This is a genomic window from Arenimonas sp. (assembly GCF_035312645.1).
In the GTDB taxonomy this organism is placed as follows: Bacteria; Pseudomonadota; Gammaproteobacteria; order Xanthomonadales; family Xanthomonadaceae; genus Arenimonas.
In genome coordinates this window covers 1-56,072 of record NZ_DATGBO010000148.1, presented here as the reverse complement: position 1 = coordinate 56,072, position 56,072 = coordinate 1, and the positions used below count along the sequence as shown (strand labels likewise).

Below are 56,072 nucleotides of genomic sequence, written 5' to 3'. Positions count from 1 at the left end.
CTGGAATACCTCGAGAAAATCCGCGCCATGCATCGCCTTGTCGATGGCGATGATGCGCAGGCTGATGCGCTTCATGCGCTCGATGTCGATCGCACCGGTGATCAGCTCGGCGAACGTCGCCAAGCCTTCCTGGGTCGCGGTCACGCGCGGCGAGTTGCGCGCGAGACTCTTGAAGTACGGCTGCTCGCGGCCATTGAGCGCGGTCAGCGAATGCACGAAGGCTTCGTGTTCGAGCAGTTGGTGACGATCGTATTCGGTGAACGCGGCGCCGCTGCGCAGGCGGATGCGGGTCGGGCCGGCCGCGGCTTTCGCGATCAGGTTCGGGTCGAGTTCGACCGTGACCTGGTGATGCACGAAGAACTTGTCCAGCGCTGCCTGCAGCTCTTCCTGCATCGTAGTCGCCGACAGGTTGCAATCGGCTTCGATCACCGAGAGCTCCTTGTCGAGTTCGTCGGCAAGGCTGATGAAATGCGTGGCCGCTTCGATATTGCTGGGGCCATTTCCCGGCAGCGCGTCGCCCGGGCGGCCGAACAGCTTGATCGAATGCTCGGTGACCTCGTTCGTGCCCAGCGCTTCCAGCAACTGCGTGGCGACGACCCAGCTGCCGGCGGTGCGTTGCAGGTATTGCCCGAGCGGGTGATCGGGATCGGCGGCGGCGATGATCGCTTCCAGCTCGCGGCGCTCGTCGCCGTGTTCTTCCTTCTGGTAAACGACTTTCGGCAATTCGCGCTTGCCGCTGCGCCAGGCATCGAGAAACTGCTGCTGCACTGCCTGCGGCCAGCTCACCGATTCCAGCAGGCGAATGCCGCGCACCGCTTTTTCCATGCGCGCGTCGAGTGCGGCGTGGTGGCTGATGTCCGGCGGCAGCGGCTTGCTGTCAGTGACGTCCATATTTGTCCTTGACGCGCTTCTGGTAGGTCTTGTGGATCGCGCGCTCTTCGCTGCGGCGTTGCGCGAGGGTGACGGCGGCGGAATCGCGTTCGTCGCGCAGCTTGCAATAGGTCAGGTAGCGCGCTTCTTCCAGCGTGCCGTCCTCGATCGCCGCGCGGATCGCGCAGCCGGGTTCGTTGCTGTGGCCGCAGTCGCTGAAGCGGCAATTGGCAGCGAGCGTCTCGATATCTTCGAAACCACCATCGGCAAGGTCCTCCTCGCCGCTGAGCTTGAGCTCGCGCATGCCCGGCGTGTCGATCAGGCAACCGCCCTGCGGCAACGGGATCAGCACGCGATAGGTGGTGGTGTGGCGGCCGCGCTGGTCGTTCGAACGCACTTCCTTGGTTTTCATCCGGTCGATGCCGAGCAAGGTGTTGGTGAGCGTGGATTTGCCGGCGCCGGACGAACCGACCAGCACTGCGCTTTTGCCCACGCCGAGATACGGATGCAGCACGGCGACGCTGGCGGCGTCCCTGGCGTTGACCGGATGCACAGGAATGTCGGCGAGGCGCTCGTTTTCCAGCACCTCCAATACGTCATCGAGGATGTCGCATTCGTCGGCTTTGGTCAGCACCAGCACCGGCGAGGCGCCGCTGGCCTGGATGATGAGCAGGTAGCGCTCGATCCGGCGCGGATTGAAATCGGCATCGAGGCCGCTCACTACAAGAACGTGATCAATATTCGCGGCGATGAGTTGCTGCTTGTAATGCTCGCCAGCAGCGGCGCGTTTGAGCAGGGCGCGGCGCGGCAGCAGGCTCAGGATGTTCTTGCCGTCGGTATCGAGAATCACCCAGTCGCCGACGACGGCACGTAGGGTCGGGTCGCCGCGCGGGCGCGTCCAGGCCGCGGGTGGCTGCACACGGCGCAGATCGCCGGCGAATTCAGCGACGTCGTAACCGCTGCGATGTTGGCCGATCACCCGGGCGACGCGGGCCTGACCGGCCGCCTCGCGCAACGCGGCGTCGTCGGGCCAGCCAATGACGCGGAGTCGTTCGAAAGCATCGGAGTCGGTCTGCATCGTCGGCATTCTAGCGCCGTGCACCTTTTCTTGACCCGGCGCCGGGCAGCCTGCGGCCATGAAAACTTTCTCGCGCGTGTGGGTGGCCCTGGCTGGCTTGGGCTTTCTTGGCTTCGGTGTGTGGCTGACCATCGCCCCGGCCAGCGGCCTGGCCGGGGTCGGTATCGAAGCCCATGGCCCGGCCGGCCTGATCGAACTGCGCGCCTTCTATGGCGGCCTGGAACTGGGCCTGGGCGGAATCCTGCTGGCCTGCGCCCGCCGCCGTGAACTGCGCCGGCCCGGTCTGTGGCTCACCTTCGCCAGCAACGGCGGCATCGGCCTGATCCGCCTGCTCGGCATCGCCCTGAGTGGCGTGGCGACGCCCTTCCTGGCTACGGCCCTGGTCTGGGAGCTGGGCTTTGCCGGGGTGGCGGCGTGGTGTTTGCGCGGCGGGCCTGTGTGACCGGCCGGGGTAGGAGCGACGCCAGTCGCGAAAGCTCCCACTCCGGAGCGAGCTTTCGCGACTGGCGTCGCTCCTACCAAACTGCCGCCGCTCCTACAAAGCTCTACGGCTTTACGGTAGGCTCCCCGGCAGTTTTCACTGATTTTTAACCGCCATGCCGCACAACCGACTTGTCATCCGCGAACGCCTGTCCGAAGTCCGTTACGAGATCCGCGGCGAACTCGCCCGGCGCGCCCTCGAACTCGAGGCCCAGGGTCGCCCGCTGATCAAGCTCAACATCGGCAATCCCGGCGCCTTCGGTTTCCGTGCCCCCGAACATCTGCAGCAGGCGATCGCGCACAACCTGCCGCATACCGATCCCTACACGCACCAGCAAGGTCTGCCGGCGGTGCGCGAGGCGATCGCCACGTTCTACAAGCAGCGCGGCACGCCCAATGCCAGCCCCGAGCGCGTGTTCGTCGGCAACGGCGTGTCCGAACTGATCGACATCTCCCTGCGCGCCCTGCTCAATCCCGGCGACGAAGTGCTGATCCCGAGTCCCGACTACCCGTTGTGGACCGCTGCGACCATCCTCAACGACGGCAAGGCCGTGCATTACGACTGCCGCCCAGAGAATGGTTTCCTGCCCGATCCCGAGCAAGTCGAGTCACTGATCACGCCGCGCACGCGCGCGCTGGTGATCATCAATCCAAACAATCCCAGCGGCGCGGTGTATCCGCGCGACCTGCTGGAAAAACTCGTCGCCGTCGCCGGCCGACACAACCTGCTGCTGATGGCCGACGAGATCTACGACGGCATCACTTACGACGGCGCGCAGTTCCAGCCGTTGGCGCCGCTCGCCGGCGACCTGCCCTGCATCAGCTTCGGTGGTTTGTCGAAAGTGCATCGCGCCTGCGGTTGGCGCGTCGGCTGGGCAGTGCTGTCGGGCGAAGCAACGCGCCTCGGCGATTACCACCACGCGATGGATCTGCTCGGCGCGCTGCGCCTGTGCGCGAACGTGCCTGGGCAATTCGCCGTTTCCGCTGCGCTCACCGGACCCGACACGATCACACCGTTGTGCGTCGAAGAAGGCCGGCTGTACGAAACCCGGCGTGCGGTGATCGACATCTGCGCGACCAGCGAACATCTCGACCTCGTCGCGCCGCAGGGCGCGCTGTACGCGTTCCCGGCAGTGGTCGGCGCGGCCGCGGAAGGTTTCGACGATCATCGTTTCGCGCTCGCGCTGATGGAAGAGGAAGGCGTGCTGGTGGTGCCGGGCTCGAGCTTCAACGTGCGCTATCGCAATCATTTCCGCGTCACCCTGCTGCCGGAAGCGAGCACGATGCGGGAAGTGTTCCGGCGCATCGACATCCTGCTCGGCCGCATGGCCGATGCCGCGCAACGCCGAAATGTCGCCGTGGCCTGAGGCCTTGCTGGCCTCGATACTGGCGGTGACGACGATGCCGAACGCGCACGCATCGCTGACCTATCTCGCGCTCGGCGATTCCTACACGATCGGTGAAGGCGTGCCGGCGCACGAACGCTGGCCGATGCAATACGTCGCCGCGCTGCGCAAAAGTGGCGAACACATCGCCGACCCGCAGATCATCGCGCGCACCGGCTGGACCACGGACGAATTGTCCGCCGCGATCGACACCGCCAAAGCACATGGCGAACTGCACGCCGGCTACGATCTGGTCACGCTGTCGATTGGCGTCAACAACCAGTATCGCGGCCGCGACATCGCCAATTACCGCAAGGAATTCTCCGCACTGCTCGAACGCGCGATCGCGCTAGCGCGCGGCCGCCACGATCACGTGCTGGTGCTGTCGATTCCCGATTGGGGCGTGACGCCATTCGCGCGCAGCAGCGGTCGCGACCGCGCGCAGATCGCCCGCGAACTCGACGCCTTCAACGCCGCCGCCGAACAGATCTGCACCGCGCACGATGTTGCCTGGATGGACATCACGCCGCTGACCCGCGAGGCCGGCGCCGAACCGGCGATGCTCGCCGACGACGGCCTGCATCCCTCGGGCGCGATGTATGCGCGCTGGGTGGAGCTGATCACCGATACGCTGCCGTAGGAGCGATGGCGTTTTCAACGGCGGAGCCGGTCATCGCGACTTTAGGTGCGCGGCATTGATCGACGCAATCAAGTGAGCCCTGGACTAGCTGCTGGTGCGACTAGCCTTGGTCGCGATGACCGGCTCCGCCGTTGAAAACGCCATCACTCCTACGACGGCACCCTATGCGAAAATGCCGGCATGAAAATCGCCCTCGTCACTGCCATCGCGGCGTTCGCGCTCGATGAAGACCTCGCGCCGCTGGCCGAAGCCCTGAGCAACGCCGGCGCCTCGCCGCAGATCCTGGCCTGGGATGATCCGACCGTTTCCTGGTCGCGTTTCGATGCCGCGCTGCTGCGCTCGCCCTGGGATTACACCGAGCGTCTGCCGGAATTCCTCGCCTGGGCCGAGCGCATCGATGCACAGACGCGCCTGTTGAATCCCCTCGCGGTGATCCGTCGCAATACCGACAAGCACTACCTCGCCGATCTCGAACGCGCCGGCATCGCGATCGTACCCAGTGTGTTCGTCGAGCCAGGCGATGACGCGGTCACTGCCCTGACTGCATTCCTCGAAAAATTTCCCGCCGCCGGCGAATTCGTCGTCAAGCCTGCGGTCGGCGCCGGCTCGCGTGATGCCCAGCGTTACGCACGCGCCCAGCAGGCAGCGGCGGTCGCCCACGTCGCGCGTCTGATCACGGCGGGGCGCAGCGTGTTGCTGCAGCCGTACCTGGACTCGGTCGACGATGCCGGCGAAACCGCGTTGCTGTATTTCGACGGCCGCTACAGCCATGCGATCCGCAAGGGCCCGCTGCTGCAACGCGATGAAGGCCCGACCGATCATCTGTTCGCACCGGAAAAAATCACCGCACGCACGCCGGGCGCCGATGAGATGGCCCTCGCCGACGCGATCATCGCCGCACTGCCAGCGTTGTTGGACCTCGATGCCGCCCTGCCCTATGCGCGCATCGACCTGATCCGCGCCGCCGACGGCTCGCCACGCCTGCTCGAACTCGAACTCACCGAGCCCTCGCTGTTTTTCCTGTATGACGCGGACGCAGCGGCGCGTTTTTCCCACGCCTTGCTCGCGCGGCTCGGAAGCAACCTTTCGTAGGAGCGATGGCAATCGCGACATGGGCTACCGCGCTCCGTCGTGTCGCGATTGCCATCGCTCCTACGGCGTTTCCCCGTCGACGCTGCACGAAAACCCCGCCTTTCCATACGCTTTCCCGCCCGGATTTAGGGTGCGAGCCCCAGTCCCGTCCGGGTACAATCGCGCCCTCCCCCAAAGCCCGCCCGCGGCTCGCCGCGCGGCCGGACTGTCTTTCAGGAAGCTGCGCATGAAAATCTTGGTTGGTTACAAGCGGGTGGTCGATTACAACGTCCGCATCCAGGTCAAGCCCGACGGCTCCGGCGTGGTCACCGATGGCGTGAAACTTTCCGCCAACCCCTTCGACGACATCGCGCTGGAAGAAGCGCTGCGGCTGCGCGACAAGGGCATCGCCACGGAAGTGATCGTCGCGACGATCGGTCCCGCCGATGCGCAGGCACATCTGCGCAATGGCTTGGCGATGGGCGCGAACCGCGCCATCCATATCGTCACCGACCAGGCGATCCAGCCGCTGACCGCCGCGCGCGCGATGCTCAAGCTGATCGAAAAAGAGCAGCCCGGCATCGTGCTGATGGGCAAGCAGGCCATCGACGACGACGCCAACCAGACCGGCCAGATGCTGGCCACGCTCTGGGGCCGGCCGCAGGCGACGTTCGCGAGCAAGGTCGAAGTGAGCGGCGAAAAAGCCACGGTCACGCGCGAAGTCGACGCCGGCCTGGAGACGCTGCAAGTCGATTTGCCGGCGGTGATCACCACCGACCTGCGCCTCAACGAGCCGCGCTTCATCAAGCTGCCCGACATCATGAAAGCCAAGAGCAAGCCGATGGAAACCCTGCAGCTCGCCGATCTCGGCGTGACCTCGGGCGATCATCTGAGCACTACGCATTACGCGCCGCCGCCGAAACGCAGCAAGGGTGTGATGGTGAAGGATGTGGCGGAGCTCGTGGCCGCGTTGAAAGCGAAGGGCCTCGCCTAAAAATATCCGACGTCATGCCCGCGAAGGCGGGCATCCAGCGACTTTCGCGCGACAACGAAAGACACCGGACCCCGCCACAAAGGGGAGACGAAAAACCAAGACACTGGATCCCCGCCTGCGCGGGGATGACAGCCAGAGGAAAGAAAATCATGAGCAAAGTCCTGATCGTCGCCGAGCATCTCAACGGCCAACTCAATTCCGCCACCGCGCGCTGCGTCACCTGCGCGAAAGCGATCAATGCCGACAGCATCGACATCGTCGTGCTGTCCGATGCGCCCGACGCAGTCGCCGCGCAGGCCGCGCAGATCGCCGGCGTCGGCAAAGTGATCACGCTGGCGAACGCCGCGAACGCGCATCCGCTCGCGCAGGTGCAGGCACCGCAAGTCGCCAAGCTCGCCGCCGGCTACACGCATGTGTTCGGTCCCTCGACCACCTTCGGCAAGGACCTGATGCCCTGCATTGCTGCGCTGCTGGGCGTGGCGCAGGTCAGCGACGTGATGGCGGTCGACGGCGCGCATACGTTCAAGCGCCCGATCTACGCCGGCAACGCGATCATCACCGTCGCCGCCCCAACCGACCAAACTGTCGTCGCGACCGTGCGTACCGCTTCCTGGCCGGCCACCGGCAACGGCGGCAACGCGGCGATCGAAGCGGGCAGCGTCGATGCCGCACTGCCGACGCATACCCGCTTCGTCAACCTGCAGCAGGGCAAGAGCGATCGCCCCGATCTGCAGAGCGCATCCAAGGTCGTCAGCGGCGGTCGTGCGCTGGGTTCCGCCGATGCGTTCTCGATCATCTATTCGCTGGCCGACAAGATGGGCGCGGCGGTCGGTGCCTCGCGTGCTGCCGTCGATGCCGGTTACGTACCCAACGAATTGCAGGTCGGCCAGACCGGCAAGATCATCTCGCCCGAGCTGTACATCGCCATCGGCATCAGCGGCGCGATCCAGCATCTGACCGGCATCAAGGACGCGGGTACGATCGTCGCGATCAACAAGGACGGCGACGCGCCGATTTTCGAAATCGCCGATTACGGTCTGGTCGGCGACCTGTTCCAGATCGTGCCGGAGCTTGAGCGCGCGTTGTAGTTCCGGAACATCAAGTCGGCGATTGCCGGCGTATTCGTCGCGCAACAAAAAAAACCAGCCCGAAGGCTGGTTTTTTTGTACCTGCGCCGACCGCAGAAGCGGCGGGCGATTTGTTTTCCGCTGGACTCAGCGCCCGGTGACGGTCGAGTTCGGGCTGCCGTCGACATCGTTGCCGACCACCGTGTTGCTGCCCAGCGACACCAGATTGCCGCCGCTCTGCGAGCGGAAACCGGTCGGGTTGTCGGTGATCATGTTGCCGGAAGCCCAGGCGATTGCCTGCGGCCCTTCCACGGAAAGGCCCGCTGCCGTGGGGGTCGTCAAACCATTGCTGATCAGATCGCTGCGGTCGAGGTTGAACTGGCTGTAGGCGGTGGTGCCGGAGACCACGATGCCGTTGCTGGTGTTATGGCTGACCACCGAGTTGTGCATGCTGACGATGCTGCGATCGTTCGCGCGCAGGCCGTTGATGTTTCCGGAAAGCGTCGCGTCCGCGATTTCCACCGTGGCGGAACCGGCAGCACCGCCCGAAATCAGGATGCCGCCCACGCAGTTGTGCACGTTGAGGTGGCTGATGTTCAACTTGCTGGCGGCGCTGGGTGCGAAATAGATGCCGCGACCGTTGTTCGTATCGCCGCTGGCGTTGAAGCCTTCAATGACGACGTTGATGACGTTCAAGGTGCCGCCGGTATTGAACTTGATGCCGTTGATGCCGGTGTTGGCGCCGTCAAGAGTCAAATTGGTGATGGTGACCACATCGGTGGCGCCGGCGTTGACATTGATGCCTGTGGTTCCGGAACCGAGGATGCCGCCGTTGGCGACGCCACCGCCATCGATGGTGATCGACTTGGTGATCGTGACCGCGCCGAAACCACCCGGATCCAGTGCGTTGATGATGCCGCCGGGAGCGGTCTTGGAAATGGCGCCGGCAAAGGTCTTGCAAGGTGCGGTGCGGCTGCAGGGATTGGCGTCATCGCCGACACCGGAAACCCAGGTGCGCGTCGCCTGCGCGAACGCCGCGGTGCTCATCAACATCGCCAACAAAAAAATCGACGCTGTTGCCACAAACTGTTTCTTGCTGCTGATCATTTTCTTTCCCCTGGTGGACGTTGCTCAACGGATCGGCCCGGATGCGGCGTTCGCCGCGGCTCCTTCGCCGCATTCATCTGGTACATACGCAAAGTCACCGGCATTGCGGCAACACCTCCCTCTCCCCAGGAGGCTTGCGCCAGCGTGCGCTCGGGAAGCCTAGCACCGCCGGTCATTCAGGCCGCGCGAACGCAGCCGTTCGTAGCCGTATGCCAATTCGGGGCAGGTGTCGACATTCGTGAACGAAACGGCGATTCGTTCAGTAATCATCACAGCGCAAATCTCGAGCCGTGTGCCCGGCTCAAGCCTGCAGCGGATGCGTCACCGTCACATCGACGACGCCGAGGCCGAAAGCGCGGTCATCGATCACCGCATACGCGCGGATTTTTTGCCGGCCCGGCAGCAAGGTCGCGGTGCTGATGGTCGTGCACCAGCCCGCGCCCAGCGCCGCCGCATCGTCGAAGGTCGCGGCGACATCCGGGCGTTCGCGACCCACTTCCGTTTGTGCCAGCAACCTGCCATCGGCATCAAGCAACACGATGCGCTCGACGCCGGGCGACGTCTCGCGATCGAAGGCCCAGCCATGCAATTGCCATAGATGCGCGGACACCGGCCCCGCGCCATCGAAATTTCCGATCACACGGTCACTGCCATCGATGAACTGCAGACCGGTCAACGGTGAGCCGTCGTAGATCAATGCCCAGCGCAGACCGTTCGGATGTGGCCAGTCGATCGGCCGATGCACCAGACCTTCGGCCATCGCCAACGCATTCAGATCGTCGCAGGAATACGCGACCATGCCCGGATACACCCATTCGTCGCCGGCATACGACACCGGGCCCTCGACGTAATTGACGACGAACAACCCACCGGGCTTCAACACGCGCCTGACGCCGGCGAGACAGGTCTTGATCTGCTTCGCCGAGGCGTGGGTGAAAATGGACTGCGCGAGAATGAAGTCGAAAGTCTGCGCGAATCCGCTGAAATCGAAATCGTCGACGCCGGAAAACGTCGGCGCCTTGATCCGCAGCATGTCCTGGCCGAGGTGATGGTCGATGCCGGCATCGAGCAACCAGCGATTGGGCTCGACGCCGAAATAGTGACCGGCCAGCAAATAGGGAATGAACAGGCGGCCGGCGCGCAGCGAGCCGCAGCCGATGTCGAGCAGACGATGCGACTCGCGCAGGCCAAGCGCGGTCAGCAGATTGAATTGCATTGCGCCGATGAGGTCGTACTTGTCCTCGGAGCCGACGTAGTTGCGGTAGTTGTCGAAATTCTGGCCAGCGCTCATCGGCATCTTCGTCTGCGGTCGGGGTTTCACGGACGACGGGGAAAATCATCATTGCGCAAGCAGCGCAATACTCGTCTCGTGACGCTGGCGATATCCTAACCGAGGAGGGCCTGCAGGAAATACCGCCCGCCGACGCGACTCATCGATAGATCCAGTATTTCGACGCGAGAAAACCCAGTACGGCCAGCATCGCATCGATCACCGGCTTCGCCAGCCAGACCATCCACAGCCAGTGCGATTTCGCCAGCGTGGTGACCGCGAGCGTGCTCAACATCGTGATGAAGATCCATGCGACACAGAACTTGAGCAGATGCCGGCGTCCCAACGCGCTGCCGGCTTCTTCGGAAAAGGTGTAACGACCGTTCAACCAGAAGCCCAGCGTGGCGCCGCTCACGCGCCCGGCGATGTTGGCCACCGGCACGCGCACGCCCAGCCAGGTCAGCAGCACGAAACATCCCCAGTCGATCAGCAACTGCAGCAGGCCGACTACGAGGAAGGACAGGCCCTGCGAGAGCATGGCACGGCGCACGGAGCGTTCGTCTTTCGATGGCGATGGCGATGATGGCGGCAGCGGCGTATCGGCAGTCACGGGGAAATGCCCTGCGGTATTTGCGTCCGCGAAGTACCCGGCCAACGCCAGCGCAGGCCACCCGCAAGCAGCACCAGCCAAAGCATGGTGATCAACGGAATCGCGCCGTAGAGATATCTGAAATCGCAGGCAATGGACGTCGGCAGATACGAAAGATAAAAAGCCGCAGTCGCAAACGCCAGGACCAGGCACATGCCCTTGAGTCTGGCCGGCATCACCGTCAGCAGCGTCGTCGCCACCGCGGCCAGCAACACCAGCGCATAAAACCAGTGCCGGAATAGCGGCCAATCGAAAAACCACTCCGCGAAGGCATACAGGCCGATGGCACGGGCATTGCTGCCCTCGGCAATTCCCTCGGCGCGCAGGTAATCGGCATTGCCGCTGACACCCACATGCATCGGCAGGCAGCCGTCGATGCCGTTGACATCGAGCAAGGCAAGGAAGACGAACCACTTGTGTTCGAGAAAGGCGGTCGGTTCGCGCCGGATGAACTTCCGCCAGACCCGCGCACGCTGGTTGTCGGGAATGCTGTCCAGCCAGACCATGGCTTCACGGCTGCCGATCAGGTAGTCGATGCGTTCGCTGGAATAAGCACTGCGCACTGCCTCGCGTTGTTGCGGGGTGATCGCCACCGGCAGCGCCGCGGTCGGTGTGCCGGAGCGCGCCACGATGCCGGCGATGTCGTACAGCATGATGTTCCTGAAGCCAACCGAATGGCTCTTGTCGCCGCTGTTGGCGATCGACTGCGCAACGAGAGCCTGCGTGACCAGCAGCGACAACACGAACGTAGCCACCAAGATCGACGCCGCGCCGATCCGCCGCGCGCGCGCGCCCTGCCTGCCCGCCGCCACCGCGAGAATCGGCAGCCCCAGCAGTAAAGGCGCCATGAAGATTCCCTGCTGACGGATCTGCAAGGCCATCGCCAGCAACGCAGCCGCCATCGCCGCCCAGGCAAGCGCGCGTCGACCTTCGGCGGCGGCAGCGGCGAAACTCAGCGCAACCGCTGCGGACATCGCCGAAGAAAACAGCACGTCCTTCCACACGATCCCGACATAGATCAGCAGCACCGGATTGAGCAGCAGCAAGACGCAGGCGGTCACTCGCAAGATCGACAAGCGCGCCTGCCCTGCCGCTGCGCGCAGGCGCAACGCGCTGTTGGCCACCATGGCCAACGACAGATACGTCAGCAGGCTGCAGATCACCACGACTCCGGCGGTGCCGCGCTCGCTGCCACCCAGCCAACGCATCAGTGCCGACATGAACGGCGGTGCCCACGACACCGACCGACCGGTCTGCGCCTCATACAACTGCATGCTGGTGTCCATCGAGATCTGCCCGGGAAAATGCAGGGCGATGGCCACGATCGCCAGCGTCATCGCGAGCGCGCTGAACACGGCTAAGGCTTTGCGAAAATCGATCATCGGCAAGGGCATCCCGCCATCTCTCCCACCGAGGTGATTACTTGACCGTGACCCGTTGATAGGTCGGGCAGGCGAGTGTTTCGGCGCCGGCACCCTGCAACGCGAACACGCGGTACTCGCCAGCGTCGACCCGGTCGAAAGCCGCATCGGCCTGATAACCGGCCTTGGCGAACGCCGGTGTCTTGAAATACGCCGCGACATCCGGACGCGCCGCACCGGTGGCGGCGGCGAGTGCATAGACTTTTGCGCCGACCAGCACCAGGCGGAAGGTAGCGGGCACGGCGCCGGCATCACGATTGCTGGCGAAACCGATCAAACGATAGGCCTGGCCTTTGCCGACGCTCCAGGAATTTGGCGCGGCACCGGGACGGGGTAAATTGTCGACAAGCGCGGCGACGTTCTCGAGCGCGCAGGTCTGCACCGGCTTCATCGCCAGCACCTGCTCCGACGACTCTTTCGCGACATCGAACTGCGGGCCAGGCGCCGGCGCAGCCGCTTCAACCGCAACATTTTCCTGACTCTGCATCGGCTTGCCGGCGTAAGGATCCTTCCCGCAGGCGGCCAGGTTCGCCGCGACGAGAACGATGCAGGCGCCGGTCGTGATGCTGCGAAAATCGATCTTCATGGCTGCTCCAAATTTCTTCCCGCAGAGAATTCCGTACACCGAAGCCGCGCAAGCGATGCGACAAAACCACGATGATCACCGTCCGTCGCGCCAAGACCTGCAACGCCGCAACTCAAATCCGGAAAAAGGCCTTCGCGATCACGGTGAGAAAACCTTCCTCGCGCACGCGACGTCGGAAGGTGTCGAGGAGATGCCGCCGCGATCGCGAATCGGCCAGGGCAAGGCGGAACAGTCCGGACAGTCTCCGGAACTTGCTCGCGACGCGCTGCCCTAGCCCCAGGCTTTTTTTTTTGGAAAATACTCCGGCTGTTCCAACGGCCCCTGGGTCTGCATCCAGTGCGCCAGCGACTGTCTGCCAAGATTGTCGAACGGGTCCGGGAACGTCGCCTGCAGATCGGGCCGGGCGCGATAGAGGCGACGATGCGAAGTCGGAATCGGCGAACCATCGGCATAACTGCCGTACTGCCAGCGGATCCGCGCGACCGGATCGTCGCGGTCCAGGCGCGTTTCGTCCGCATACCAGTCGACCAGCGCGCGCACCGAGGCATTGCCGGGCGCGTTCTTGTCGGCCATGACGCGATGGGCACCGCTGTCGAAACCGGTGAAGTGATAGAAGCCGAGCGGATTGCCGTCGACCTTGAAGCCATTGGCGATGTCGCCACTGAGCAGACGCGTGGTCAGGTTCCAGGTGGCGACGTTGTAACGGGTATTCTTGAGGATGCCGACGCCATCGAAGAAAGCCGGCGCCAGATCGATCCAGCGCTGATCGGTGAACAGGCCGTTGGCGATATCGGCGACGCAGAAATGATAGATGCGCTCGGCCCACCAGTCGGCGAAACGCCGACCTTCGGCGGTGGGACGCACGCCAAGGAATCCGAGATTGTAGATGCCGTGCTTGAGGCTGGCGATCTCGTTGTCGCGCACCGCTTCCAACGTCGTTTCCGGATGGGTCTGGTGCGGCGTCAGCACCACGTTCGCGGCATCGAGCGCCGCCAGCAGATCGTCGAGACGGGAAAACAGCACCATGTCCGGATCGAAGTAGAGCACACGTGCGACGCCGTCCTCGGCAAGAAGCTTCTTCAGCACGAACGGCTTGATCGCGGTCGACAGCTCGACGATGTCGTGAAAAAAACTCCAGCGCGTGCGATCCGGAATGTCCAGGTCCTCGACGGCGATCACGCGGTCGATGGGCTCGGCGGAAAAATCGACGCCTGCGTTCGGTTTGTCCGACAAGGCCAGCACGACTTCGAATTCCGGATGCAGGCGCTTGATCGATGCGCAGAGCTTGCGCACCTTGGGCAGGTAATTGACCGCGGCCGAAGTGTAGGCGATGGTTTTCATGGCGCGATGTTTTTCATATGGAAACCTGGCTGCCCTGTTGCTGTTGCGTTTGCGCGTTGCCGACAAGCGTGGCATGAAACGCGAGCAAACCCTCGACCACGGATTTTCCGTCCATGCCATCGAGAATGATGCCGCGGCTGTAATTGCGCGCGCGCTCTGCCGGCGCGCCAAGATTGAACACCGCCAGCGGCATTCCGAAATGGATGATTTCCGCGGTGACGTACGAAAACGTTTCCGGGCACACCGAGGGCAGCAGGCAGATGCCGACGCGATGGCGCTCGAGCAGATCCGGCAGTTCGGCGGCGACATAAGGGCCGGTGATGGTGAGCATGTCCGAAGCGATGCCATTGACCACCGTGCCGATCACCACGAAACGAATGGGCGCCTGCGTCGCTTTTGCATGGGCGACGGCGTCGCGGACAACGTCGGCGCCCTTGTGCAGGCTGATGTTGCCGATCACCGCGACGACCAGTGGCGATGCCAGCGACGGCTGCAGCACGCGCGCCGGCAGATAATCGATCTCGTGCGGACGGATCTGGATCCGCTCGCGCGGCAGCGTCGGATGCGCCCGCAGCAGCAGTTCGACCGAGGCCGACGAGAACGCCACGATCTCGTCGCAGCGCTCAAAGAATTCCCGCCACATCGCCCGCCACGTCGGCACCTCGGCCTCCGGATAGAACGACAGGAACGGCACCGCGTTCCGCGCCAGGCACAGGCGACAGGTCGTGGCATCGGGAAGATCGCAGAAGCGGTCGCGATCGTTCATCAGCGTCCAGGACGGACAGGCCGAGAGGAAATCATGCAGATAGAACAGCAATCGCGCGCCCGCGTTCCGGCGCGCACTGGCCCAGGCGAGCACCGCCTGCGGATCGTCGAACGACACCAGGTCGTTGATGATGATGATGCCGGGCGAAAGAGGCTCGATCACCGCCAATGCCTCCGGCAGCGTGGGGTAATCGGCGATGCCATGGCTGTCGGCCGTCTGTCGCGTGACGCGGTAGCTGAGCGTCGGCAGGTCGGGCGTCACCAGGTACAGCACGCGACCCATGCGCAGATGCTGCAGCACCAGCGTATTGCGAAAATGATTGGCGCCGCCGCCCATCGCGTGATCGAAAATGATCACGCACTCGGCCTGCTCGGCCGCTGCGGCGACCTTGGCCAGTTCGCGGTGACCGCGACTGCGATCGAGACGTTCGCGGCCCAGTTGCCAAACCCGTGCCAGCAGCGAACGCAGTCCCGCGCGGCGCAGCAGACGCATGGCATTGCCGGCTTTTTCGCGCAGGACCTGTGGCTCGGCGGCGATCGCGACGAAGCGATATGGAAAGCCGATGATTTCGTGTTGCTCGCTGCTGCCATCTTCGTAGGTGACGAAGAGACTGGCATCGCTGGCGACATCGCCGTGGATCCGGCCCTGGATCAGGAATCCGCCGCCCGCCGCATGTGCGACATCGGGAAACGCCTTGGCGAGATCGGGGCGGTTGACGCCGCGCAGGCAGGACAGGCGGGCCGGCTCGCCCGCCATCATCGGCACGCGTATTTCGATATGCCGCGCCGAGAGTTTTTCATGGAGCAGCCAGCCCCAGCCGAAAACTCGGCCATCGCGGATGGCGAGCGAATCGATGGCGACCGTCGTCTTCATGCCCGCTTCGTCACCGACCGCAGCCAACCGGAAATTTTCCGCAACGGTTCGGTGATGCGCCACGACAGCGAGGTGGTCACGTCCGCGACGCGGATCCGCAAACCCAGGATGGTGAAATCCTTGGCGGCGAGGTGTTCGACGTCGATCTGGTGCACCGCCGTCAGGCGCTCGATATCGGCAAGCGCGACTTCCAGTGCTTCATTCCGGCGCAGGTATTCGTCGGCACGCCGCCCGAGCCCGGCATAGTCCTGACTGACTTGCGCGGCGTCACGCAACCGCGCCTGCGCGGAATCATCTTTGCCAGCCAACTTGGCGGCGAAGGCCTCCATTTCCGCCAGCCGCCATATCGCCATGTTTTCCGCCACCGCTTTGACCGCGGCGAGCGCGGCGACGCGATCGCGCAGCAGGGCGATTTCCTGCAGCAACTTGTGCTGGTGCTTTTCCCGCGCGACGATCGCCGCGTCCTGCATCTCGCCAAGCGCGGCGATCCACTCGGCGTGGTCGCGATCGAACGCCTGCAGTTCCGCGGCGAATGTTGCAAGACTGCTCCAATCGGCGCTGCCGTCGGCGAGGCGCAGACATTGCCGGTACAGGCGCTGGACCAGCGAGGCGAGCAGGCTGTCGGCCGACGCTTCCGTTTCCGGCGCAGGCCGTTGATGGCATTGCTCCGGATCGAGGAAGGCGCCGATCTGGACGATGCCCGCATCGAAGGAGACCGGCCAACGCAGGTCGAATGCTTGCGCGACGCGGGCAAGGCAATCGCGCGGCGACTGCAGCAGTGCCTGGTAGGTGAGCATGAGCCGGTCGCGCCCGTCGGTATCGCGCACTGCTTCGAGAATATGCCGGAGCCAGAGCAGCTGCGATGCGGCGAGCGACATGCCATCGCGCTCGGCCAGCGATTTTGCCACCGCGTCCGGATGCCGGATGATGAAGATGCAGGCCGGCTGGCAATTCGCGCGATCGAGCGCCGACAACCACAGCGGTGTCAGCCGCGACATGCGCGGATCCTTGACCGCCCACAATGGTGCTGCGGCCAAGCCGGCGACGACTGCGTCGATGCGATCGCCGGCGACTTTCGCGGCGGCGCGTTCGCGCCAGTCGAATGGCAACGGCCGGACGTCGTCCCAGCGCCGGGACAGCGCGGCCAGCAAGTGATCGTGGATGCCGACCGCATCGGCGTTTTCCCAATAACCGCTGCGATTGTCTTCGGCCGCGGCGACCAGGTGATCTCCCAGTTCGACGCCGAGCAGACCCAGCGAACCGGTGAGCGCCGACGTGCCGCTGCGATGCATGCCGAGCACCAGCAAAGCGCGTGATTGCCGACTAGACTCCCGCTGCATCGTCGCCCTCCCCGATCGCCCGGATCTGCGGACGGATATCCAGATCCACCAGGCCGGTCGCCAGCGTATCCGGATCGGACATCACCCGGAACATCGCCGCATCGACATGCCGGCAAAGATAATGTTCCTGTTCGCCGACCAGACCGACCACGCCGGCATTGAGAAAATACGTGCCTGGCGCAAGCATCGCGCGAAATGCGAAGCGCACCTCGACCTCGTCGCCGGCAGCCACATGCTGCAGCGGACTCGGCTGTCCGGCCGACACCGCCCCGGCCAATTCCACACCGGTGACGGTCTTGATCATCATGCCGAAACGCACCGCCACCGCAGCTGTGTCGAAACGCGCGCGATAACAGTAGACATAATCGCGCCCCGGCTGCAGCACGTTGACGCGGCGGCCATCCAGGGTCTGCACATGCGGCAACAGCACGGCGCAGCCCTGGTCGGAATAGACGACGGTGCTCTGCGGCAGCATGCCCTCGTCCCAAGCGGCAGGGTCGGCATCGGGCAGCGGATTTTTGACGATGCCATCGGTGCCGTGTTCGGCATTCACCGCAGCGATGCCCAGATGTTCGTTGCGCAGGCTGTCGCGGATGGCGGCGACTTTCGTCGCCGGCGCATACAGCAGTTTCTGGTAGCGCGACACCACCGGCCGTGCCGGGCCGATCGCGAGCATTTCGCCGGCGTCGATCAGCAACGCGCGATTGCAGACTTCGGTGACATGACCGGCCGAATGCGACACGAACAGGATGGTGGCGCCGTCGTCGCGGATCGCCTGGATGCGCGCGTGGCATTTGCGCTGGAAGGCTTCGTCGCCGACCGACAGGGCTTCATCGACGACGAGAATATCGGGGTCGACGTGCGCGGCGATGGCGAAGGCCAGGCGCATGTACATGCCGCTGGAATAATTCTTCACCGGCTGATGGATGAAGTCGCCGATGTCGGCGAAAGCGAGGATGCGGTCGTAACGTTGCTCGATCTGCGCGCGGCTCAGCCCCAGCACCGTGCCGTTGAAAAACAGGTTTTCCTCGCCGGTGAACTGCAGATTGAAACCCGCGCCCAATTCCAGCAAGGCGGCGACGCGACCCTTGACCTCGATCGTCCCCGTGGTCGGCGCGAGCGTATTGCATATCACCTGCAGCAGCGTCGACTTGCCGGCGCCATTGCGCCCGACGATGCCGAGCTGTTCGCCGCGAAGGACTTCAAAAGACACATCGCGCAGTGCCCAGTGTTCGCGGAAATAGCGCGGCACGCCGCGACCAAGAACACGATTTATTTCCGGCAACACGAACTGCTTGAGGCGATCGGCGGGGCGGTCGTACAACGGGTAACACTTGCCGACGCGATCGAGCCTTATCGCGATCTCGTCAGAGGACATCGGCGAATCCCTTTCGGGTTTTCTGGAAGCACCAGAATCCGAACCAGGCCAGCAGGAAGCCGACCGCTGTCGACAACAGCAGGCCGGTCGGCGACGGCAGCCGGCCGAAAATCAATACGCCGCGCGCGCTCTCGACGATGTAACCGACCGGATTGATCAGCACGATGCTGCGGTAAGGTTCGGGCACGGCCTCGAGCGGAAAAAAGATCGGCGACAGGAACATCAGGCTGGTGACGAGAAGACTGGTGGTCTGGCTGACGTCGCGCAGGTAGACGCCCAGCGCAGCCAAGATCCAGGACACGCCCAGCGTCGCCAGCACCAGCGGCAGCAATACCAGCGGCAGCGCCAGCGCCGTCCACGGCGGCAGGCCGAACACGAACAACGAGGCCAGCAGCCAGACCAGCATGTTCATCGCGAAATGGAACAGCGCATTGCCGAGCGCGATGATCGGCAGCACCTCCAGCGGAAACACCACGCGCTTGACGTAATTGGCGTTATTGAGGATCAGCGTCGGCGAACGATTGACGCAGTCGGCGAACAGGTTGAACACGGCGAGACCGGCGAACAGGATCACCGCGAACTCGACGTTGCCATGCTTGGCGGTGGTGTTCCAGCGCGCGCCGAATACCACCGAGAACACGAAGGTGTAGACCGCGAGCATGAACAACGGCGTGAGAAACGACCAGGCCAGCCCGAACATCGAGCCGCGATAGCGGCCAACGATGTCCTGCCAGGTCAGTTGCCGGATCAATTCGCGATTGCCCAGCAACGACGCCAGCAGCGTCGAGATCCGCGTCGAGTGCGACTCGTCGGCATTCATCGTGACGGCGATCCCGCGACCGCCGTCACCTTGCCGCCCGCGCGTGCCGACATCAGCCCAGGCATCCGGCGAGTTCGTCGCGCAGGTCCTGGACATCCTCGACGCCGACGCTCAGGCGCACGAGGTTGTCGGTGATGCCGAGCGCGGCGCGACGATCAGCCGGCACCGAGGCGTGGGTCATGATCGCCGGATGGTTGACCAGGCTTTCGACGCCGCCCAACGATTCGGCGCAAGCGAACAATTGCGTTCGTTCCATGAACTGACGCGCCGCCGGCAGGCCGCCCTTGAGCCAGACGCTGACCATGCCACCGAAACCGTGCATCTGTTTTTTCGCGAGCGCGTGCTGCGGGTGATCCTTCAGGCCCGGATACACGACCTTCTCGACCGCCGGATGCGACTGCAGCCACTCGGCGAGCTGGCCGGCGTTGTCGCAATGCGCCTTCATGCGCAGGTGCAAGGTCTTCAGGCCACGCAGCGCGAGGAAACTGTCGAACGGGCCCTGCACACCGCCGACGGCGTTCTGCAGGAAGGTCATCTGCTCGGCGAGATGGGCGTCGTCGCCGACCACGATCATGCCGCCGACCATGTCGGAATGACCGTTGAGGTACTTGGTCGCCGAATGCATGACCAGGTGCGCGCCGAGTTCCAGCGGGCGCTGCAGGATCGGCGAGGAGAACGTGTTGTCGACCGCGAGCCAGATGCCGCGCTTGCGCGCGAATTCCGCAAGGCGGGCGATGTCGACGATTTTCAGCAGTGGGTTGGTCGGCGTCTCGCACCAGATCAGTTTCGTCTTCGGTGTGATCGCCGCTTCCAGCGCAGCCATGTCGTTGAGGTCGACGAAACTGAAATCCAGTCCCGCCGAACGCCGGCGCACGCGCTCGAACAAGCGGTAAGTGCCGCCGTAGACATCGTCCATGCAGACGACATGGCTGCCGGCATCGAGGATGTCGAGCACTGTCGAGGTCGCCGCCAGGCCGGAGGCGAAGGCATAACCCTGCGTGCCGCCTTCCAGCGCCGCGACGCAACGCTCATAAGCGAAACGCGTCGGGTTGTGGCTGCGCGAGTATTCGAAACCCTGGTGCACGCCCGGACTGCTTTGCACGTAAGTCGAGGTCGCGTAGATCGGCGTCATCACCGCGCCGGTGCTGGGATCGGGCGACTGTCCGGCGTGGATGGCGCGGGTGCCGATGCGGTGGTTTTTGTTGTCGGACATTTTTGTTTCCAGATTCGCTTCGGTTGTGCTGCCCTCGCCCCGGCCCTCTCCCGGCGGGAGAGGGAGATCGCGGTCAGGGAGATTGCGGCAAGGTCATTGCGCGCGGCGGCGCAGGTAGTTGAGCAGGTCGATGCGGGTGATGAGGCCGAGGAATTTCGCGCCGTCCATAACGATCGCGACCTGGCCGCGATCGAACACCGGCAGCAGGGACTCCATCGATGCGGTGACGTCGAGCACGTTGAGCTTGCTGACCATCGCCGTCGCGACCGGATCCTGGAAGCGCTTCTCGTCGCCGTAGACATGCAGCAGCACATCGGATTCATCGACGATGCCGACGATCTTCTCGCCATCCATCACCGGCAACTGCGAGACGTCGTACATCTTCATGCGCTGGTAGGCGACGGTGAGCGTGTCGGCCGGGCCGACCACGACGGTGTCGCGCTGCGCGTACGGGCGCAGGATCAGATCGCGCAGATCGCCGGTTTTCGGGCGATCGATGAAGCCGTTGTCGAGCATCCAGTAGTCGTTGTACATCTTCGACAGATACTTGTTGCCGGTGTCGCAGACGAACACAACCACTTTCTTCGGCGTGGTCTGCTCGCGGCAATATTTCAACGCCGCCGACAGCAGCGTGCCGGTCGAGGAACCGCCGAGCACGCCTTCCTTGATCAATAGTTCGCGACCGGCGAGGAAGCTTTCCTTGTCGGTGATCGCGTATGCCTTCTTGACGCGGGTGAAATCGGAAATCGAGGGCAGGAAATCTTCGCCGATGCCTTCGACCAGCCAGCTGCCGGACTTGGTGCTGAGTACGCCTTCGTTGATGTATTGCGTGAGGATGGAGCCGACCGGATCGGCAAGGATCAATTCCACCGCTGGCGCCGCCTTGGCGAAGAAGCGCGACAAGCCGGTCATCGTGCCGGAGCTGCCGCAGCCGAACACGATGGCGTCCATCTGGCCATCCATCTGCCGCCAGATTTCGGGGCCGGTGCCGGCTTCGTGCGCGGCGGGATTGTCGGGATTGCCGAACTGGTTGATGAAGTAGGCGCCGGGCGTATCGGCGGCGAGCTTCTCGGCCATGTCCTGGTAGTACTGCGGATGGCCCTTGGCGACGTCCGAGCGGGTCAGCACGACTTCGGCACCCATCGCGCGCAGGTTGAAGATCTTCTCGCGGCTCATCTTGTCGGGCACGACCAGAACGAGTTTGTAGCCTTTCTGCTGCGCCACCAGCGCCAGGCCGATGCCGGTATTGCCGGCGGTGCCTTCGACCAGGGTGTCGCCGGGTTTGATCTTTCCGGATTTCTCCGCGGCCTCGATCATCTTCAGACCGATGCGGTCCTTGATCGAGCCGCCGGGGTTCATGCATTCGAGCTTGAGGTACAGCTCGCACAAGCCGGTATCGAGATGCTGGGCTTTGACGATCGGAGTTTCGCCGATCAATTCGAGGACGCTTTGATGGACCGTCATGGGGCGCTGCTGCGCTGGTTTGGCCTGCTGGCCGACGATCGATTGTAGCGCGGGGCCTTTGCCCCGGGGTGCGCTGGCGCGGCCAGCGGCGATGCTGGGTGGCGGCGGCCCGACGAGGAGGGCCGCCGCCACCACGGCGGTGAAATCGTCAGTGATGCTTGGCGTCGTACATGCGCAGGAGGCGATCCTTGGCGTAAAGCTTTTCGCGCTTCATCCGCGCCAGGGTGTTGTCGTCGAGGGGAAGCACGCCCAGTTCGGCATCCAACACCTGTTTGTCGAGTTCGCGGTGACGGTGATAAAGCTGACGGAATTCCGGGTCGGTCTTCATCATCGTGTCCACTTCGTTTTGTGGTTGCTCTTCAAACATCGTTGACCTCCTTCAGAAACACGAACGCCCAAGCGGTCAGGCCTGGGCGTGTGGATTGAAATGAAAGGTCAGGTCTTCAGCACGGCCATCCCGGAAATATGCCTCCGCCTCGTGCTTTGAGGCGGCGCTTTCCGCGGGGACGAGGTCTGCTTTCATCGGCCTGGCTCGGTTGTCCACGCGGCGACGCGCCCCATGGAACCCCGAAGCTACTCCCGGGTTTCCGGGGCCGCAAGATCTTTTTTAAGCCATTGTTTCACAAGGCAATGGGGAGATTTTCCGGGTGAATTCAGCCCGCTTCAGCAGGCCCAAAAAATTCAAGCACTTAGCCCGTACGGCGGTCCAGGTGGTCGGGCAAGCGCTTGTTTTTACGGGCTATTCGACGATGATTTCGACGCGCCTGTTCCGCGCCCTGCCGGTCTCGCTGGCGTTGTCGGCGATGGGGTCCGCCTCGCCGCGGCCGATAGCCCGGATGCGTCCGGCGGGAACCCCGTTGGCGACCAGGACCTGGCGCACGGCCTCGGCACGCTGCCGCGACAACGTCAGGTTCGCCGCCTCGCTGCCTTGGCTGTCGGTATGGCCTTCGACGCGAATCGAGCCATTGCCGATCTTGTCGGCAAGGCGCTGCAGGCTGGCCTGACCGGTCGCCGTGAGGTTGGCCTTGCCGGACGCAAATGCGGTGCCGGGCAAGGTGAAGAACGGCCGGACGCGCGGGCCACTTGGCGCAGGTGGCGCTGATGGCGCAGGCGTCAAGATCGATGTCGCGGTCGGTTTGCTCGCTGCGACGGGCAAGCCCGAGGCATCCGGCTTGCCGGTCGTCGCTGGTTTGCCGGTCGCGGAGGGCTTGCCGGTCGACGCCGGCTTCGCGCCGGTCGCTTCGCTGCCCATCGAATCGGCGGCGACCGCTGCGGCCAACGCGGCCTCCTTGCGCGCCAATGCGGTTTCCTTGGCGCGGGCATCGGCGAGCTTGCGGGCTTGCGCGGCCTCGGCGGTCGCGGCATCGGCGGTGGCGACCGTGGCCTGACGCTCGCTCTCGTTGCTCTGGGCGAGGCGTTCGGCCTCTTCCTCGCGCGCCAGGCTTTGCAGGCGCAGGCGATCGGCCTCACGACGGGCCATCTCGGCATCGCGTCGGCTGGCCTCGATCGTGATCTGGTCGCGCTCGCGATCGAGTTGCGTCGATTGCTGGAGCAGCAGTTCGGCCTGGGCCGCATCCTGGGCCGCCTCGACCCAGCGATTGGCCAGGAACAGCGCATGTTCGCGATCACGCGATCGCGCCGCCTGCAATCCGACCAGGGCTTGCCGCGCCTTGAGCCGCTCCAGGCCGGCCAGATCGGCCAGCGCCGGATCGCGATCGAGTACCGCGAGTTGCTCGCTCAGGCGCGCGACATCAGGATCGACAGCGTCGGCGGCCACCCCTCGACCCGGGACCAAGAGCAGCACCGCCAGCAGCACGGCAAGGAGACGAGCATCCGGGAAGACATGTCGGGTCATTGCTGCGGCACCGAAAGCAACTGGCGGCGCAGATCGGCATTGCGCGCGGATTTTTCGTCGACTTCCTGGCGGGCCGCGTCCAGGCGCGCGCGGGCGTTGGCCAGGTCGGCGGCGGCATGAGCCTCGTCGGCCCAACGCTGGGCGTCCTTGTATTTTTTCTTGAGCATCGCGGCCTGCGCCTGATCATGCAGTTGCTGCGCTTCAGCCAGTGCCTGTCCGGCATTTCCGCGCGGGTTGGCACGTTCGGCGGCGGCGATGGCGGCTTCGGCGGCAGCCATTTCCGCGCTCGGCGGCGTGGCCGCGGAGACGGTCGCGCTGATCGCCCAGAGCGTCAGGGCAAGATAGATTTTTCTATGGGATAGTGTCATAAGGCGCATTCGCGGATAGCTTATACGCGGTATTGTCAGTAGCCGCCCAGCCCCGTGCAACGGGCGGCCCAGGGAAACGAAGGAATCGAAAATGGACATCGGCTACTTCCTAAAGCTAATGACGGAAAAGAACGCCTCGGACATGTTCCTGACCACGGGCGCGCCGGTCTACATCAAGGTGGAAGGAAAGCTGTATCCCCTCGGCAATACCGGACTACCCGCCGGCATGGTCAAGAAGATCGCCTACTCCCTGATGGACGAAGGCCAGGTTCCGACCTTCGAGCGCGACCTCGAATTCAACATGGCGATCGCGGTCAAGGACGCCGGCCGCTTCCGCGTCAACTGCTTCAAGCAGCGCGGCGAAGTGGGCATGGTGATCCGCGCGATCAAGAGCGAAATCCCGAACATCGACCAGCTCAAGCTGCCGGCGGTGCTCAAGGACATCGTGATGGAACAACGTGGACTGGTGCTGGTGGTCGGCTCGACCGGCTCGGGCAAGTCCACGGCGCTGGCGGCGATGATCGACCACCGCAATTCCAACAACACCGGTCATATCCTCACCATCGAGGATCCGATCGAGTTCCTGCACAAGCACAAGAAATCCATCGTCAACCAGCGCGAAGTCGGCCTCGATACCCACGCCTTCCACAACGCGCTCAAGAACGCCATGCGTGAGGCGCCGGACGTGATCCTGATCGGCGAAATCCTCGACGCGGTCACCATGGAATCGGCGATCGCCTTCGCCGAAACCGGTCACCTGTGCCTGGCCACGCTGCACTCCAACAACGCCGACCAGACGCTGGACCGCATCCTGAATTTCTTCCCGGAAACGGCACACAAGAACGTGCTGATGAACCTGTCGCTGAACCTCAAGGCAGTCATCTCGCTGCGCCTGGTCATCGGCAAGGACGGCAAGCGCCTGCCGGCCAGCGAAGTGCTGATCAACACGCCGATGATCCGCGACCTGATCCGCCGTGGCGAAGTGCATGAGGTCAAGCAGGCGATGGACACCTCGCTGCAGGAAGGCATGCACACCTTCGATCAATCGCTGTTCAAGATGTTCAAGGACGGCAAGATCGAACTCGAGGAAGCGCTGCGCAAGGCCGACTCGCGCGACGGCCTTGCCCTGAAGATCCGCCTCGCCGAAGGCGCGACCGGCGAGCACGACCCCTACGCGGACATGTACGGCACGACCTGACGGTCTGCCGCTCCCGCCCGCCGCGGTTTACGTCGCGGGCGCATCCGGTTGTTTCTCCGGCCGCGCGGCATCGAACGCCGGCAGCTCCAGGCAGTGCGCATTGATCCGCGCAATGGTCGGATACGGCTTCATGTCCACGCCGAAACGGTTGGCGTTGTAGACCTGCGGCACCAGACAGCAATCGGCCAGTGACGGCGCCTCGCCTTCGCAGAAATCGCCGGTGGAAGGATTGTCGCCAAGCACGTGTTCGAGCGCGTCCATGCCCGTGCCGACCCAATGCCGGACCCAGGCATCGCGCGCTTCCTGGCTGGCGCCGAAGTGCTGCTCGAGATATTGCTGCACGCGCAGGTTGCCCAACGGATGGATGTCGCAGGCAATCAATTGTGCGATCGCGCGCACCTGCTGACGATCACGCGCCACCGCAGGCATCAGCGCCGGCGCGGTCGCCCAGGTTTCGTCGATGTATTCGATGATCGCCTGCGACTGTCGCAGCACGCGATTGCCGTGCAGCAGCACCGGCACCAGTTCCTGCGGATTGACCTCGCGATAGGCCGGCGTGTGCTGCTCGCCGCCGTCACGGACCAGATGCACCGGCAGGGTTTCGTATTCGAGACCCTTGAGGTTGAGCGCGATGCGAACGCGGTAGGCTGCGCTGGAGCGCCAGTAGGAATAGAGCCGGACTGCATCTGACGTCACGGGAAACCTCCACTGCGCGGGCGGGCCGCCAGACGGGCCCGCATCGATCTAGCCTACACCCGCCGGAGCAGGTGCGGTCAACCGGCCAGACGCAGGGACTGAAACAATGGATCAGCCGCCGGGCTCGGCCTGCACGATGCGCTGTTCGATCGCGCCGAATACCGATGCACCGTTGCGATCAAGCATCTCGATGCGCACCGTGTCGCCGAAGCTCATGAATGGCGTGACCGGCTTGCCGAGCTCGAGGGTCTCGACCGTGCGCTTCTCGGCGAAACACGACGCGCCCAGCGAGGTGTCCTCGTTGGCGACCGTGCCCGAGCCGACGATGGTGCCGGCCGACAACGGCCGCGTCTTCGCCGCATGCGCGAGCAACTGCGCGAAATCGAATTGCATGTCGATGCCCGCTTCCGGCGCACCAAACCATGTGCCGTTGATATGCGTGAGCAAGGCCAGATGTACCTTGCTGCCCTGCCAGGCATCGCCGAGCTCGTCGGGCGTGACGAACACCGGGCTCAACGCCGAACGCGGCTTGGACTGCAGGAAGCCGAAACCTTTCGCCAGCTCGTTCGGGATCAGGTTGCGCAGCGACACATCGTTGACCAGACCGATCAACTGGATATGCGCCGCTGCCTGCGCCGGCGTCACCGCCATCGGCACATCATCGGTAACGATCACGACCTCCGCTTCGAGATCGATACCGTAAGCCGCATCGGGCACGCGCACCGGATCGCGCGGACCATAGAAGCCGGCACTCACCGCCTGGTACATCAGCGGATCGGTGTAGAAACTTTCCGGCACCTCGGCGCCGCGCGCCTTGCGCACGCGCGCGACGTGCGGCAGATAGGCCGAACCGTCGACGAACTCGTAAGCACGCGGCAGCGGCGCAGCAAGCGCGGCGAAATCCATCGCGAATACCGGCTCGCCATTGATCGTTTCGGCATTGCTGCCATTGAGCGCTTCCGACAATGCATTCAGACGCGGCGCCGTCGACTGCCAATCTTCGAGTGCGCGCTGCAGCGTCGCTGCGATGCCGGTCGCCTTGACTGCACGTGACAGATCACGCGACACCACGACCAAGGTGCCGTCGCGTCCGCCTTCCTTGAGTGAAGCTAGTTTCATGTCGATTCCGGTTGGTTCGCGCGGTGCGCGGCTTGGGTTGTTGTCGCGTTCTTGATGGTGCAGGGGATGCTTTCGCAGGCATGTGCGAAGCGCGCTACGGCTTGAAGCTCTTCCTCAGGCCCTGCCAGCAATGGTGATAGTCGCGCTGCAGCGTATCCGATGCCAGCGCCTGCGCGGTCGGACGGATCACCGCGCGCGTTTCGAACATGAAAGCCATGGTGTCGGCGATCACATGCGGCTGCGTGAGATCGGCACCCGAAGCCTTGTCGAACGTCTCCGCATCCGGGCCGTGCCCGCTCATCGAGTTGTGCAGCGAGGCGCCGCCGGGCAGGAAACCTTCGGCCTTCGCGTCGTACACGCCGGCGATCAGCCCCATGAACTCGCTGGCGATGTTGCGATGGAACCATGGCGGCCGGAACGTGTCCTGCGCCACCAGCCAGCGCGGCGGGAAGATCACGAAATCCAGGTTCGCCGTTCCCGGCGTATCGCTGGGCGAGGTGAGCACGGTGAAGATCGACGGATCCGGGTGGTCGAAGCTGATCGATCCGATCGTATTGAAGCGGCGCAGATCGTATTTGTACGGTGCGTAATTGCCATGCCAGGCAACCACGTCCAGCGGCGAATGATCGATCGCCGCGCGCCACAGCCGGCCCTGGAATTTCGCGATGAGTTCGAACTCGCCTTCGTCTTCTTCAAACGCAGCCACTGGTGAGAGAAAATCGCGCGCGTTGGCGAGACCATTCGAACCGATCGGACCGAGGTCGGGCAGGCGCAGCGCAGCGCCGAAATTTTCGCAGACGTAGCCGGTCGCTTCGTTGTCAGACAACTCGACGCGGAAACGGATGCCGCGTGGAATCACCGCGATTTCCTGCGGCTCGATGGCGAGCACGCCAAGTTCGGTGGCGATGCGCAGGCGACCCTGCTGCGGAACGATCAGCAGTTCGGCATCAGCGTTGTAGAAGAAGCGGCCCTGCATTGAGCGATTGGCGGCATAGACATGGATGCCGATGCCGATCTGTATCGCTGCGCTGCCATTGCCGGCGACAGTGAACAGGCCATCGATGAAATCGCTGGCCGCGGTCGGAATGGATTGCGGATTCCAGCGCAGCTGGTTCGGCGTCGCAGGTTGTTCGTCGAAGCGATTATGGAAGGCGCCGTCTTCGAGCAGCGCGAACGGCGCATGCATCGCCGCCGGCCGGATGCGGTACAGCCAGCTGCGGCGATTGCTGTGGCGTGGCGCGGTGAACGCGGTCCCGGACAACTGCTCGGCATACAGCCCATGCGCGACACGCTGCGGCGAGTTGCGTCCCTCAGGCAAGGTGCCCGGCAGCGCCTCGGTGGCGAACTCATTGCCGAAGCCGGATTGGTAGGAAAGCGTCATGCTGAAAACTCCGTTACTCAACTACTCCCCTCTCCCACCGGGAGAGGGGCTGGGGGAGAGGGTCCGGCGCTGCGTCGCTTCGAAGATGGCCTCGAGCACTGCCTCCTTCTCTCCCAACATCTCATTATTCCAGAACCTCAACACGCTCAAGCCCTGCGCAACCAGGAACTCGGTACGTACCGCATCGCGCCAGACCTCATGCTGCCCACCATCGATCTCGACCACCAGCCTTGCCGCATGGCAGTAAAAATCCACGATGTGCGGTGGCAAGGGATGCTGACGTCGCCACTTCAATGCCTGAAAGCGTTTCGCCCGCAGGTGATACCAGAGCAATCCTTCGGCATCCGTGCCGGTGCTGCGCAACTGGCGGGCGAAGGCCAGCGTTCGGCGCGGGAGCGGCGGTTTGATCGGGCGGGACATCCCGACACCCTCTCCCCTGCCCCTCTCCCGACCGGAGAGGGGAAGAGCCAAAGCTCGCGTCATGCTTTTCCGCACTCCGCACTCCACTCACCACTCACCACTCACCACTCACCACTCACCACTCACCAACAAATCAGAGCACGCCGCGGCGCATCTGGTCGCGCTCGATGCTCTCGAACAGCGCCTGGAAATTGCCTTCGCCGAAGCCCTCGTTGCCCTTGCGTTGGATGATCTCGAAGAAGATCGGGCCGATCGCGTTCTGGGTGAATATCTGCAGCAGCTTGCGCTGCTTGGTTTCCAGGTCGGCGTCGATGAGAATCTTGTTCTTGCGCAGGCGCGGCACATCCTCGCCATGGTTTGGAACGCGCACATCGATCACGTCGAAGTAGGTATCGGGCGTGTCGAGGAATTCGCAACCGGCCGCGCGCATCGCTTCCACCGTCGTATAGATGTCGTCGGTGAAGCAGGCGATGTGCTGGATGCCTTCGCCGTGGTACGCGTCGAGGTATTCGTTGATCTGGCTTTTCGGATCGGACGATTCATTGAGCGGAATGCGCACCATGCCGTCGGGGGCGGTCATCGCTTTCGATACCAGGCCGGTCTTGGCGCCCTTGATGTCGAAATAGCGGATCTCACGGAAGTTGAACAGGCGCTCGTAGTAGTCCGACCACTTCTGCATGTTGCCGAAGTAGAGATTGTGCGTGAGGTGGTCGATGAAGGTCAGGCCGAAGCCCGCCGGATGCTGATCGGCGCCTGGGATCGGCTCGTAATCGGCATCGAACACGCTGCCGGCCGACCCATACAGATCCACCAGATACAGCATGCAGTCGCCGATGCCCTTGATCACCGGCGACGACACCACCTTGCTGCCCGGTTTGTGCGAGATCGCTTCGCCGCCGTTGCCCAGCACGGTGGCGAGAACTTCGGTGCCCGGCTTCTGGAAGCGGATCGCGAAACCGCAGGCGCTGGGGCCGTGCGCCTTGGCGAAATCGGCGGCGAAGGAATCGGGGTCTTCGTTGATCACGAAGTTGACCAGGCCCTGACGGTAAACGGTGATCGCGCGCGTCCTGTGGCGCAGCACGGCGCTGAATCCCATGCGCTTGAACAATGCGTGCAGCGGCGCGGCATCGGGCGCCGCGAATTCGACGAACTCGAAACCGTCGATACCCATCGGGTTGGCGAAGGTGGTCGGCTGCATACCGAGGTTCGGGGCCTTGGAATCAAGCTGGGCGCTCATGGTGCAACTCCTGCGGGACGGCTTGCGATCGAGACCCGGATTATATAGTTTCATATGAAACCATTGGCAAGCCGGGCCGGAAGAACACGAAAATGAACAAGAAAGCCGCGCCCGAACACGCCGTCCTCGAGCTCGACCGCTTCCTGCCGTACCGCTTGTCGGTGCTGTCGAACCGCATCAGCCAGGATATTGCGCAGCTGTACGGCGAACGCTTCGACCTGAATGTCACCGAGTGGCGGATCCTCGCGGTGCTCGGCCGCTATCCGGACCTCTCCGCCAACGAAGTTGCCGAACGCACGGCGATGGACAAGGTCGCGGTCAGTCGCGCGGTCACGTCATTGCTCGCCAGTGGCCGCCTCAAGCGGCAGTTGCATGGCGACGATCGCCGTCGCTCGGTGTTGAAATTGTCGGCGAAGGGCTATCGCGTCTACGACGAAGTCGCGCCGCTGGCACTGGCCTACGAACGCCGCCTGCTGGAAGGCCTGCGCGACGACGAACGCGCCGCCCTCGACCGCCTGCTTACACGCATGGCCGAACGCGAGATCGCGACGCGCGAATCCTAGGCACGCGCCGCGCAGCGCATTTGCGCTAATGCGATTTCCCGAAGGCAAAAAGAAAACGGCGACCCGAAGGTCGCCGTTTCTCTTTGTACTTGCTACGCCGGATCACTTCACGCCGTGCATCAACTTCTGGATCAGCGGCGCGATCAGGAACAGCACCACGCCGCCGATCACCAGGATGTAGAAGCCCTGCGTGTAGCCGCTGCGCGCGGATTCCACCGTCATGCCGGTGTCGCCGCTGATCATCGCGGCGTAGATGCCCGACAGGTTGTTGCCGATGCCGGTGGACAGGAACCAGCCGCCCATGCCGAAGCCGACCAGGCGCAGCGGCGCCAGCTTGGTCACCATCGACAGGCCAATCGGCGACAGGCAGAGCTCGCCGACCGACTGGATCACGTAGACCATGAACAGCGTCCAGAACGGGATCTTGCCGTCGCTGGCCACCAGCGAGGACAGGGCGAACCAGAGCAACGCGAACGCCACGCCGTTGAAGATCAGGCCGAGGCCGAACTTGCGCGGAATGGACGGATTGGCGCGGCCCAGCTTCACCCATATCCAGGCGATGATCGGCGCCAGCGCGATGATCGCGATGGAATTGACTGACTGGAACCAACCGGTCGGGAAGGTCCAGCCGCTGAGGTTGCGATTGACGATCTCGTCGGCGAGGAAGGTGAACGAGCTGCCTGCCTGTTCGAAAAACATCCAGAACAGGATGTTGAACACGAAGATGATCAGCATCGCGATGGTCTTGTCGCGCGACACCGCGCCCTCGCGTACGCCTTCGACCAGCAGCAGTCCGCACAACGCCACGAACATCGGCGTCAGCACCCACCACTGCAGGGTTTCGGCCGGGATCGAAAGCAGGAAGTAGATGCCCGGGATCGCCACCAGCGCGCCGGCCAGCACATACAGCACGTTGCGCTTGCCGCCCTCGCCGCCCGGCGGCCGGCCGATGCCACCCAATTCGCGGCGGCCGTACCAGAACCAGATCAGGCTGATCAGCATGCCGATACCGGCGGTGATAAAGACCACCTTGTAGGCCGGCAATGCCGCAGTGCCGCCCATCAGGCGCGCCGCCAGCGCCGCGGTCAGGATCGGTGCGATGAAGGCACCGAGGTTGATGCCCATGTAAAAAATGGTGAAGCCGGAATCGCGGCGCTCGTCACCGGGCGCGTAAAGCTTGCCGACCATGGTGGAGATGTTCGGCTTGAACAGGCCGTTGCCGGAAATGATCGTGGCCAGGCCGAAGGTGAAGACTTCCTTGTTCGGCATCGACACCATGAACAGGCCGATGGCCATGATCACCGCGCCGAGCAGGATGCTTCGCTGATAACCGAGCACCCGGTCGGCGACATAGCCGCCGAAAATCGCCGCCGCGTAGACCAGTGCGAGGTAGGCGCCATAGAGCTTGCTGGCAGGATCCTGGCCGGCGCCCGCGCCGCCGTAGAACTGCGTGACGATGTAGAGCACGAGCGCCCAACGAATACCGTAGAACGCGAAGCGCTCCCAGAACTCCGTCATGAACAACATCCATAGCGGCTTGGGATGACCCATCACCTGCTTGAACTCTGGAATTTCTGCGCTCGTGTCGAGCGCGGTGGCGGCACCGCTCATGCGGCTTCTCCCTGGAAAACGTCTGGTTGGAATGAGTGGATCAACAACTGCGACCGGGCAAAGCGCCAGTCACAAGCGCGCCAAGGTGTAACCGCTGGGCGTTGATCCGTCAAACCTGAATGGGATATTGCGCCGCAGCATCACGCCTGCGCGGTGAGCTGCGTGCGCACCTCGAACAGCTCCGGGAAGAAGGTCAACTCCAGCGCCTGCTTGAGGAAGGCGACGCCGGAACTGCCGCCGGTGCCGCGCTTGTATCCGATGATCCGCTCCACCGTCTTCATGTGCCGGAAGCGCCACAACTGGAAATTCACTTCGACGTCCACGAGTTGTTCGCACAGGTGGTAGATGTCCCAGTTGCCATCGGGGTTTTCGTAGATCGCCTGGAACACCGGCAGCAGGCCAGGATGGCTCGCGTAAGGCAACGACCAGTCGCGTTCGATGCATTCGGTCGGAATCGCCAGACCGCGCCGCGCGAGGTGGCGCAGGAATTCGTCGTACAGGCTTGGTGCCTGCAAGGTTTCGCGCAGCTGCGCCTGTGCCGCTGGCTCATGCGCGAACACGCGCAGCATGTCGGCGTTCTTGTTGCCGAGCAGGAATTCGATGCGGCGGTATTGCGCCGACTGGAAACCCGAGGCCGGCCCGAGCACATGCCGGAAGCTCAGGTAGTCGCTGGGCGTCAATGTTTCCAGCACCGACCATTGTTCGGTCAACTGCCGCTGGATGTGCTTCACACGCGCGAGGATCTTCAGACAGGGATCAAGATCGTCGCGCTGCAGATGCTCGATCGCCGCGGTCAATTCGTGGATCACCAGCTTCATCCATAACTCGGAAGTCTGGTGCTGGATGATGAAAAGCAATTCGTCGTGCTGTGGCGGATCGGTCAGCGGGATCTGCGCCGACAGCAGCGTGTCGATCTGAAGATAGCCGCCATAGCTCAAGCGATCCTTGAGGTCCGTGGTTATTCCTTGCTCAATCGGACGCTGGTTCGGGGGCTGGGACATGGACTCGCGGCGCTGTCGGAATGCGGGGGAGGCAAGGTTAGCGCATTCGCCCCTTTGCATACTGCGCTGTGTCATGCAATCGTCTTCGGACAAACCGTACCATCAGGTACTTGCGCCGGCTGTTGCCCGGCCTTTGCAAACCCCGGGGAAAATCCATGTTCGATCCGATGCGCCGCAGCCTGTGGCTGTCCGTTGTTGTGCTCGCTTTGCTCGCACCCTGCGCGCAGGCACAAGTAGTGATCAGTCAGGTGTATGGCGGCGGCGGCAATTCCGGCGCGCAATACAAGAACGATTTCATCGAGCTGTTCAATGCCGGCGCGACCACGGTCAGCCTGAGCGGATACTCGGTGCAATATTCCTCGGCAACAGGCACCACCTGGGCCAAGACCGATCTCACCGGCAGCCTGAGCCTGGCTCCGGGCCAGTACTTCCTCGTCCAGGAAGCGGCTGGCGCTGGCGTGCAGCCCGCGCTTCCCACACCCGATTCGACGGGCACTTTGGCGATGTCGGGCACGACCGGCAAAGTTGCCCTGGTCGCCAACGGCACCCTGCTCTCGGGCGCCTGCCCCGCCGCAGTGGATATGGTTGGCTTCGGCCCCACCGCCACGTGCCCGACCACACCGGCGGCGCCGACAGCCCTGCTTTCGAACAGCACCGCCGCCATTCGCAACAGCGCCGGCTGCGCCACCAACACCGGCAGCAGCAGCACGGATTTCACCATTGCCGCCCCGACGCCGCGCAACAAGGCGGCAACACTCAATCCCTGCGCCGGCAGCGGCGGGCCGCCGAACCTCAGCATCGATGACGTCAGCGTCGTCGAAGGCGATGCCGGCAGCCACGTCGCGACCTTCACCGTCAGCCTCAGTGCTGCCGCGCCAGTAGGCGGCGTCAGTTTCAATATCGCCACCGCTGACGGCTCGGCCACCACCGCCGACAGCGACTACGTCGGCCGCGCATCCAGCAGCCAGAGCATCGCCGCCGGCAGCAGCAGTCTCACCTTCGCCGTCACCATCAACGGCGACACCGCCGTCGAAAGCAGCGAAACCTTCCTGGTCAACATCGACAGCGTAGTCGGCGCCAATGCTACCGACGTTCAAGGTCTGGGCACGATCCAGAACGATGACTTCATAATCCTGCCGATCCACGCGATCCAGGGCAGCGGTTCGGTCTCGCCGTTCGCGGTCAACACCATCATCGCCACCGAAGGCATCGTCACCGCGCGCACCTCGAACGGCTTCTTCATGCAGGCCCCGGATGCCGAGGCCGATGCCGACGTCGCCAGTTCCGAAGGCGTGTTCGTGTTCACCAGCGCCGCGCCGCCTGCCAGCGCCGCAGTCGGCAATCGCGTTCGCGTCAACGCCTCGATCGACGAATACAACCCCGGCGGCCAGTTGCCGCTGACCGAACTCAAGAACGCCACGGTGATCCAGCTGAGCACGGGCAATACTCTGCCGAGCGCGATCGTGCTCACCGACGCCGATGCCAACGCCGACAGCCCGCTCGAACAACTCGAACGCTACGAAGGCATGCGCGTCAGCATCCCGACGCTCAATGTCGTCGCACCCGCCGACGGCAACATCAACGAAGCCAGTGCGACCTCGACCGGCAACGGCATTTTCTATGGCGTGCTGCCCGACGTCGCGCGCCCGATGCGCGAAGCCGGCATGGACGTGCTCGATCCGACCGTGGTGCCGCCGGGCGTGGTGCCGCCGCGCTTCGACCACAATCCCGAACTGATCCGCGTGCGCAGCACCGGCCAGACCGGCGCGACCGCGATCAATGTCGACGTCGGCGATAGCGTCACCGGCATGACCGGCGTGCTCGATTACGGCTTCGGCGCCTACACGATGACGCCCGATCCGGGCACCGGCACGATCACGCTGGGTTCGGTGGCGACGGCGGTATCGGTCAAGGCCGACGATGAAATCACCATCGGCGGATTCAACCTGCTGCACTTCTTCGATGACGTGGCCGACGGTGACGGTGCCACCAAGCTCACCACACTCGCCTATCAGAACCGCCTGAAGAAAACCGGCAACGCGATCTGCGCCTTCACCCGCAATCCCGACATCCTCGGCGTCGTCGAAGTCGAACACATCAAGGCGCTGACCGAACTCGCCGCCAGCATCAACAACCACGACGGCAACATCCTGTTCCCGAACAGCTGCAGCGAAAACCCCGTCTATCAGCCCTATTTGTTCGAAGGCAACGACGTCGGCGGCATCGACGTCGGCTTCCTGATCAAGACCGAGGAAGTCGCACCGGGCAAGCCGCGCGTGGAAGTGCTGAGCATCGAGCAGATCGGCAAGGACGTGGATTTCGTCAACCCCGACAACAGCTCCGGCGGCAAGCTCAACGACCGCCCGCCGCTGGTGCTGCATGCGCGCATCAATCACGCCAACGGCGCCAGCCAGACCATCACCGTGATCGCCAACCACCTGCGTTCGCTGATCGATGTCGACAGCACGGTCGCCGGCAGCAATGGCTGGCCGACGCTTGGTGATCGCGTGCGCGGCAAGCGTGCGCAACAGGCGCTGTACCTGGCGCAGTTGATCCAGGGTTACCAGACCGCCAACCCGAGCGAGAAGATCGTGCTGCTCGGCGATTTCAACGCCTTCGAATTCAACGACGGCTTCGTCGACAGCATGGGCATCATCACCGGCCGCGCCGCCGCCGCGAGCGAGGTGATCCGCTACGTCGCCAGCCCGATCACCACGCCGCTGACCAACATGGCTTCGCTGTCGAAAGCCGACGAGCGCTACTCGTTCTCCTTCGACGGCAACGCGCAATCGCTCGATCACATGGTGGTCAACCAGGCCGTGCTTGACGGTTTCGCCGGCGTACGCAGCGAACACGCCCGCATCAATGCCGATTTCGGCATCGACAACTACGGCGACTTCACCATTCCGGTGCGCGTGTCAGATCACGACCCGGTGGTGCTGTTTCTGACCGAAGCGAGTTTCGATACCGCCGACCTGGATGTGTCGTTGAAAGCGACAGCCGCACAGGTGATCGCCGGAAATTCCGCGCAATTCACCGTGCACGCCGGCAACCGCGGCATCGACACCGCGCATGGCGTCAAGCTTGACTTCTCGATCGCGGTATTGCCGGCCACGGTCAGCGTCACGCCGGCCGCTGGCTGGACTTGCGGCGCGCCCGTTGCCGATGGCGCAAGCGCGACGCTGGTGCATTGCAACCGCGATGATTTCGACAGCGGCAGCAACGACGACTTCACCGTCAACGTGAGCACGGACGTCAGCCAGAACGGCAGCAACCTCAGCCTCGGCGCGGCGATCAGCAGCTCCGCCACCGACCCGGCGCCGGGCAACAACAGCGCTTCGGCCAATGTCGCGGTAGTTACCGGTACCGATCTACGCGTGGCGATCATCGGACCGAAGGGTGGCGCCCTGAAGATCGGCCAGACCGCGCACTACCAGATCTCGGTCGAGAACGCCGGCGGTTTCGCGGCCGAACTCGGTTCGTTCCAGGTCACCGTGAACCTGCCGCAATCGGCGCTGAGCTGGGCGGTGGTCGATGGCAACGACTTGAACGAATGTTCGGTGATCGCCGATTCACCAGAAAGCAGCACCGTGTATTGCGATCTCGCCGCGACCTACCCGCCCGGCGCGCACAACACCATCGGCTTCGATTTCACGCCGCAGTTCGCCGACGGCAATGCCGATATCGTGTTCGAGGCCAACACCAGTGCGCTGACCTCGGATCCCGATGCCGGCAATAACTTCGCTTCGCTGACCCTGCGCGTGCCGGGCCACAGCGTGCCGAAGCAACCGGTCGATCGCGGCAACTGATCGCCGCGGCAATGTGTCAGGAAAAACGCGGCCTTGGCCGCGTTTTTCTTTTCTGCGGTGGATGTCGCCGGCTCGACGGAAAAGTCGCCAGCCGCGGATCGCCCGGCTGCCGATATCGCCATGCAAAATGCGCGCCGACGCCGCTCCGGCGTCTGCAGAAACCAAGGTTTTCCCTTCCGGGGTTGCCAGTCCCCCGGCGCGGGCTGGTATCGTTGGCCGGTTGCCAAGGAGCCTGGGCATGCCCACCGTAGCCACGTTCGAAATCGAATACCTGCAATACCTCGGCGCCGATGGCCGCCTGGTTCGCGATGATTTGCCCGAGTTCGCCCAGGACAGCAAGAACCTGGTCGAGCTGTTCAAACAGATGTTGCTGGTGCGCAGCTTCGACACCAAGGCGGTGGCGCTGCAACGTACCGGCAAACTCGGCACGTATGCCTCCTGCCTCGGCCACGAAGCCACGCACATCGGCATCGGCACCTCTATGCAATACGACGATGTTTTCGCGCCCAGTTATCGCGAGTACGGCGCGCAGATCGTCCGCGGCGTGAAGCCGCGCGAGATCCTGCTGTATTGGGGCGGCGACGAACGCGGCAACGATTTTTCCGGCCCGCCGCACGATTATTCCTGGTGCGTGCCGATCGGTACGCAATGCCTGCACGCCGCCGGTGCGGCGCTGGCGTTCAAGCTGCGCGGCGAGCCGCGCGTCGCGGTCGCCTGCGTCGGCGATGGCGGTTCGTCGAAGACCGACACCTACGCCGCGATCAATTCCGCCGGCGCGTTCACCCTGCCTTTCATCCAGTGCATCATCAACAACCAGTGGGCGATCTCGGTGCCGCGCAGCGCCCAGACCGGCGCGAAGACGCTGGCACAGAAAGGCCTCGCGGGCGGACTGGACTGCCTGCAGGTCGATGGCAACGACATCATCGCGGTACGCGCGGCGATGGATCACGCGCTCAAACGCGCACGCAACGGCCACGGCGGCAGCACGATCGAATTCGTCACCTATCGCCTGTCCGACCACACCACCGCCGACGACGCCCGTCGTTATCGCGGCGACGAGGAAGTGAAGGCGGCCTGGGAACGCGAGCCGATGTCGCGCCTGCGCACCTACCTGATCGGTCTCAAGGTCTGGAGCGAAAAAGACGAAGCCGCGTGGAAGGAAGAGTGCAATCGCCTCTCCGACATCGAGGTCAATGCCTATCTTGAAACCAAGGTGCAGCCGGTGACCGCGATGTTCGATTACCTGTATGCCGAATTGCCGCACGACGTCGCCGCGCAACGTGCGGAAGCGTTGAAGTGGGAGGCGCGCTGATGGCCGCGATCACTCTCATCGAAGCGATCACCCAGGCGCTGGCTTGGGAACTCAAGCACGACGCCAGCGTGGTCGTGCTGGGCGAGGATGTCGGCGTCAACGGCGGCGTGTTCCGCGCCACCGCCGGCCTGCTGCAGACATTCGGCGCGCAGCGCGTGATCGATACACCACTCGACGAAACCACGATCGCCGGCCTCACTGTCGGCCTCGCCACGCAGGGCATGAAGCCGGTGGCGGAAGCGCAGTTCGATGGCTTCATGTATCCGATGGTCGACCATATCGTCTGCCACGCCGCGCGCTTCCGCTATCGCACCCGCGGCCGCCTGACCTGCCCGATGGTGCTGCGCGTGCCTTGGGGCGGCGGCATCCGCGCGCCGGAACATCACTCGGAAGCGAACGAAGCGATCTTCACCAACGTGCCCGGCCTGCGCGTGGTGATGCCGTCGTCGCCGCAGCGCGCTTATGGTTTGCTGCTCGCGGCGATCCGCGATCCCGATCCGGTGATTTTCTTTGAGCCAAAACGCATCTATCGCCAGTACAAGGAAGAAGTGCCGGATGACGGCGAAGCCTTGCCGCTCGACGTCTGCTTCGTGCTGCGCGATGGCAGCGATGTCACCCTCGTGACTTGGGGCGCGCAGGTGAAAGAAGCACTGGAGGCCGCCGACGCGCTTGCGCTTGAAGGCATCTCGGCGGAAGTCATCGACGTCGCCACGATCAAGCCGCTGGATTTCGACACCATCCACGAATCGGTGAAAAAGACCGGGCGTTGCGTGATCGTGCACGAGGCGCCGCGCACTGCCGGCTTCGGTGCGGAAATCGCAGCGCAGCTGGCCGAAAAGGCGATGTTCGACCTGGTTGCGCCGGTCGAACGCGTCACCGGTTACGACACGCACATCCCATTGTTCCGCCTGGAAATGAAATACCTGCCCAGCGTGGAAAAAATCGTCGCCGCGGCCAAGCGCACGCTTGCCGCCAGTTGAGGTCCCGAACATGAGCGACATCAAATCCTTCCATCTTCCCGATCTCGGCGAAGGCCTGCCGGACGCGGAAATCGTCGAGTGGCACGTCAAGGTCGGCGACGTCATCCGCCTCGATGAGCCGCTGGTATCGATGGAAACCGCGAAAGCGGTGGTCGACGTGCCCTCGCCTTTTTCTGGCAAGGTGCTCAGGCTTGCTGGTGCAGCGGGCGACGTCGTGCTCACCGGTAGCGTGCTCGCGGAATTCGAACTCGATCCCAATCTGCCGCAGCGCGCCGAGGCACAGGACACCGGGCATCATCATGGTGGCTCCGCCCCTGTAGGATCGACGCAAGTCGCGGCCAACCAGGCCTCTGTCGACACCCAGGTCGCGACCCGGGTCGCTCCTACGACAGCAGAAAAATCCGATGCCGGCACCGTGGTCGGTGCGATGCAGAGTTCCGATGCCGTGCGCAGCGAGCAGGCGATCGCGATCGGCGGCGTCAAGGCGATGCCAGCGGTGCGTGCGCTGGCGAAAAAACTCGGCGTTGATCTCGCGCGTGTCGTGCCCTCGGGTGCCGACGGCGTGGTGACGCTGGCAGATGTGAAAAATGCTGCAGCGAGCGGCAGTGCGAAAGCGCTTCCTGCTGCGGCGATGGGCGCGGTGGCGAGAAGCGTTGCCGTCGCAGCGACTCCCTCACCCGCTGTGCTGCGTGCGCCGACCTCTCCTGGGGTGAGAAGTGATGATCGCGGCGCCACAAATCCGGCAGCCGCCAAGCCTGCAGCCGCCCTCGATACCGATGAACCCATCCGTGGCGTCCGTCGCAACATGGTGCGCACGATGAGCGCAGCGCATGCGGAAGTCGTGCCGACCACGCTGATGGACGACGCTGATCTGCACGCCTGGTCACCGGGCGAGGACATCATGGCGCGTTCGATCCGTGCGCTGGTTGCTGCCGCGCAGGCTGAGCCCGCGCTCAACTCCTGGCTCAATGCCAAGGAAGGCACGCTGCGCCGGCATTCGCGCGTTGACGTCGGCATCGCCGTGGATTCGCCGGAAGGCCTGTTCGTGCCGGCGTTGCGCGGTTGCGAACGCCTCGATCCGCAACAGGTGCGCGGCGAACTCAATCGCCTGCGCGATGGCGTCAAGCATCGCAGCCTGCCCGCAGAAGATCTCACCGGCTACACGCTGATGCTATCGAATTTCGGCGTGTTCGCCGGCAAGTACGCCACACCCGTGGTCGTGCCGCCCTGCGTATGCATCGTCGGCGCCGGCCGCCTGCACCATGCCGTCGTGCCGGTGCTTGGCGGCATGGAGGTACACCGGATGATGCCGCTGTCGCTGACCTTCGATCACCGCGCGGTCACCGGTGGCGAAGCGGCGCGCTTCCTGCGCGTGATGATCGACGACCTGCAACGCGCGCATTGATGCTGCGGCGCTTGGGCATCGTCGCGATCCAAGGCTAGGAAAAGACTCGATGGCGCGGCGACTCTTTATCGTCGCGATTGCAGATCGAACAGGAAACCAATGGCACGACGACTTGCCGGCTTCATGATCGACTGCCGCAGCGACAACCTCGCCGCGGCCTCGGCATTCTGGAGCGATGCCCTCGGCCTGCCGATACTCGATCCCGACGAAGGCGGCGAAGGCCGCTATGCCTTGCTCGGCAAGGGGCCGGGCGGCTGGCATATGGAAGTGCAATGCGTCGATCACGATTCGCGTCTGCATCTGGACATCGAAGCCGACGATATCGATGTCGAAGCCGGCCGACTTGAAGCGCTGGGCGCCAAGCGCATCGTCAATCCGCGCGGCCGTTGGTGGGTGATGGAAGCCCCGACCGGGCATCGCTTCTGCGTGGTACGCATGCGCGACGAGAGCCGGACACCGGCGCCGCCGCGACAGTCCAGCAGCGGCCATCGCAGCGCCTTGATAGCCATCGTGATCGACTGCCGCAGCGCACTCGACACCGCTATCGATTTCTGGAGCGCCGCGCTGGAGCGCGCCATCGTCAGCCGCGATCAGGATGGCGATGGGAAATACGCCGAGCTCGCCACGTCGGAGGACGAGCCTTTCATCCTGCTGCAACGCGTGGACCATGATCCGCGCGTTCATCTGGATATTGAAACCGACGACCTGGCCGCCGAAACCGCGCGACTGGAAAAACTCGGCGCGACGCGTGTGGGGTTCTGCAAGCGCTGGTGGGTGCTGCAGGCGCCGACCGGACATCGCTTTTGCGTGGTGCAACAGCAGCCGGGAAAAAGCGGCATCGCGCAGAATCACTGGGGCTGATGTTGTGATGGCGATGGCGCGCGTGAAGCGCCCGCCGTACGGGAGTTTGTAGCGCGTCCCGCGCACGAAATCCCGTCAACAATATCGCGGCTCAAACGCTGCGATATTTCTTCCTGCGAATAAAGAAAGCTACCGCGAGCACCAGCAGGAACACGTGATACCCGGCCAGCGTCGCGATCACCTGCGGCCACATCTTGCCGACGCCATCGAACGGCTGGAAGAACGCCCAGCGCATCGCGAAGGCGCTGAGCACCAGTGCTATCAGCAACGCCAGTACATCCAATCGTCGCCGCGCCGGCGTCACCGCATGCGATTTCGGGTAGGTCCAGTACACCCAGCCGAGGATGGCGAACCAGGGCGCGAACAGAATGAGGGCGAGGAAGGGCATCAGGCTTTTTCTGCTTCCGCACGAACCAGAATTTTCAACGCCTCTTCGACCTTATGCGCATCGACACCAATATCCCGAAGCTGACCTGAGGCTACCGCCGCCGCCACCTTGGCGAAGTCCATCGATTTCAAAGCCGAGATGTAGCCGCCGGCGTCCTTTGGCGAATCAAAGGCCTCGCTCTGCAGTAACACCTCGCCACTGCCACCGGTGAGCTTGAAATAGAACTTGCCATCGGCCTCGCGATACTGCTTGAACACCGGCAGCACGGCCTTCATCTCGACTTTCGCATTCGTCTTCGCGACATCGCGCAGATCGCGCAGTCCCACCGCTCGCCGCAACTCCCGCAAAAATGGCGTCGCAATCATCCGCGCTTTCGCCGCGCCCGCATGCAGGATGTCCTCGATATCACCGGGCCGGGCGATCAGCAATTCGTATTTTTCGCGCATCGGTGCGATTTCGCGATCGATGCGCTCGAACAGGGCCTGCTTGGCTTCGCCCCAGGCGATACCGTCGGCAAACGCCTTCGCCATCACTGCGCTTTCTTCTTTCGTGGCGAAAGCCTGATACAGCTGGAACAGCGCGGAGCCTTCCGTGTCCTTCGCTTCGCCGGGCGCGCGCGAATCGGTCTTGATGCCGGCGATCAGCTTCTTCATCTCCGCTGGTGGCGCGAACAGGGGAATGGTGTTGTCGTAGCTCTTGCTCATCTTGCGACCATCGAGACCGGGCAGCGTCGCCACGCTTTCCTCGATCGCTGCTTCCGGCAACACGAAATGTTCGCCATAGAGATGATTGAAACGCGCGGCAAAATCGCGCGCCATTTCGATGTGCTGAACCTGATCGCGTCCGACCGGCACCTTGTGCGAATTGAACACCAGGATGTCCGCGGCCATCAGCACCGGATACATGAACAGTCCGGCGGTGATGCCGGCGTCCGGGTCTTCGCCCTCCGCCGTATTCTTGTCGACCGCGGCCTTGTAGGCATGCGCGCGATTGAGCAGCCCCTTGCCGGCGACGCAGGTGAGCAGCCAGGTCAGCTCGGGAATTTCCGGAATATCCGACTGCCGATAGAACCAGACCTTGTCCGGATCGAGCCCGCAGGCCAGCCACGAGGCGGCGATTTCCAGTGTCGAACGCTGCACGCGCAACGGGTCCTGGACCTTGATCAGCGCGTGGTAGTCGGCGAGGAAATAGAAGCTTTCCACGCCCGGTTGCTGGCTGGCGAGCAGCGCCGGTCGAATTGCACCGGCGTAATTGCCCAGATGCGGAGTGCCCGAGGTGGTGATGCCGGTGAGGACGCGTTGCTGGCTCATGGAGGTCGTTCGTGGGGGCCGCGCCTAGTTTACGCGACGCCGCCCGCAACCCCGTTGTCGGAGCCGAGGCGTTGCCACCCGGGCCCTCACGGAGACCCGCCATGAAACGCCTGACCACCCTCGTATTGTTCCTGCTTTGCCTGCTGCCGCTAGTTGCCTGCGCGCGCCAGCCACAACTCATCGATGTCCAGGTCGTCGATCTGGATGAAGGCAACACGCTTTCCCGCCTGCCCTTCGAAGGTCGCGACTATCTCGAGGGCCAGCCCGGCCACCGCTTCTCGGTCACGATGCAAAACCGCACCGGCGAGCGCGTTCTCGCCGTTCTGTCGGTCGATGGTGTCAACGCGATCAGCGGCCAGACGGCCAGCGCCTCGCAGGCCGGTTACGTGCTCGAACCCTGGCAGCGCGTCGAGATTCGCGGCTGGCGCAAATCGTATTCCGATGTCGCCGAGTTCTACTTCACCGACCTTCCCGACAGCTATGCCGCGCGCACTGGCCGCCCACAGAACGTCGGCGTGATCGGCGTCGCGGCCTTCCGCGAGCGTCGCTACGAACCGGCGCCGTATTCGCCGCCGCCACAGGTCAGCGGCCGTTACGAGCAGCCCGCCTCGCCGTATGAAAGCAACAAGTCCGCCGCCGATGCCACCGCCAGCGCGCCTGCTGCTGAAGGTGCGATGCGCCGCGCGACGGCGCAGGAAATCGGCACGGGTCACGGGGAGCGTCGCTACGATCCGGTCACGCAGACCACGTTCGAACGCGAGAGCTCGCGTCCCAACCAGGTGCAGTCGTTGTTCTACGATTCCCACAATGCCCTGGCCGAGCGCGGTGTGATTCCGACATACGATTATCCGCGCCGGCCCGATGCCTTCCCGATCGGCTTCGCACCGGATCCGTCGCGCTGAACCGCAGCGTCAGTTGGCCGTAGAAAAAGAAGGCCGGGTAGCGATACCCGGCCTTCTGCATTTCCGCCGTGAAAAATCAGTGCTTGGCGTTCTGCGCCGCATCCTCGACTTTTTCGCCGACTTTCTTGACGTCCTTGCCGGCACCTTCGATGGTGTTGCAGGCGGTCAGTAATGAAAGACTGAAACTCAACAGCAGCAGCGAAAGCACGAAACGCTTCATGGCGATCTCCTTGCGATGAAATGACGGGGCGAATTTAACCTCCACTCCCTATCATTGAAAGCAGGACGGAACCCATGGACATTGCGCCATTCAGCTTCGTTCTTGCGATGTCAACGCCAACAGCGGCGAGAGTGAGCCGGAAGGTGCCAATCGCGTTGATCAAGCCGATTTCCGCAACAACCAGACTCGGTGAAAAATCAGTCGCGCATCAGCGTCGATTTTCCGAACAGGCTCTCGACCAGGTCGACCGCGAGCTGCGCGGTCTTGTTGTGCTCGTCGAACGCCGGATTGAGTTCGACGATGTCGATCGAACCGACGTGGCCGGCGTCGGCGATCATCTCCATCACCAGTTGCGCTTCGCGATAATTCGGTCCGCCCGGCACCGTCGTGCCGACGCCAGGCGCGATCGACGGGTCGAGGAAGTCGACGTCGAAGCTGACATGCAGATGCGTGTTGTCATCGACGCCCTCAAGCGCTTCTTCCATCGCACGCTTGATGCCGATCTCGTCGATGTAACGCATATCGTAGATGTCGAGACCGAATTCCTTGACTAGTTTTTTTTCGCCGGCATCGACCGAGCGGATGCCGACCTGGCGAAAAGCATCGGCAGTAAGCGTCGGCGCGCTGCCGCCGAGTTCGGTCAGTGCTTTCGGGCCGAGTCCGCACAGGCAGGACACCGGCATGCCGTGGATGTTTCCCGACGGCGTGACTTCATGCGTGTTGAAATCGGCGTGGGCATCGAGCCATAGCACGCGCAGATTCTTGCCGGTTTCGCGGCAATGACGCGCGACGGCGGTGATCGAACCAATGCCGAGGCAATGATCGCCGCCGAGCAGAATCGGCAATTCGCCACGGCCGAGACTTGCGTACACCGCATCCATCACGGTGCGATTCCACTGCACCACCTCCGCGAGATGACGATAGCCATCCACGGGCGGCAGCCAGGGATTCACCGGGCCGATCAGGTTGCCGTAATCGCTGACGTTCAAACCACGATCGCGCAATGCTTCGGCGAGACCGGCCACGCGCAAAGCTTCCGGCCCCATCGACGCGCCGCGATGGCCTGCGCCGATATCGGTGGGTGCGCCGATCAGGGCGACGTTGCGCATGCTCATTTCGACTCCGGGATCACGAGATCGTCGTTGATCTGTTCGGGCAGGCCTGCCGCTTCCCAGGCCTGCCAGCTGCCGGCAAGTTGCTGGACGCGGAAGCCGTGTTTTTCCAGCAGCGGCTCGACCAGCGCCGAACGCCGGCCGCTGCGGCAATACACGACGATGTCGCCGGGCGCGCCGAGTTCGGACAGACGCGATTCCAGTTGGTCGTGCGGAATCAGCACCGCGCCCGGCACATGCCCGGCATCGAACTCGGCCTGGGTTCTTACATCGAGCACCAGCGGCGCCTGTTCGCTGACGATTTCCGCGGCCAGCACTTCCGGCGTGATCGCCGCGCCCGCCGCAGGAGAAGGAACAGGAGCGGCGAGAGCGAGCAGGACGAGCGCGATGCGCAGCATGGAAGTTCCTTTTTGGTGCCGGCACCCGGATTCGAACTGGGGACCTACCGCTTACAAGGCGGTTGCTCTACCAACTGAGCTATGCCGGCGTGGGGGCGATTCTAACTGTCCAGCGCGGCAAACCGAAATCAGGGCGCGCTGTGTCGATCAGGGACAGGCGGCACTGGCCGATTGCAGCGCGGGATCGGGCAGGAAGCGGCGCCAATCGAAACCTTCCGCCGCCGCGACATCCACCCACCACTGCTGCGCCTGCTCGGTGCGCGCTTCAACGGTGGCGTCGTAACCGAACGCGGCGATTTCGTCGTGGCGTTTCCGGGCATTGCCGAGATCGTGGAAGATGCCCAGCGACACCGTGTTCTGCTGATCGCCGGCAGTGACCACGTAGTAGTCGGTGACGCCGTGCGAGGCGAGCTCGCGCGCGGTTTTCAAGGCCTGTTCGCGACTGCCCGAGGCCGGCAGGTAAACGCGATAGCCACGCAACGATGTCGCCGCGACTTCGCGGAACTGGATACGGCCGACCTGCGGCATCAACGTATTCATCGCGCGGCGCAAATCCGCAGGTGTGGCGAACGGACCGATGCTGAGGCAGACCGGCGTGGCGCTGAGCGGATCGGGCGGCGCCACCATTTCTTCGGAGCCACTGCTGGGCAAGGCGCGGTTTTCCGATTCGCTGAGCAAGGTCAGCGTAGCGACGCCGGGATCGCTGACCGGAAGGCGCGCCTGTATTGGCGCGGCATGCAACCCCCACCAGGCGCCGACGCCGAGATTCATGCACACGAGCAGAAGGATGAGTGAACGCAACATCGGCTAATTTTCCCGGGCTTGCGCGAATCGCGCCAGCCCCTCGAGCACCAGTGAAGACAGGACGATGGTCGGCGCATGAGCGAGTTCGGCCAGAACATCGGCAGCGCCGCCGCTGATCAGCAATGTCGGCGCACGACCAAGATGCTGTTGCGCGAGCCGCAAGCTGCGCTCAACCAGACCCAGCGCCGCCGCACTCGCACCCGACGCGACGGCATCGGCGGTATCGGTGGCGAAATCCAATACCTGGCCGGTGGGCACGGCCATCACCGGAAAGCGTTCGGCCATCGCTTCGCGGATGTGTTCCGGCGTCGGCGCGATAAGGCCGCCGAGATGGCGGCCGTCGGCATCGAGACAGTCGACAGTGAGCGCCGATCCGACCGAGACCAGCAGCCAGGGACCATCGCTGCGCTCGCTGGCTGCGAGCATCGCGAGAAAGCGATCGACGCCCAGGCGCGCCGGTTCGTCATAGGCGATACGCAAACGTCCCAGCGTTGCTGCGGTGCGTACACGGTGCAGGCGATAACCCTGCGTCGCGAGCGCGGTGGTCAGCGTCTCGGTGATCGACAACGAGGCCACCGAAGCCAACCAGACGGCATCGCCTTCTTCCGCCGGTCCCAATTGCGCGATCAGCTGCGCCAGCGATTCCGGATCGGCGTGTGCAAATGCCTGTACCTCGCCATGGCTTCCGTCCGCGTTGAGCACGGCGTACTTGAGGCGCGTATTGCCTAGATCGATGAGCCAGTTCATGCCGGTCGCAGACTCGTTTCGCCGCCGTGATAGATCTTTTCGCCAGCATCGGTGCGCAGGCGCAGCGCGCCGCGGGCATCGACACCAAGCGCTATGCCTTCGACGTTCTGCGCGCCGTCGCGGACCTGTACGCGGCGACCGAGGAGCGCATCGAGTTGCTGCCAGCGCGACAGGAATGGCGTCAGCCCCTCGCGATCGAACAAACTCAATGCCGGCAACAGATGCGCGAGCAACGCGGCGGCAACACGGTTGCGCGACGGCGCGATGCCGCCATCGAGCATCGCCAGATCGCACCAGGGCTGATCGATGTCGGCGGCGCCGATAGCCGGCATGTGCACATTCAGACCCAGGCCGATCACCGCCTCGGCTGGACCGCGCGAATTGCCGCGCAGATTGACAAGGATGCCGCCGAGCTTGCGGCCATCGACAACGAGATCGTTCGGCCATTTCACGCGGACACTTTCGTGGCCGAGGGAGTGCAGCGCCTCGGCTGCCGCAACACCGACCGCGAGGCTGAGTCCAGTGAGTGCGTCGTAGCCACCATCGAATCGCCGCGACAGACTCAGCATCAGATTGGCAGCGAGCGGCGATATCCAACGGCGCCCGCGACGGCCTTGTCCCGCAGTCTGGCGCTCGGCAAGCCACAATGCGCAACCTTGTTCCGGCGTCGATGTAGACAAGGCCTGCTGCTGCGTGGAATCGGTTTCGAAAGTGAGCACGAGCGATTGCAATTGCTCCCGTGCCTGCAGCGGCAACGCGGCGAGGATGGCATCGCGATCCAGCCACTCGATCGGTTGCGCCAGCGTGAACCGTTGGTCGTCGCAGGCGATGATTTCGATGCCGGCGGCGCGCAGGTTTTCCAGCGCATCCGCCCATGCCGACGCTGACAACCCCAACGTCGACAACGCATCCGCTTTCTCCACCGGCCCCTGCGCCAATAATTTCAGCATCGCCTGCGCGCTCATGCGGTCTTCCGCGAAAACAGCCGCGCGAATATCCGCATCTGCTGCGAACGCGGCTCAGTGCCGCTGCGCATCCGACGGAGATTTCCGCGATGGGTGTAGACGAGAAACAGCGCCGCAATCAGCGCGAAACAAAGATGCGTGCCATCTCGCTGCACGATGCCTGCGATCGCGACCAGACTGAGCGCGGCGACGACGGTCGACAATCCGACGAATCCGCTCAGCACCAGGCAGAGGATCCAAACCGCCAGCACGATCGGAACCGACCACGGCCAGAAAATCAGCAGGCCACCGATCAGGGTGGCCGCACCCTTGCCGCCGCGGAAGCCGTGGAAGACTGGCCAGACATGGCCAGCGACGGCAGCGAGAACACAGGCAGGAAGCAACCAGCCAACCGCCGCGCCAGCGAACCGCCACGCCAGCCAGGCCGCGAGCGCGCCCTTGCCGACATCGACCAGCACAGTGCCCAGCGCGAATCGCCAACCCTGCGTGCGCAACGCGTTGGTGCCGCCGGCGTTGCCGCTGCCCTGGGTGCGGATGTCCACGCCACGCAGGCGCCCGAGCAGGAGACTGCCGGACAGCGAACCGAGCAAGTACGCGACGAACAACAGTAGGGACGCGATCAACATGCGGCGATTATCGCGCGAACGCGCAGCGGCGACGCCGATTCATGCGTCGACCGGCTGCAGGCAGGCCACCAGCGCGCCGGGACCGGCATGCGCACCGATCGCCGGCCCGGTCTCGACGAGCCACGCATCCTGGCAATCGAGACGGCGCTTGATTTCGGCGAGCAAGGCCTCGCCTTCGGCCAGGGCATCGCAATGCCCGACGATCACGCGCCAGCGCCGGCCTGCCAGCACGCGGCGGGCGACATAGGCGCCGAAACGTTCCGGCACGCGCTTTTGGCCGAACAAGCCGCCGGCTATCGAAAGACGGCCGGCAGGAACGATTTTCGCGATCGGCGTGAAGCCCAGCCCCTGCACCACCGCTTTCGACCACGCCGGAATGCGGCCGCCGCGCACCGCCAGGCTGACGTCGCGGGTGATCGCCCAGGTACGCGTCAATGGGCGCAGGCGTTCCAGCCGCGCGAGGATGTCGGCCGTCTCGTCGCCACGTTGCGCGGCTTCGGCGGCAGCGATCGCCAACAAAGCCTGACCACCGGCGGCATTGGCAGTATCGAAGACGAAACTGCGGTCGGGATGGCCGCGCTGGATGGCGGTTTCCGCCGACTGGATGGTGCCCGATACCGCACGGGCGACGCCGAGATAGATCAGTGCAGGATGGTGCGACAGCAGGAATTCGAATTGCCGGCGGAAATCGCCCGGCGAGGGCTGGCTGGTTCGTGGCAGCACCACTTCCTCGCGCAACTTGCGATAGAACTCGTGCGGCGTCAGGCCGATCTTGTCGAGGTAATCCTGGTCGCCGAAATTCAATCGCAGCGGCACGACATGGATGTTCAGCGCTTCGGCGAGACCATCGGGCAAGTCGGCGGAGCTGTCGGTGATGATCGCGACGCGACCACCGCCCGCCGCCGTGCGTTGCTGCGCATGCATGTCGTCGGCCTTGGTCGCCTCGACGCGACCGAAGCGCGCCGCGACATCGAACAAGGCCTGCGGATTTGCGACGTGCGCGTGCAGGCGGATGCGCGAATGCGAGCCGGCGACGACAACGCAGGAGGCGCCGAGATCGGTGACAGCGGCGCGCAGCCCGGGGCGATCGAGACCCTCGCCAAGCAACAGGCATTCGCTGCACCAGCGATGCTCGGGATCAGCATCGAGCAATTCGCCATGCACCTGCGCGGCTTCGAGATCACCACTGGACTGGTTTTCGAGATTGACCAGATCGAGCAATCCCGTCGCCATGAATTCGGCTATGCCTTCGAGCAGGTCGACGAACCCCTGCGCGCCGGCGTCGACCACGCCAGCCTTGAGCAACACCGGCAGCTGATTGGGTGTATTGGCCAGAGCGCGCTGCGCCTGGAGCAGCGCCGGCTGGAACCAGGCGCGCATGTCGGTGACTTCACCGCGCTGCTCGAGTGAGTCGGCAAAGGCGCTGATCACGCTGAGGATCGTGCCCTCGCGGGGCTCGGCGAGGGCGCCGCGCGCCGACTGGGCGCCGGCCTGGATCGCCTGCGCCAGCAACTGCGGTGGCATCGTGGATTGCTCTCCTACGGCTTCGGCCAGACCAGTGAAGAATTGCGCGAAGATGGCGCCGGAATTGCCGCGGGCGCCATCGATGGCATCCTCGCCGACCTTGCGCAGTAATTCGCCGACGCTGGCGGTACGCCGGCTGAGCGCACCGGTCAGGACCGTACCCAGCGTAAAAGCGAGATTGCTGCCGGTGTCGCCATCCGGGACCGGAAAGACATTGATCTTGTTGAGCGTCTCGCGATGGGCGATCACGCGCCGGGCGCCGGCGATCAGGGCGCGACGGAGCGCGGGGCCACGGATGCGCAGACGGGGCGGGACAAAGGGAACGGCATTCATTCGGGAGGCAGTCTGCCGCATGCGCCAGCCCGCGCCATGCTGCGCCGCAGCAGCTGAAAATGCAGCGCCGCCGGGATCGGGCTACACTCTCGCAACTTTTTCGCGCTTGCCTGCATCAGTCCTGATGCCTAGCCAACGAGTCCGTGCCATGCCCCGTATCGTCCTTGCCCTGCTGCTCTGCCTGTTCGCAAGCCATGCAATGGCTGGCGGCACCGCGCCCAACAATTCGGAAAGCTGCCCGCCGCCGAAAGCTGCGAAGGCCAACCCGAGCAACGCGGCCACTTCCGATACCGACAGCACCACGACGGTTCACACCGACAGCGCCGGCCCCGTCACCCATGCCCGCGCCGCCGCGCCGCACGTATCGACGCCGCGCTGGCATAGCCTGCTGCCAGGGATGTTCCGCTAAGTCGACGCACCGCTAGATCACTGGCGGGATCCGCACCACGAAGCGGGCGCCGCCCAGTTCCGTCGAGCGCTCCACCCGCAACTCGCCGCGATAGGCGCGGACGATGTCCTGCACGATCGCCAGGCCGATGCCATGGCCTTGCACGCGTTCGTCGCCACGCACGCCACGCTGCAACAGCCGCTCGACATTTTCGGCGGCGATACCCGGGCCATCGTCTTCGACCGCCAGCAACAGGCCCGGGCGCCGACTGCCCTGTGTCGGCTCGACCTTTACGGTCAGCAACACCCGTCGCGCCGCCCATTTGAAAGCATTCTCGAGCAAGTTGCCGATCAACTCCTGCAAGTCGCCCAACTCGCCGTGGAAACGCGCCTGCGCGTCGACATCGAATTCGCAGACCACCCCCTTGCCGGAATAGACCTTCTCCAGGCTGGCGACGATTTCCTCGGCCCGGGGCTCGACCTCGATCGGCGCGGAAAAAAGCGCATGCCCGCTGCGCGCCGCGCGTGACAACTGGTAGGAGACGATCTCGTTCATGCGCTGCACCTGCGCCGAGACCTCGTCGCGCAAGTCGTCGACGCCGGCGCCGGAATCGAGTCGCGCACGTAAAACGGCCAGCGGTGTCTTCAAACTGTGGGCGAGATCGGAAAGCGTGTTTCGGCTCTGCTCAAGATGGCTACGCTCGCTGTCGATCAGCGCGTTGATACTGTCGGTGATCGGCTCGAGTTCCGGCGGATGCTGACCGGACAGGCTGGGATGATGACCGCCCTGCACGCGGTCGAGATCACGCTTGAGATTGCGCAACGGTTGCAGACTCCAGCGCAACACCAGCATCTGCACCAGCAACAACAGCACCGCTGCCATGCCGAGATATCCCCAGAGGGCGCGACGGAACACCGACAACTGGCTCTCGAACTGCGCGGTGTCTTCGTAGACCGAAAAGGTCAACGGCATGTCGCCGGCTTCGGTTTCCCAGATTGTGGTGTGCGAGAGACGGTAAACCTTTTGCGTGCCACCGTTGCCATCGTTGTAGGGCAAGGGACCGTCGAGGCGCATTTCATTGAGCTTGAGCGTTTTCGGAAGTGGCAACGTGCGGCCAAGCGACGACGCCGACTCCCAGCGCATGTCGCGACTGACCAGGCCAGCGTACAGGCCGCTGCCGGGGCGCTCGAAGCGTGGATCGGGGGCGCGATCAGGCATCAACAGCGCGCCGCCGCGGGCGAATTCCATGCCGCGGTAATACGCTTTTACATAATTTTGCAGGCGATCCTGCAATTCGACGCGCGCGGTTTCCTGGAAGGCGTGGTCGAGCGCGTAGCCGGTCAGGCTGAGGAAGGCGATCAGGCCGAGACTAGCCGCCAGCAGCTGGCGGGCGTGCAGGGAAAGTGCGCGCCGCGCCATTGGCGTGGCTTATTCGCTGCGCGGGATGGCGAAACGGTAGCCGCGGCCGCGAACGGTTTCGATCGGCTTGAGCTCGCTGTCGGGGTCGAGCTTCTTGCGCAGGCGGCCGATGAAAACCTCGAGCACATTGGAATCGCGATCGAAATCCTGCTGGTAGATATGCTCTGTGAGGTCGGCCTTCGATACCAGCTCACCGGCGTGCAGCATCAGGTATTCGAGCACCTTGTATTCGTAACTGGTCAGATCGACGCCGGCGCCATTGACGCTGACGGTCTGCGAACTCAGGTCCAGGCGGATGGGGCCGCAGTCGAGCGTCGGCTTGCTCCAGCCGGCAGCCCGACGCAGCAGCGCGTTTATGCGCGCCAGCAATTCTTCAACATGGAAAGGCTTGACCAGATAGTCGTCGGCGCCGGACTTCAGACCTTCGACCTTGTCCTGCCAACTCGACCGCGCCGTGAGGATCAGGATCGGGAATTTCTTGCCTTCGGCGCGCAAAGCTTTGACCAGTTCCATGCCCGACATCTTGGGCAGGCCCAAGTCGATCACGGCGACATCGAAGGGCAACTCGCGGCCGTGGTACAGGCCTTCCTCGCCATCGGCAGCGGCGTCGACGGCAAACCCTTCGCGCTTGAGACGAGCGGCAAGGGTCTCCCGAAGTGGTGCTTCATCCTCGACCAGCAAAATACGCATGTCGTCTCCTTGGACGGGGAACGACCGCCGTTGGGCGGCTTAATAAGAGGGTGAGTCGCCGTTTGAATCTTCAGAGCCGGATTTTGGCTTGCCCTTGCGCCCTTGTTGCGGCGACTCCTCGCGACGTTGCTGGGGGTCGTCCTGCATCACACGAACCCGACCATCGGAGGTGAGGACCTTGAGCCGGTAGACTTCGCGGCCATCGCGCTGCATCGGCTCAACGCGAAGGACTTCACCGCCGGTTTGACGCTCGACCCGACGCACGGAACCGGTCAGATCCGACTCCGCCTGCTCGGCTTTCGGCGGCGGCCGCTTGCCCGCCCCCCCCTGCGCACGCACGTCAGTTACGCCGAACGAGGCGACGAGCAGAACCACTAGCAATGGGCGGAAGGAGAAGCTCATGCGCGGATGGTAGCGGGGCCTTGAGGGAACAACCAGCGTAACTAGGCGCGGAGTCTGGCCACGAGGCAGTGAATCCGATCTGAACTCTAACCCACGGAAGGGCTTAGAAAATCTCGGCAACGCAACAACGCAGGGACCCACCAGCCTTCTCGATTTCATCGAGCTCCACGGCGACAAGCTCAAATCCGGCCTCCCGCAAGGCCGCGCGCTGCTCCGATCGCAGGGACGCCTCTGCGACCTGGCTGAGCCAGCACTGGTCCTCGGCGAGCGCGATGCAATTGCCGGTGAAAGCATTCTTCTGGGCCGCGTCGAGTACGACAGCGTGGGGTGCGTACAGCGCAGAAATGGCCTCGGCTGCCGCCTTGTCGGCGAACCCGCTCGGCGCCAACACGACTGCTCGACCTGCAAGCACGCTCAGGACGACATTGGTGTGATATTCGCCCGGCGCCAGATCGAACATCAGCGTCGCGCGCAGACCGAACGCTGCATGCATGGCTGCGGCTCCGGCTTCGTCGCAGCGCTCGCTCAACCCAGCGAAACCCAGACCGCGGGCGCGGTCGATGACTAGCGCGCCGGTCAATTCGCAAACTCCTGATTGAGTACGCAGATCGACTTCCTCATAGCCGAGAACCTTGGTGAAAAAACCTCGAATATCGGCGCGCTCGACTTCGCGTTGACGCACCGGGTGGCGCATGTGCCCCAGGATCAAACGACCTGGTACCGTCGCGAACACATTGTTCGGGAACAGGGCATCGGGGGTGTCGACATGGCCTGGGAAGCACAAGGTGGGCAAAGTTTGCGACATCGCCAACTGCAGACCGCGATGCTGCGCCAAGGCCCGATCAGCGCCCACTTCGATATCCAGATCCATGTAGCGGTTGTCGCTGGCAGATTGCTCAGCGAGACGAAATGCCTCCGGCGCCACGATGAATGCCGCCTTTGCACACGCCGGACCGACATCGGCGGGAGTGGCGCGGGCCTGGAGCAGAAAGGCATCGAAGTCGCGGGTGATCATGCGGCGTGTTCTCTGGACTGAGTGGCCGCGAGCGCGCGCTCGATCAGATCGATCCCGGCGGCAGGTCGCGGAGCGCCCTCGCTGAGGATCTGACGAAACGCTCGGCCACCGACCTGAGCGTGGAAAAGGCCGAGAATATGCCGGGAAATGTGTTTGATCGCCACACCCTTCGCCAATTGCACTTCCACGTAAGGCAAATAGCGTCGCAGAAGCGCTTCCCGCGATACCTGCACGCCGCCGGAAATCGCTGCATCGAGTTGGTGTAGGCGATAGGGCTCGTGATAGGCGGTCCGGCCCAGCATTACTCCGTCGACGTGCGCTAGTTGCTCAAGACTGTCTTCGACCGTGCTCAAACCGCCGTTGATGACGATCACCAAGTTGGGGCGCTCTATCTTGAGTCGATGCACCCAGTCGTAGCGAAGTGGCGGAATCTCACGGTTCTCTTTCGGCGACAAGCCCTGCAGCCAGGCCTTGCGCGCATGCACGATGAATTCGCGGCATCCCGCGGCAGCGACGGTGTCGATGAAAGCGCAGAATCGGTCGTAGTCCTCAAGCTCATCGACGCCGAGACGGCATTTCACGGTGACCGGAATTTTTACTGCGCCAATCATCGCCGCGATGCCCTCGGCGACGAGATCCGGCTCCTTCATCAAGCAAGCCCCGAAGCGCCCCGCCTGTACGCGATCGGAAGGACAGCCCACATTGAGATTGATTTCGTCGTAACCAAATTGCTCACCGATCCTTGCTGCCTCTGTGAGCAACCCAGGCTCACTGCCGCCGAGTTGCAACGCCACGGGATGCTCACTGACATCAAAACCAAGCAGCCGCTCGCGATCTCCGTGGATCACCGCCTGAGCATGCACCATCTCGGTATAGAGTCGCGCGTTCGGCGCAAGGACGCGATGAAAGGCACGACAGTGACGGTCGGTCCAATCCATCATGGGGGCTACGGAGAGTTTGTTAACCACGAGTCCGATGAAGCTCGCGATTGGAACTTTTTGCTAAAGAAAATGATCCCAGAAAAAAACAGCAGCGGAACAGGCGTCGGATGCAGAAAATTGAGATGGGGGTATTCATCGTATTCAACGCCGCCCTCTCGAATCACTTTTTCTCCACACACAAACAGACTTTTTTCTCCCCTCCAAGACCGAAGAGCTACCGGGCGCCCCTATCGATAGGTCGAAACTAAGCGAATATGAG

The 56,072-nt window shown here is 63.8% G+C and carries 54 protein-coding genes, 1 tRNA gene and 2 pseudogenes (1 of these 57 running past the window's edge); 17 read left to right on the top strand and 40 right to left on the bottom strand.

Annotated features, from left to right (window positions below):
- Positions 1–891, bottom strand: the 5' portion of a protein-coding gene (locus VKM35_RS13695) for a flavohemoglobin expression-modulating QEGLA motif protein (RefSeq protein ID WP_324321669.1). The gene continues 387 nt to the left of window position 1, outside the view; 891 of the gene's 1,278 nt are visible here — the first part of the coding sequence; it begins with the start codon at positions 889–891; the stop codon falls past the left edge of the window.
- Complete coding sequence (gene rsgA / locus VKM35_RS13690) at positions 878–1,948, bottom strand: ribosome small subunit-dependent GTPase A (protein WP_324321668.1); 1,071 nt, start codon at positions 1,946–1,948, stop codon at positions 878–880. The genes VKM35_RS13695 and rsgA overlap by 14 nt, the downstream gene beginning before the upstream one ends.
- Before the next feature lie 58 nt (positions 1,949–2,006).
- On the opposite strand from rsgA, the gene VKM35_RS13685 reads away from it, so the two are divergent.
- The 6 genes from VKM35_RS13685 to VKM35_RS13660 all read left to right on the top strand — a co-directional run bounded on the left by VKM35_RS13685 (position 2,007) and on the right by VKM35_RS13660 (position 7,606).
- Positions 2,007–2,390, top strand: a complete 384-nt coding sequence (locus VKM35_RS13685; RefSeq protein ID WP_324321667.1) for a DUF4345 family protein — start codon at positions 2,007–2,009, stop codon at positions 2,388–2,390.
- A 154-nt stretch (positions 2,391–2,544) separates the two neighbouring features.
- Positions 2,545–3,795, top strand: coding sequence for an aminotransferase class I/II-fold pyridoxal phosphate-dependent enzyme (locus tag VKM35_RS13680; protein WP_324321666.1), 1,251 nt, complete (start codon positions 2,545–2,547; stop codon positions 3,793–3,795).
- A gap of 34 nt (positions 3,796–3,829) precedes the next feature.
- Positions 3,830–4,453 (top strand): SGNH/GDSL hydrolase family protein, encoded by a 624-nt coding sequence (locus VKM35_RS13675; RefSeq protein WP_324321675.1) that lies wholly within the window; start codon positions 3,830–3,832, stop codon positions 4,451–4,453.
- Between the two features lie 180 nt (positions 4,454–4,633).
- Positions 4,634–5,545 carry a hypothetical protein gene (locus tag VKM35_RS13670; protein WP_324321665.1) on the top strand — a complete coding sequence of 304 codons (912 nt, stop codon included), beginning with the start codon at positions 4,634–4,636 and terminating at the stop codon, positions 5,543–5,545.
- Positions 5,546–5,771: 226 nt separating this feature from the next.
- Complete coding sequence (locus tag VKM35_RS13665; RefSeq protein ID WP_324321664.1) at positions 5,772–6,518, top strand: electron transfer flavoprotein subunit beta/FixA family protein; 747 nt, start codon at positions 5,772–5,774, stop codon at positions 6,516–6,518.
- 149 nt (positions 6,519–6,667) lie between these two features.
- Positions 6,668–7,606 carry an electron transfer flavoprotein subunit alpha/FixB family protein gene (locus tag VKM35_RS13660; RefSeq protein WP_324321663.1) on the top strand — a complete coding sequence of 313 codons (939 nt, stop codon included), beginning with the start codon at positions 6,668–6,670 and terminating at the stop codon, positions 7,604–7,606.
- A 126-nt stretch (positions 7,607–7,732) separates the two neighbouring features.
- On the opposite strand, the gene VKM35_RS13655 is transcribed toward VKM35_RS13660, so the two are convergent.
- From VKM35_RS13655 to VKM35_RS13635, 5 genes are all read right to left on the bottom strand, one after another.
- Complete coding sequence (locus VKM35_RS13655) at positions 7,733–8,692, bottom strand: hypothetical protein (RefSeq protein WP_324321662.1); 960 nt, start codon at positions 8,690–8,692, stop codon at positions 7,733–7,735.
- 301 nt (positions 8,693–8,993) lie between these two features.
- Positions 8,994–9,983 carry a methyltransferase gene (locus tag VKM35_RS13650; protein ID WP_324321661.1) on the bottom strand — a complete coding sequence of 330 codons (990 nt, stop codon included), beginning with the start codon at positions 9,981–9,983 and terminating at the stop codon, positions 8,994–8,996.
- Positions 9,984–10,122: 139 nt separating this feature from the next.
- Positions 10,123–10,572, bottom strand: a complete 450-nt coding sequence (locus VKM35_RS13645; RefSeq protein WP_324321659.1) for a GtrA family protein — start codon at positions 10,570–10,572, stop codon at positions 10,123–10,125.
- Positions 10,569–11,993 (bottom strand): hypothetical protein, encoded by a 1,425-nt coding sequence (locus VKM35_RS13640; protein ID WP_324321658.1) that lies wholly within the window; start codon positions 11,991–11,993, stop codon positions 10,569–10,571. The genes VKM35_RS13645 and VKM35_RS13640 overlap by 4 nt, the downstream gene beginning before the upstream one ends.
- 37 nt (positions 11,994–12,030) lie before the next feature.
- Entirely contained in the window at positions 12,031–12,618 is a 588-nt protein-coding gene (locus VKM35_RS13635; RefSeq protein ID WP_324321657.1) for a hypothetical protein, read from the bottom strand.
- On the opposite strand from VKM35_RS13635, the gene VKM35_RS13630 reads away from it, so the two are divergent.
- The gene (locus VKM35_RS13630; RefSeq protein ID WP_324321655.1) at positions 12,596–12,892 is read left to right on the top strand and encodes a hypothetical protein; all 297 of its coding nucleotides are present in this window, start codon (positions 12,596–12,598) and stop codon (positions 12,890–12,892) included. The genes VKM35_RS13635 and VKM35_RS13630 overlap by 23 nt on opposite strands.
- Here the strand turns inward: VKM35_RS13630 and VKM35_RS13625 are convergent.
- The 10 genes from VKM35_RS13625 to VKM35_RS13580 form a co-directional block, all read right to left on the bottom strand.
- The gene (locus tag VKM35_RS13625) at positions 12,889–13,959 is read right to left on the bottom strand and encodes a hypothetical protein (RefSeq protein WP_324321654.1); all 1,071 of its coding nucleotides are present in this window, start codon (positions 13,957–13,959) and stop codon (positions 12,889–12,891) included. The two genes, VKM35_RS13630 and VKM35_RS13625, sit on opposite strands and share 4 nt — an antisense overlap.
- A gap of 13 nt (positions 13,960–13,972) precedes the next feature.
- On the bottom strand, positions 13,973–15,598 hold the full coding sequence (locus VKM35_RS13620) for a glycosyltransferase (protein ID WP_324321652.1): 1,626 nt from the start codon (positions 15,596–15,598) through the stop codon (positions 13,973–13,975).
- Positions 15,595–16,938 (bottom strand): hypothetical protein, encoded by a 1,344-nt coding sequence (locus VKM35_RS13615; RefSeq protein WP_324321650.1) that lies wholly within the window; start codon positions 16,936–16,938, stop codon positions 15,595–15,597. Before VKM35_RS13615 ends, VKM35_RS13620 begins: the two co-directional genes overlap by 4 nt.
- Entirely contained in the window at positions 16,922–18,316 is a 1,395-nt protein-coding gene (locus VKM35_RS13610; protein ID WP_324321649.1) for an ABC transporter ATP-binding protein, read from the bottom strand. The genes VKM35_RS13615 and VKM35_RS13610 overlap by 17 nt, the downstream gene beginning before the upstream one ends.
- On the bottom strand, positions 18,306–19,232 hold the full coding sequence (locus VKM35_RS13605; protein WP_324321648.1) for an ABC transporter permease: 927 nt from the start codon (positions 19,230–19,232) through the stop codon (positions 18,306–18,308). Before VKM35_RS13605 ends, VKM35_RS13610 begins: the two co-directional genes overlap by 11 nt.
- On the bottom strand, positions 19,189–20,349 hold the full coding sequence (locus VKM35_RS13600; protein WP_324321647.1) for a cystathionine gamma-synthase: 1,161 nt from the start codon (positions 20,347–20,349) through the stop codon (positions 19,189–19,191). Before VKM35_RS13600 ends, VKM35_RS13605 begins: the two co-directional genes overlap by 44 nt.
- A gap of 93 nt (positions 20,350–20,442) precedes the next feature.
- Positions 20,443–21,813: a pyridoxal-phosphate dependent enzyme gene (locus VKM35_RS13595; protein WP_324321646.1), complete on the bottom strand. Its 1,371-nt coding sequence runs from the start codon at positions 21,811–21,813 to the stop codon at positions 20,443–20,445.
- Between the two features lie 148 nt (positions 21,814–21,961).
- Positions 21,962–22,180: a YdcH family protein gene (locus tag VKM35_RS13590; RefSeq protein WP_324321645.1), complete on the bottom strand. Its 219-nt coding sequence runs from the start codon at positions 22,178–22,180 to the stop codon at positions 21,962–21,964.
- A gap of 372 nt (positions 22,181–22,552) precedes the next feature.
- On the bottom strand, positions 22,553–23,668 hold the full coding sequence (locus tag VKM35_RS13585) for an OmpA family protein (protein WP_324321644.1): 1,116 nt from the start codon (positions 23,666–23,668) through the stop codon (positions 22,553–22,555).
- Positions 23,665–24,036: a DUF4398 domain-containing protein gene (locus VKM35_RS13580; RefSeq protein WP_324321643.1), complete on the bottom strand. Its 372-nt coding sequence runs from the start codon at positions 24,034–24,036 to the stop codon at positions 23,665–23,667. Before VKM35_RS13580 ends, VKM35_RS13585 begins: the two co-directional genes overlap by 4 nt.
- A 91-nt stretch (positions 24,037–24,127) precedes the next feature.
- Between VKM35_RS13580 and VKM35_RS13575 the strand changes: the two genes are divergently transcribed.
- Positions 24,128–25,234, top strand: a complete 1,107-nt coding sequence (locus VKM35_RS13575; protein WP_324321642.1) for a PilT/PilU family type 4a pilus ATPase — start codon at positions 24,128–24,130, stop codon at positions 25,232–25,234.
- Between the two features lie 27 nt (positions 25,235–25,261).
- Here the strand turns inward: VKM35_RS13575 and maiA are convergent, their stop codons facing one another.
- From maiA to hppD, 5 genes are all read right to left on the bottom strand, one after another.
- The gene (gene maiA, locus VKM35_RS13570; RefSeq protein WP_324321641.1) at positions 25,262–25,930 is read right to left on the bottom strand and encodes a maleylacetoacetate isomerase; all 669 of its coding nucleotides are present in this window, start codon (positions 25,928–25,930) and stop codon (positions 25,262–25,264) included.
- 111 nt (positions 25,931–26,041) lie between these two features.
- Positions 26,042–27,049, bottom strand: a complete 1,008-nt coding sequence (locus VKM35_RS13565) for a fumarylacetoacetate hydrolase family protein (protein WP_324321640.1) — start codon at positions 27,047–27,049, stop codon at positions 26,042–26,044.
- Positions 27,050–27,143: 94 nt separating this feature from the next.
- Complete coding sequence (gene hmgA / locus VKM35_RS13560; RefSeq protein WP_324321639.1) at positions 27,144–28,430, bottom strand: homogentisate 1,2-dioxygenase; 1,287 nt, start codon at positions 28,428–28,430, stop codon at positions 27,144–27,146.
- Positions 28,431–28,451: 21 nt separating this feature from the next.
- Positions 28,452–28,850: an endonuclease domain-containing protein gene (locus tag VKM35_RS13555; protein ID WP_324321638.1), complete on the bottom strand. Its 399-nt coding sequence runs from the start codon at positions 28,848–28,850 to the stop codon at positions 28,452–28,454.
- A gap of 133 nt (positions 28,851–28,983) precedes the next feature.
- Complete coding sequence (gene hppD / locus VKM35_RS13550) at positions 28,984–30,087, bottom strand: 4-hydroxyphenylpyruvate dioxygenase (RefSeq protein WP_324321636.1); 1,104 nt, start codon at positions 30,085–30,087, stop codon at positions 28,984–28,986.
- Between the two features lie 92 nt (positions 30,088–30,179).
- On the opposite strand from hppD, the gene VKM35_RS13545 reads away from it, so the two are divergent.
- Positions 30,180–30,650: a MarR family winged helix-turn-helix transcriptional regulator gene (locus VKM35_RS13545; protein ID WP_324321634.1), complete on the top strand. Its 471-nt coding sequence runs from the start codon at positions 30,180–30,182 to the stop codon at positions 30,648–30,650.
- A 102-nt stretch (positions 30,651–30,752) separates the two neighbouring features.
- Here the strand turns inward: VKM35_RS13545 and VKM35_RS13540 are convergent, their stop codons facing one another.
- Both VKM35_RS13540 and kynA read right to left on the bottom strand, forming a co-directional pair.
- Entirely contained in the window at positions 30,753–32,261 is a 1,509-nt protein-coding gene (locus VKM35_RS13540; protein WP_324321633.1) for an oligopeptide:H+ symporter, read from the bottom strand.
- A gap of 140 nt (positions 32,262–32,401) precedes the next feature.
- Positions 32,402–33,262 (bottom strand): tryptophan 2,3-dioxygenase, encoded by an 861-nt coding sequence (kynA, locus tag VKM35_RS13535; RefSeq protein ID WP_324321631.1) that lies wholly within the window; start codon positions 33,260–33,262, stop codon positions 32,402–32,404.
- Between the two features lie 155 nt (positions 33,263–33,417).
- On the opposite strand from kynA, the gene VKM35_RS13530 reads away from it, so the two are divergent.
- From VKM35_RS13530 to VKM35_RS13505, 6 genes and pseudogenes are all read left to right on the top strand, one after another.
- Complete coding sequence (locus tag VKM35_RS13530) at positions 33,418–37,071, top strand: lamin tail domain-containing protein (protein WP_324321629.1); 3,654 nt, start codon at positions 33,418–33,420, stop codon at positions 37,069–37,071.
- Positions 37,072–37,309: 238 nt separating this feature from the next.
- Positions 37,310–38,383, top strand: coding sequence for a pyruvate dehydrogenase (acetyl-transferring) E1 component subunit alpha (gene pdhA, locus VKM35_RS13525; protein WP_324321627.1), 1,074 nt, complete (start codon positions 37,310–37,312; stop codon positions 38,381–38,383).
- Positions 38,383–39,363, top strand: coding sequence for an alpha-ketoacid dehydrogenase subunit beta (locus tag VKM35_RS13520; protein WP_324321626.1), 981 nt, complete (start codon positions 38,383–38,385; stop codon positions 39,361–39,363). Before pdhA ends, VKM35_RS13520 begins: the two co-directional genes overlap by 1 nt.
- A gap of 10 nt (positions 39,364–39,373) precedes the next feature.
- On the top strand, positions 39,374–40,768 hold the full coding sequence (locus VKM35_RS13515) for a dihydrolipoamide acetyltransferase family protein (protein ID WP_324321625.1): 1,395 nt from the start codon (positions 39,374–39,376) through the stop codon (positions 40,766–40,768).
- Between the two features lie 99 nt (positions 40,769–40,867).
- Positions 40,868–41,230 (top strand): annotated as a pseudogene (locus VKM35_RS13510) (VOC family protein); the annotation flags it as partial.
- Positions 41,204–41,629: a VOC family protein gene (locus tag VKM35_RS13505; protein ID WP_324321674.1), complete on the top strand. Its 426-nt coding sequence runs from the start codon at positions 41,204–41,206 to the stop codon at positions 41,627–41,629. The pseudogene VKM35_RS13510 and the gene VKM35_RS13505, both read left to right, overlap by 27 nt.
- 91 nt (positions 41,630–41,720) lie before the next feature.
- Here VKM35_RS13505 and VKM35_RS13500 read toward each other — a convergent pair whose 3' ends face one another.
- Together VKM35_RS13500 and VKM35_RS13495 are read right to left on the bottom strand one after the other, a co-directional pair.
- Complete coding sequence (locus VKM35_RS13500; RefSeq protein WP_324321624.1) at positions 41,721–42,017, bottom strand: hypothetical protein; 297 nt, start codon at positions 42,015–42,017, stop codon at positions 41,721–41,723.
- A 26-nt stretch (positions 42,018–42,043) separates the two neighbouring features.
- A pseudogene (locus VKM35_RS13495) lies at positions 42,044–43,327 on the bottom strand (tryptophan--tRNA ligase); the annotation flags it as partial.
- 101 nt (positions 43,328–43,428) lie between these two features.
- Here VKM35_RS13495 and VKM35_RS13490 point away from each other — a divergent pair.
- Positions 43,429–44,229 (top strand): hypothetical protein, encoded by an 801-nt coding sequence (locus tag VKM35_RS13490; protein WP_324321622.1) that lies wholly within the window; start codon positions 43,429–43,431, stop codon positions 44,227–44,229.
- 76 nt (positions 44,230–44,305) lie between these two features.
- Here VKM35_RS13490 and VKM35_RS13485 read toward each other — a convergent pair whose 3' ends face one another.
- From VKM35_RS13485 to VKM35_RS13445, 9 genes are all read right to left on the bottom strand, one after another.
- On the bottom strand, positions 44,306–44,449 hold the full coding sequence (locus tag VKM35_RS13485) for an entericidin A/B family lipoprotein (RefSeq protein WP_324321621.1): 144 nt from the start codon (positions 44,447–44,449) through the stop codon (positions 44,306–44,308).
- A 197-nt stretch (positions 44,450–44,646) separates the two neighbouring features.
- Positions 44,647–45,564: an arginase gene (rocF, locus tag VKM35_RS13480; RefSeq protein WP_324321620.1), complete on the bottom strand. Its 918-nt coding sequence runs from the start codon at positions 45,562–45,564 to the stop codon at positions 44,647–44,649.
- Complete coding sequence (locus VKM35_RS13475; protein ID WP_324321619.1) at positions 45,561–45,959, bottom strand: rhodanese-like domain-containing protein; 399 nt, start codon at positions 45,957–45,959, stop codon at positions 45,561–45,563. The genes rocF and VKM35_RS13475 overlap by 4 nt, the downstream gene beginning before the upstream one ends.
- A gap of 13 nt (positions 45,960–45,972) precedes the next feature.
- Positions 45,973–46,048, bottom strand: a tRNA-Thr gene (locus tag VKM35_RS13470).
- A gap of 58 nt (positions 46,049–46,106) precedes the next feature.
- Positions 46,107–46,763, bottom strand: a complete 657-nt coding sequence (locus VKM35_RS13465; RefSeq protein WP_324321617.1) for an SPOR domain-containing protein — start codon at positions 46,761–46,763, stop codon at positions 46,107–46,109.
- Between the two features lie 3 nt (positions 46,764–46,766).
- Complete coding sequence (locus tag VKM35_RS13460; protein ID WP_324321616.1) at positions 46,767–47,510, bottom strand: type III pantothenate kinase; 744 nt, start codon at positions 47,508–47,510, stop codon at positions 46,767–46,769.
- Positions 47,507–48,475: a biotin--[acetyl-CoA-carboxylase] ligase gene (locus VKM35_RS13455; protein WP_324321615.1), complete on the bottom strand. Its 969-nt coding sequence runs from the start codon at positions 48,473–48,475 to the stop codon at positions 47,507–47,509. The genes VKM35_RS13460 and VKM35_RS13455 overlap by 4 nt, the downstream gene beginning before the upstream one ends.
- Entirely contained in the window at positions 48,472–49,101 is a 630-nt protein-coding gene (gene plsY / locus VKM35_RS13450) for a glycerol-3-phosphate 1-O-acyltransferase PlsY (RefSeq protein ID WP_324321614.1), read from the bottom strand. Before plsY ends, VKM35_RS13455 begins: the two co-directional genes overlap by 4 nt.
- A gap of 39 nt (positions 49,102–49,140) precedes the next feature.
- Positions 49,141–50,958 carry a DegV family protein gene (locus tag VKM35_RS13445; RefSeq protein ID WP_324321613.1) on the bottom strand — a complete coding sequence of 606 codons (1,818 nt, stop codon included), beginning with the start codon at positions 50,956–50,958 and terminating at the stop codon, positions 49,141–49,143.
- Positions 50,959–51,106: 148 nt separating this feature from the next.
- Here VKM35_RS13445 and VKM35_RS13440 point away from each other — a divergent pair, with 148 nt between their 5' ends.
- Complete coding sequence (locus VKM35_RS13440) at positions 51,107–51,367, top strand: hypothetical protein (RefSeq protein WP_324321612.1); 261 nt, start codon at positions 51,107–51,109, stop codon at positions 51,365–51,367.
- 12 nt (positions 51,368–51,379) lie between these two features.
- On the opposite strand, the gene VKM35_RS13435 is transcribed toward VKM35_RS13440, so the two are convergent.
- From VKM35_RS13435 to dusA, 5 genes are all read right to left on the bottom strand, one after another.
- Complete coding sequence (locus tag VKM35_RS13435) at positions 51,380–52,744, bottom strand: sensor histidine kinase (protein WP_324321673.1); 1,365 nt, start codon at positions 52,742–52,744, stop codon at positions 51,380–51,382.
- 30 nt (positions 52,745–52,774) lie between these two features.
- Positions 52,775–53,455: a response regulator transcription factor gene (locus tag VKM35_RS13430; RefSeq protein ID WP_324321611.1), complete on the bottom strand. Its 681-nt coding sequence runs from the start codon at positions 53,453–53,455 to the stop codon at positions 52,775–52,777.
- Positions 53,456–53,494: 39 nt separating this feature from the next.
- Positions 53,495–53,857 (bottom strand): hypothetical protein, encoded by a 363-nt coding sequence (locus VKM35_RS13425; RefSeq protein WP_324321609.1) that lies wholly within the window; start codon positions 53,855–53,857, stop codon positions 53,495–53,497.
- A gap of 103 nt (positions 53,858–53,960) precedes the next feature.
- Complete coding sequence (locus VKM35_RS13420) at positions 53,961–54,872, bottom strand: arginine deiminase-related protein (RefSeq protein ID WP_324321607.1); 912 nt, start codon at positions 54,870–54,872, stop codon at positions 53,961–53,963.
- Positions 54,869–55,861: a tRNA dihydrouridine(20/20a) synthase DusA gene (gene dusA / locus VKM35_RS13415; protein WP_324321672.1), complete on the bottom strand. Its 993-nt coding sequence runs from the start codon at positions 55,859–55,861 to the stop codon at positions 54,869–54,871. Before dusA ends, VKM35_RS13420 begins: the two co-directional genes overlap by 4 nt.
- Positions 55,862–56,072 lie beyond the last annotated feature (211 nt).

What these genes read in the sequence shown, in the direction of transcription:
- VKM35_RS13650 (WP_324321661.1), bottom strand. Translation starts at nt 9,983, where the DNA reads ATGAGCGCTGGCCAGAATTTCGACAACTACCGCAACTACGTCGGCTCC.
- VKM35_RS13455 (WP_324321615.1), bottom strand. Translation starts at nt 48,475, where the DNA reads ATGAGCGCGCAGGCGATGCTGAAATTATTGGCGCAGGGGCCGGTGGAG.
- VKM35_RS13530 (WP_324321629.1), top strand. Translation starts at nt 33,418, where the DNA reads ATGTTCGATCCGATGCGCCGCAGCCTGTGGCTGTCCGTTGTTGTGCTC.
- VKM35_RS13445 (WP_324321613.1), bottom strand. Translation starts at nt 50,958, where the DNA reads ATGAATGCCGTTCCCTTTGTCCCGCCCCGTCTGCGCATCCGTGGCCCC.
- rocF (WP_324321620.1), bottom strand. Translation starts at nt 45,564, where the DNA reads ATGAGCATGCGCAACGTCGCCCTGATCGGCGCACCCACCGATATCGGC.
- hppD (WP_324321636.1), bottom strand. Translation starts at nt 30,087, where the DNA reads ATGAGCGCCCAGCTTGATTCCAAGGCCCCGAACCTCGGTATGCAGCCG.
- VKM35_RS13500 (WP_324321624.1), bottom strand. Translation starts at nt 42,017, where the DNA reads ATGCCCTTCCTCGCCCTCATTCTGTTCGCGCCCTGGTTCGCCATCCTC.
- VKM35_RS13580 (WP_324321643.1), bottom strand. Translation starts at nt 24,036, where the DNA reads ATGACACTATCCCATAGAAAAATCTATCTTGCCCTGACGCTCTGGGCG.
- VKM35_RS13620 (WP_324321652.1), bottom strand. Translation starts at nt 15,598, where the DNA reads ATGAAGACGACGGTCGCCATCGATTCGCTCGCCATCCGCGATGGCCGA.
- VKM35_RS13615 (WP_324321650.1), bottom strand. Translation starts at nt 16,938, where the DNA reads ATGCAGCGGGAGTCTAGTCGGCAATCACGCGCTTTGCTGGTGCTCGGC.
- VKM35_RS13685 (WP_324321667.1), top strand. Translation starts at nt 2,007, where the DNA reads ATGAAAACTTTCTCGCGCGTGTGGGTGGCCCTGGCTGGCTTGGGCTTT.
- hmgA (WP_324321639.1), bottom strand. Translation starts at nt 28,430, where the DNA reads ATGACGCTTTCCTACCAATCCGGCTTCGGCAATGAGTTCGCCACCGAG.
- VKM35_RS13565 (WP_324321640.1), bottom strand. Translation starts at nt 27,049, where the DNA reads ATGAAACTAGCTTCACTCAAGGAAGGCGGACGCGACGGCACCTTGGTC.
- VKM35_RS13660 (WP_324321663.1), top strand. Translation starts at nt 6,668, where the DNA reads ATGAGCAAAGTCCTGATCGTCGCCGAGCATCTCAACGGCCAACTCAAT.
- VKM35_RS13545 (WP_324321634.1), top strand. Translation starts at nt 30,180, where the DNA reads ATGAACAAGAAAGCCGCGCCCGAACACGCCGTCCTCGAGCTCGACCGC.
- VKM35_RS13635 (WP_324321657.1), bottom strand. Translation starts at nt 12,618, where the DNA reads ATGAAGATCGATTTTCGCAGCATCACGACCGGCGCCTGCATCGTTCTC.
- VKM35_RS13610 (WP_324321649.1), bottom strand. Translation starts at nt 18,316, where the DNA reads ATGTCCTCTGACGAGATCGCGATAAGGCTCGATCGCGTCGGCAAGTGT.
- VKM35_RS13490 (WP_324321622.1), top strand. Translation starts at nt 43,429, where the DNA reads ATGAAACGCCTGACCACCCTCGTATTGTTCCTGCTTTGCCTGCTGCCG.
- VKM35_RS13680 (WP_324321666.1), top strand. Translation starts at nt 2,545, where the DNA reads ATGCCGCACAACCGACTTGTCATCCGCGAACGCCTGTCCGAAGTCCGT.
- VKM35_RS13440 (WP_324321612.1), top strand. Translation starts at nt 51,107, where the DNA reads ATGCCCCGTATCGTCCTTGCCCTGCTGCTCTGCCTGTTCGCAAGCCAT.
- kynA (WP_324321631.1), bottom strand. Translation starts at nt 33,262, where the DNA reads ATGTCCCAGCCCCCGAACCAGCGTCCGATTGAGCAAGGAATAACCACG.
- VKM35_RS13420 (WP_324321607.1), bottom strand. Translation starts at nt 54,872, where the DNA reads ATGATCACCCGCGACTTCGATGCCTTTCTGCTCCAGGCCCGCGCCACT.
- VKM35_RS13425 (WP_324321609.1), bottom strand. Translation starts at nt 53,857, where the DNA reads ATGAGCTTCTCCTTCCGCCCATTGCTAGTGGTTCTGCTCGTCGCCTCG.
- VKM35_RS13595 (WP_324321646.1), bottom strand. Translation starts at nt 21,813, where the DNA reads ATGACGGTCCATCAAAGCGTCCTCGAATTGATCGGCGAAACTCCGATC.
- VKM35_RS13625 (WP_324321654.1), bottom strand. Translation starts at nt 13,959, where the DNA reads ATGAAAACCATCGCCTACACTTCGGCCGCGGTCAATTACCTGCCCAAG.
- VKM35_RS13630 (WP_324321655.1), top strand. Translation starts at nt 12,596, where the DNA reads ATGCTGCGAAAATCGATCTTCATGGCTGCTCCAAATTTCTTCCCGCAG.
- pdhA (WP_324321627.1), top strand. Translation starts at nt 37,310, where the DNA reads ATGCCCACCGTAGCCACGTTCGAAATCGAATACCTGCAATACCTCGGC.
- VKM35_RS13515 (WP_324321625.1), top strand. Translation starts at nt 39,374, where the DNA reads ATGAGCGACATCAAATCCTTCCATCTTCCCGATCTCGGCGAAGGCCTG.
- VKM35_RS13540 (WP_324321633.1), bottom strand. Translation starts at nt 32,261, where the DNA reads ATGAGCGGTGCCGCCACCGCGCTCGACACGAGCGCAGAAATTCCAGAG.
- VKM35_RS13670 (WP_324321665.1), top strand. Translation starts at nt 4,634, where the DNA reads ATGAAAATCGCCCTCGTCACTGCCATCGCGGCGTTCGCGCTCGATGAA.
- VKM35_RS13555 (WP_324321638.1), bottom strand. Translation starts at nt 28,850, where the DNA reads ATGTCCCGCCCGATCAAACCGCCGCTCCCGCGCCGAACGCTGGCCTTC.
- VKM35_RS13655 (WP_324321662.1), bottom strand. Translation starts at nt 8,692, where the DNA reads ATGATCAGCAGCAAGAAACAGTTTGTGGCAACAGCGTCGATTTTTTTG.
- VKM35_RS13520 (WP_324321626.1), top strand. Translation starts at nt 38,383, where the DNA reads ATGGCCGCGATCACTCTCATCGAAGCGATCACCCAGGCGCTGGCTTGG.
- VKM35_RS13485 (WP_324321621.1), bottom strand. Translation starts at nt 44,449, where the DNA reads ATGAAGCGTTTCGTGCTTTCGCTGCTGCTGTTGAGTTTCAGTCTTTCA.
- VKM35_RS13585 (WP_324321644.1), bottom strand. Translation starts at nt 23,668, where the DNA reads ATGACCCGACATGTCTTCCCGGATGCTCGTCTCCTTGCCGTGCTGCTG.
- VKM35_RS13465 (WP_324321617.1), bottom strand. Translation starts at nt 46,763, where the DNA reads ATGTTGCGTTCACTCATCCTTCTGCTCGTGTGCATGAATCTCGGCGTC.
- plsY (WP_324321614.1), bottom strand. Translation starts at nt 49,101, where the DNA reads ATGTTGATCGCGTCCCTACTGTTGTTCGTCGCGTACTTGCTCGGTTCG.
- VKM35_RS13430 (WP_324321611.1), bottom strand. Translation starts at nt 53,455, where the DNA reads ATGCGTATTTTGCTGGTCGAGGATGAAGCACCACTTCGGGAGACCCTT.
- VKM35_RS13605 (WP_324321648.1), bottom strand. Translation starts at nt 19,232, where the DNA reads ATGTCCAGGACCTGCGCGACGAACTCGCCGGATGCCTGGGCTGATGTC.
- VKM35_RS13675 (WP_324321675.1), top strand. Translation starts at nt 3,830, where the DNA reads ATGCCGAACGCGCACGCATCGCTGACCTATCTCGCGCTCGGCGATTCC.
- VKM35_RS13505 (WP_324321674.1), top strand. Translation starts at nt 41,204, where the DNA reads ATGCGCGACGAGAGCCGGACACCGGCGCCGCCGCGACAGTCCAGCAGC.
- VKM35_RS13600 (WP_324321647.1), bottom strand. Translation starts at nt 20,349, where the DNA reads ATGTCCGACAACAAAAACCACCGCATCGGCACCCGCGCCATCCACGCC.
- VKM35_RS13575 (WP_324321642.1), top strand. Translation starts at nt 24,128, where the DNA reads ATGGACATCGGCTACTTCCTAAAGCTAATGACGGAAAAGAACGCCTCG.
- VKM35_RS13475 (WP_324321619.1), bottom strand. Translation starts at nt 45,959, where the DNA reads ATGCTGCGCATCGCGCTCGTCCTGCTCGCTCTCGCCGCTCCTGTTCCT.
- VKM35_RS13590 (WP_324321645.1), bottom strand. Translation starts at nt 22,180, where the DNA reads ATGTTTGAAGAGCAACCACAAAACGAAGTGGACACGATGATGAAGACC.
- VKM35_RS13640 (WP_324321658.1), bottom strand. Translation starts at nt 11,993, where the DNA reads ATGATCGATTTTCGCAAAGCCTTAGCCGTGTTCAGCGCGCTCGCGATG.
- VKM35_RS13665 (WP_324321664.1), top strand. Translation starts at nt 5,772, where the DNA reads ATGAAAATCTTGGTTGGTTACAAGCGGGTGGTCGATTACAACGTCCGC.
- rsgA (WP_324321668.1), bottom strand. Translation starts at nt 1,948, where the DNA reads ATGCAGACCGACTCCGATGCTTTCGAACGACTCCGCGTCATTGGCTGG.
- VKM35_RS13460 (WP_324321616.1), bottom strand. Translation starts at nt 47,510, where the DNA reads ATGAACTGGCTCATCGATCTAGGCAATACGCGCCTCAAGTACGCCGTG.